The 56525-nt window shown below is 55.5% G+C and carries 61 protein-coding genes and 3 pseudogenes (2 of these 64 running past the window's edge); 55 read left to right on the top strand and 9 right to left on the bottom strand.

Annotation, left to right across the window (positions count from 1 at the left end; all coding sequences use genetic code 11):
* From B7E11_RS07870 to B7E11_RS07815, 11 genes are all read left to right on the top strand, one after another.
* Positions 1 to 1640, top strand: the 3' portion of a protein-coding gene (locus B7E11_RS07870) for a hypothetical protein (protein ID WP_080833201.1). 1144 nt of this gene lie to the left of the window's left edge; only the last 1640 of its 2784 coding nucleotides appear in the window; its start codon lies beyond the left edge, outside the window; the stop codon is at positions 1638 to 1640.
* A gap of 13 nt (positions 1641 to 1653) precedes the next feature.
* Positions 1654 to 2013: a DUF6711 family protein gene (locus B7E11_RS30755; RefSeq protein ID WP_080833199.1), complete on the top strand. Its 360-nt coding sequence runs from the start codon at positions 1654 to 1656 to the stop codon at positions 2011 to 2013.
* A gap of 4 nt (positions 2014 to 2017) precedes the next feature.
* On the top strand, positions 2018 to 4174 hold the full coding sequence (locus B7E11_RS07860; protein WP_080833198.1) for a translocation/assembly module TamB domain-containing protein: 2157 nt from the start codon (positions 2018 to 2020) through the stop codon (positions 4172 to 4174).
* Between the two features lie 37 nt (positions 4175 to 4211).
* Complete coding sequence (locus B7E11_RS07855) at positions 4212 to 4745, top strand: stalk domain-containing protein (RefSeq protein ID WP_080833196.1); 534 nt, start codon at positions 4212 to 4214, stop codon at positions 4743 to 4745.
* Positions 4746 to 5258: 513 nt separating this feature from the next.
* Complete coding sequence (locus B7E11_RS07845; protein ID WP_080833194.1) at positions 5259 to 5444, top strand: hypothetical protein; 186 nt, start codon at positions 5259 to 5261, stop codon at positions 5442 to 5444.
* Positions 5437 to 9045 carry a carbohydrate binding domain-containing protein gene (locus tag B7E11_RS07840; protein ID WP_080833192.1) on the top strand — a complete coding sequence of 1203 codons (3609 nt, stop codon included), beginning with the start codon at positions 5437 to 5439 and terminating at the stop codon, positions 9043 to 9045. The genes B7E11_RS07845 and B7E11_RS07840 overlap by 8 nt, the downstream gene beginning before the upstream one ends.
* Positions 9046 to 9057: 12 nt before the next feature.
* Positions 9058 to 9453, top strand: coding sequence for a hypothetical protein (locus B7E11_RS07835; protein WP_139787114.1), 396 nt, complete (start codon positions 9058 to 9060; stop codon positions 9451 to 9453).
* Complete coding sequence (locus B7E11_RS07830) at positions 9453 to 9599, top strand: XkdX family protein (protein WP_080833190.1); 147 nt, start codon at positions 9453 to 9455, stop codon at positions 9597 to 9599. The genes B7E11_RS07835 and B7E11_RS07830 overlap by 1 nt, the downstream gene beginning before the upstream one ends.
* A gap of 35 nt (positions 9600 to 9634) precedes the next feature.
* Entirely contained in the window at positions 9635 to 9961 is a 327-nt protein-coding gene (locus tag B7E11_RS07825; protein WP_342744460.1) for a hemolysin XhlA family protein, read from the top strand.
* A gap of 61 nt (positions 9962 to 10022) precedes the next feature.
* Positions 10023 to 10280 carry a hypothetical protein gene (locus tag B7E11_RS07820; RefSeq protein ID WP_245809654.1) on the top strand — a complete coding sequence of 86 codons (258 nt, stop codon included), beginning with the start codon at positions 10023 to 10025 and terminating at the stop codon, positions 10278 to 10280.
* Positions 10277 to 10948, top strand: a complete 672-nt coding sequence (locus B7E11_RS07815) for a peptidoglycan recognition protein family protein (protein WP_213084128.1) — start codon at positions 10277 to 10279, stop codon at positions 10946 to 10948. The genes B7E11_RS07820 and B7E11_RS07815 overlap by 4 nt, the downstream gene beginning before the upstream one ends.
* Positions 10949 to 11118: 170 nt before the next feature.
* Here B7E11_RS07815 and B7E11_RS07810 read toward each other — a convergent pair whose 3' ends face one another.
* From B7E11_RS07810 to B7E11_RS29430, 5 genes are all read right to left on the bottom strand, one after another.
* Positions 11119 to 11358, bottom strand: a complete 240-nt coding sequence (locus B7E11_RS07810) for a hypothetical protein (protein WP_080833186.1) — start codon at positions 11356 to 11358, stop codon at positions 11119 to 11121.
* A gap of 25 nt (positions 11359 to 11383) precedes the next feature.
* Positions 11384 to 11569 carry a hypothetical protein gene (locus tag B7E11_RS07805; RefSeq protein ID WP_080833183.1) on the bottom strand — a complete coding sequence of 62 codons (186 nt, stop codon included), beginning with the start codon at positions 11567 to 11569 and terminating at the stop codon, positions 11384 to 11386.
* A gap of 330 nt (positions 11570 to 11899) precedes the next feature.
* Complete coding sequence (locus B7E11_RS07800; RefSeq protein WP_080833180.1) at positions 11900 to 12223, bottom strand: hypothetical protein; 324 nt, start codon at positions 12221 to 12223, stop codon at positions 11900 to 11902.
* A gap of 48 nt (positions 12224 to 12271) precedes the next feature.
* On the bottom strand, positions 12272 to 12748 hold the full coding sequence (locus tag B7E11_RS07795) for a type I-C CRISPR-associated protein Cas8c/Csd1 (protein ID WP_080833178.1): 477 nt from the start codon (positions 12746 to 12748) through the stop codon (positions 12272 to 12274).
* 44 nt (positions 12749 to 12792) lie between these two features.
* The gene (locus tag B7E11_RS29430) at positions 12793 to 12963 is read right to left on the bottom strand and encodes a hypothetical protein (RefSeq protein ID WP_176220647.1); all 171 of its coding nucleotides are present in this window, start codon (positions 12961 to 12963) and stop codon (positions 12793 to 12795) included.
* A 167-nt stretch (positions 12964 to 13130) separates the two neighbouring features.
* Here B7E11_RS29430 and B7E11_RS07790 point away from each other — a divergent pair, with 167 nt between their 5' ends.
* From B7E11_RS07790 to B7E11_RS30160, 7 genes and pseudogenes are all read left to right on the top strand, one after another.
* Positions 13131 to 13517 carry a YhjD family protein gene (locus B7E11_RS07790; protein ID WP_080833176.1) on the top strand — a complete coding sequence of 129 codons (387 nt, stop codon included), beginning with the start codon at positions 13131 to 13133 and terminating at the stop codon, positions 13515 to 13517.
* Between the two features lie 666 nt (positions 13518 to 14183).
* On the top strand, positions 14184 to 14831 hold the full coding sequence (locus tag B7E11_RS07780) for a class I SAM-dependent methyltransferase (RefSeq protein WP_245809653.1): 648 nt from the start codon (positions 14184 to 14186) through the stop codon (positions 14829 to 14831).
* Between the two features lie 215 nt (positions 14832 to 15046).
* Positions 15047 to 16111 carry an ABC transporter substrate-binding protein gene (locus B7E11_RS07775; protein WP_080833171.1) on the top strand — a complete coding sequence of 355 codons (1065 nt, stop codon included), beginning with the start codon at positions 15047 to 15049 and terminating at the stop codon, positions 16109 to 16111.
* Positions 16112 to 16200: 89 nt separating this feature from the next.
* Entirely contained in the window at positions 16201 to 17217 is a 1017-nt protein-coding gene (locus tag B7E11_RS07770) for a FecCD family ABC transporter permease (protein WP_245809652.1), read from the top strand.
* Positions 17218 to 17228: 11 nt separating this feature from the next.
* The gene (locus B7E11_RS07765) at positions 17229 to 17804 is read left to right on the top strand and encodes an ABC transporter ATP-binding protein (protein WP_245809651.1); all 576 of its coding nucleotides are present in this window, start codon (positions 17229 to 17231) and stop codon (positions 17802 to 17804) included.
* The gene (locus tag B7E11_RS30165) at positions 17798 to 18001 is read left to right on the top strand and encodes an ATP-binding cassette domain-containing protein (protein ID WP_245809650.1); all 204 of its coding nucleotides are present in this window, start codon (positions 17798 to 17800) and stop codon (positions 17999 to 18001) included. Before B7E11_RS07765 ends, B7E11_RS30165 begins: the two co-directional genes overlap by 7 nt.
* Before the next feature lie 36 nt (positions 18002 to 18037).
* Positions 18038 to 18460 (top strand): annotated as a pseudogene (locus B7E11_RS30160) (class I SAM-dependent methyltransferase); the annotation flags it as partial.
* A 498-nt stretch (positions 18461 to 18958) separates the two neighbouring features.
* Here B7E11_RS30160 and B7E11_RS07755 read toward each other — a convergent pair.
* Positions 18959 to 19957, bottom strand: coding sequence for a CobW family GTP-binding protein (locus B7E11_RS07755; RefSeq protein WP_176220646.1), 999 nt, complete (start codon positions 19955 to 19957; stop codon positions 18959 to 18961).
* Positions 19958 to 20174: 217 nt separating this feature from the next.
* On the opposite strand from B7E11_RS07755, the gene B7E11_RS07750 reads away from it, so the two are divergent.
* The 8 genes and pseudogenes from B7E11_RS07750 (at position 20175) to B7E11_RS07725 (ending at position 25416) form a co-directional block, all read left to right on the top strand.
* On the top strand, positions 20175 to 20537 hold the full coding sequence (locus tag B7E11_RS07750) for a (2Fe-2S) ferredoxin domain-containing protein (RefSeq protein WP_080833165.1): 363 nt from the start codon (positions 20175 to 20177) through the stop codon (positions 20535 to 20537).
* Between the two features lie 39 nt (positions 20538 to 20576).
* Positions 20577 to 20925 (top strand): annotated as a pseudogene (locus tag B7E11_RS30920) (CobW family GTP-binding protein); the annotation flags it as partial.
* 2 nt (positions 20926 to 20927) lie between these two features.
* A complete protein-coding gene (locus B7E11_RS30915; RefSeq protein WP_425430057.1) occupies positions 20928 to 21218 on the top strand; it encodes a CobW C-terminal domain-containing protein in 291 nt (96 codons plus the stop codon).
* Positions 21219 to 21237: 19 nt separating this feature from the next.
* Positions 21238 to 21477 (top strand): transcriptional repressor, encoded by a 240-nt coding sequence (locus B7E11_RS30910; RefSeq protein ID WP_139787133.1) that lies wholly within the window; start codon positions 21238 to 21240, stop codon positions 21475 to 21477.
* 21 nt (positions 21478 to 21498) lie between these two features.
* Complete coding sequence (locus B7E11_RS07740; RefSeq protein WP_080833162.1) at positions 21499 to 22047, top strand: sigma-70 family RNA polymerase sigma factor; 549 nt, start codon at positions 21499 to 21501, stop codon at positions 22045 to 22047.
* Complete coding sequence (locus B7E11_RS07735) at positions 22044 to 22694, top strand: hypothetical protein (RefSeq protein ID WP_080833161.1); 651 nt, start codon at positions 22044 to 22046, stop codon at positions 22692 to 22694. The genes B7E11_RS07740 and B7E11_RS07735 overlap by 4 nt, the downstream gene beginning before the upstream one ends.
* Positions 22687 to 24189 carry an extracellular solute-binding protein gene (locus tag B7E11_RS07730; protein ID WP_080833160.1) on the top strand — a complete coding sequence of 501 codons (1503 nt, stop codon included), beginning with the start codon at positions 22687 to 22689 and terminating at the stop codon, positions 24187 to 24189. Before B7E11_RS07735 ends, B7E11_RS07730 begins: the two co-directional genes overlap by 8 nt.
* A 117-nt stretch (positions 24190 to 24306) precedes the next feature.
* Complete coding sequence (locus B7E11_RS07725; RefSeq protein ID WP_080833159.1) at positions 24307 to 25416, top strand: enoyl-CoA hydratase/isomerase family protein; 1110 nt, start codon at positions 24307 to 24309, stop codon at positions 25414 to 25416.
* A 34-nt stretch (positions 25417 to 25450) separates the two neighbouring features.
* On the opposite strand, the gene B7E11_RS07720 is transcribed toward B7E11_RS07725, so the two are convergent.
* Positions 25451 to 26443: a LacI family DNA-binding transcriptional regulator gene (locus B7E11_RS07720; RefSeq protein ID WP_080833157.1), complete on the bottom strand. Its 993-nt coding sequence runs from the start codon at positions 26441 to 26443 to the stop codon at positions 25451 to 25453.
* Between the two features lie 268 nt (positions 26444 to 26711).
* Here B7E11_RS07720 and B7E11_RS07715 point away from each other — a divergent pair, with 268 nt between their 5' ends.
* From B7E11_RS07715 to B7E11_RS07685, 7 genes are all read left to right on the top strand, one after another.
* Positions 26712 to 28004: an ABC transporter substrate-binding protein gene (locus tag B7E11_RS07715; RefSeq protein ID WP_080833155.1), complete on the top strand. Its 1293-nt coding sequence runs from the start codon at positions 26712 to 26714 to the stop codon at positions 28002 to 28004.
* Between the two features lie 91 nt (positions 28005 to 28095).
* Positions 28096 to 28980 (top strand): carbohydrate ABC transporter permease, encoded by an 885-nt coding sequence (locus tag B7E11_RS07710; protein ID WP_080833153.1) that lies wholly within the window; start codon positions 28096 to 28098, stop codon positions 28978 to 28980.
* Positions 28977 to 29801 carry a carbohydrate ABC transporter permease gene (locus B7E11_RS07705; RefSeq protein ID WP_080833151.1) on the top strand — a complete coding sequence of 275 codons (825 nt, stop codon included), beginning with the start codon at positions 28977 to 28979 and terminating at the stop codon, positions 29799 to 29801. The genes B7E11_RS07710 and B7E11_RS07705 overlap by 4 nt, the downstream gene beginning before the upstream one ends.
* On the top strand, positions 29801 to 31330 hold the full coding sequence (locus B7E11_RS07700) for a glycoside hydrolase family 32 protein (protein WP_080833150.1): 1530 nt from the start codon (positions 29801 to 29803) through the stop codon (positions 31328 to 31330). Before B7E11_RS07705 ends, B7E11_RS07700 begins: the two co-directional genes overlap by 1 nt.
* Positions 31327 to 33033 carry an alpha-glucosidase gene (locus B7E11_RS07695; RefSeq protein WP_080833148.1) on the top strand — a complete coding sequence of 569 codons (1707 nt, stop codon included), beginning with the start codon at positions 31327 to 31329 and terminating at the stop codon, positions 33031 to 33033. Before B7E11_RS07700 ends, B7E11_RS07695 begins: the two co-directional genes overlap by 4 nt.
* 287 nt (positions 33034 to 33320) lie before the next feature.
* The gene (gene amt, locus B7E11_RS07690) at positions 33321 to 35630 is read left to right on the top strand and encodes an ammonium transporter (protein WP_080833146.1); all 2310 of its coding nucleotides are present in this window, start codon (positions 33321 to 33323) and stop codon (positions 35628 to 35630) included.
* A gap of 85 nt (positions 35631 to 35715) precedes the next feature.
* Positions 35716 to 36249, top strand: a complete 534-nt coding sequence (locus B7E11_RS07685; protein WP_080833144.1) for a type 1 glutamine amidotransferase domain-containing protein — start codon at positions 35716 to 35718, stop codon at positions 36247 to 36249.
* A gap of 97 nt (positions 36250 to 36346) precedes the next feature.
* Here B7E11_RS07685 and B7E11_RS07680 read toward each other — a convergent pair whose 3' ends face one another.
* Both B7E11_RS07680 and B7E11_RS07675 read right to left on the bottom strand, forming a co-directional pair.
* Positions 36347 to 36898 (bottom strand): ImmA/IrrE family metallo-endopeptidase, encoded by a 552-nt coding sequence (locus B7E11_RS07680; protein ID WP_080833142.1) that lies wholly within the window; start codon positions 36896 to 36898, stop codon positions 36347 to 36349.
* Between the two features lie 101 nt (positions 36899 to 36999).
* Positions 37000 to 37377, bottom strand: a complete 378-nt coding sequence (locus B7E11_RS07675) for a helix-turn-helix domain-containing protein (protein WP_176220645.1) — start codon at positions 37375 to 37377, stop codon at positions 37000 to 37002.
* Between the two features lie 249 nt (positions 37378 to 37626).
* Between B7E11_RS07675 and B7E11_RS07670 the strand changes: the two genes are divergently transcribed.
* The 22 genes and pseudogenes from B7E11_RS07670 to B7E11_RS07575 all read left to right on the top strand — a co-directional run.
* Positions 37627 to 38208: a sigma factor-like helix-turn-helix DNA-binding protein gene (locus B7E11_RS07670; RefSeq protein WP_080833793.1), complete on the top strand. Its 582-nt coding sequence runs from the start codon at positions 37627 to 37629 to the stop codon at positions 38206 to 38208.
* 109 nt (positions 38209 to 38317) lie between these two features.
* On the top strand, positions 38318 to 39172 hold the full coding sequence (locus B7E11_RS07665) for a hypothetical protein (RefSeq protein ID WP_139787111.1): 855 nt from the start codon (positions 38318 to 38320) through the stop codon (positions 39170 to 39172).
* Between the two features lie 10 nt (positions 39173 to 39182).
* Positions 39183 to 39374, top strand: a complete 192-nt coding sequence (locus tag B7E11_RS07660) for a YqzN/YkzM domain-containing protein (protein WP_080833136.1) — start codon at positions 39183 to 39185, stop codon at positions 39372 to 39374.
* A gap of 1 nt (position 39375) precedes the next feature.
* The gene (locus B7E11_RS07655) at positions 39376 to 40824 is read left to right on the top strand and encodes a phage tail sheath subtilisin-like domain-containing protein (protein WP_080833134.1); all 1449 of its coding nucleotides are present in this window, start codon (positions 39376 to 39378) and stop codon (positions 40822 to 40824) included.
* 15 nt (positions 40825 to 40839) lie between these two features.
* On the top strand, positions 40840 to 41247 hold the full coding sequence (locus tag B7E11_RS07650; RefSeq protein WP_080833132.1) for a phage tail tube protein: 408 nt from the start codon (positions 40840 to 40842) through the stop codon (positions 41245 to 41247).
* A 35-nt stretch (positions 41248 to 41282) separates the two neighbouring features.
* The gene (locus tag B7E11_RS07645) at positions 41283 to 41693 is read left to right on the top strand and encodes a phage tail assembly chaperone (protein ID WP_080833130.1); all 411 of its coding nucleotides are present in this window, start codon (positions 41283 to 41285) and stop codon (positions 41691 to 41693) included.
* A 23-nt stretch (positions 41694 to 41716) separates the two neighbouring features.
* A complete protein-coding gene (locus B7E11_RS29425; RefSeq protein WP_176220644.1) occupies positions 41717 to 41875 on the top strand; it encodes a hypothetical protein in 159 nt (52 codons plus the stop codon).
* Positions 41859 to 44033: a hypothetical protein gene (locus B7E11_RS07640; RefSeq protein ID WP_139787110.1), complete on the top strand. Its 2175-nt coding sequence runs from the start codon at positions 41859 to 41861 to the stop codon at positions 44031 to 44033. The genes B7E11_RS29425 and B7E11_RS07640 overlap by 17 nt, the downstream gene beginning before the upstream one ends.
* Before the next feature lie 35 nt (positions 44034 to 44068).
* Positions 44069 to 44710 (top strand): LysM peptidoglycan-binding domain-containing protein, encoded by a 642-nt coding sequence (locus B7E11_RS07635; RefSeq protein ID WP_080833127.1) that lies wholly within the window; start codon positions 44069 to 44071, stop codon positions 44708 to 44710.
* Positions 44707 to 45672, top strand: a complete 966-nt coding sequence (locus B7E11_RS07630) for an XkdQ/YqbQ family protein (RefSeq protein WP_080833126.1) — start codon at positions 44707 to 44709, stop codon at positions 45670 to 45672. The genes B7E11_RS07635 and B7E11_RS07630 overlap by 4 nt, the downstream gene beginning before the upstream one ends.
* Positions 45665 to 46084: a hypothetical protein gene (locus B7E11_RS07625; protein ID WP_080833124.1), complete on the top strand. Its 420-nt coding sequence runs from the start codon at positions 45665 to 45667 to the stop codon at positions 46082 to 46084. Before B7E11_RS07630 ends, B7E11_RS07625 begins: the two co-directional genes overlap by 8 nt.
* The gene (locus B7E11_RS07620) at positions 46077 to 46529 is read left to right on the top strand and encodes a DUF2634 domain-containing protein (RefSeq protein ID WP_080833122.1); all 453 of its coding nucleotides are present in this window, start codon (positions 46077 to 46079) and stop codon (positions 46527 to 46529) included. The genes B7E11_RS07625 and B7E11_RS07620 overlap by 8 nt, the downstream gene beginning before the upstream one ends.
* Positions 46526 to 47638, top strand: coding sequence for a baseplate J/gp47 family protein (locus B7E11_RS07615; RefSeq protein WP_080833121.1), 1113 nt, complete (start codon positions 46526 to 46528; stop codon positions 47636 to 47638). The genes B7E11_RS07620 and B7E11_RS07615 overlap by 4 nt, the downstream gene beginning before the upstream one ends.
* Positions 47635 to 48432, top strand: a complete 798-nt coding sequence (locus B7E11_RS07610) for a putative phage tail protein (RefSeq protein WP_080833118.1) — start codon at positions 47635 to 47637, stop codon at positions 48430 to 48432. The genes B7E11_RS07615 and B7E11_RS07610 overlap by 4 nt, the downstream gene beginning before the upstream one ends.
* Entirely contained in the window at positions 48429 to 48725 is a 297-nt protein-coding gene (locus tag B7E11_RS07605; RefSeq protein WP_080833116.1) for a hypothetical protein, read from the top strand. Before B7E11_RS07610 ends, B7E11_RS07605 begins: the two co-directional genes overlap by 4 nt.
* A 4-nt stretch (positions 48726 to 48729) precedes the next feature.
* Entirely contained in the window at positions 48730 to 50955 is a 2226-nt protein-coding gene (locus B7E11_RS07600) for a hypothetical protein (protein ID WP_080833114.1), read from the top strand.
* A 4-nt stretch (positions 50956 to 50959) separates the two neighbouring features.
* A complete protein-coding gene (locus B7E11_RS07595) occupies positions 50960 to 51184 on the top strand; it encodes a hypothetical protein (RefSeq protein WP_080833112.1) in 225 nt (74 codons plus the stop codon).
* Positions 51177 to 51302 (top strand): hypothetical protein, encoded by a 126-nt coding sequence (locus B7E11_RS30590; protein ID WP_275901460.1) that lies wholly within the window; start codon positions 51177 to 51179, stop codon positions 51300 to 51302. Before B7E11_RS07595 ends, B7E11_RS30590 begins: the two co-directional genes overlap by 8 nt.
* A 68-nt stretch (positions 51303 to 51370) precedes the next feature.
* Entirely contained in the window at positions 51371 to 52483 is a 1113-nt protein-coding gene (locus tag B7E11_RS07590) for a baseplate J/gp47 family protein (protein ID WP_080833109.1), read from the top strand.
* 28 nt (positions 52484 to 52511) lie between these two features.
* Positions 52512 to 53054: a YmfQ family protein gene (locus B7E11_RS07585; RefSeq protein WP_176220643.1), complete on the top strand. Its 543-nt coding sequence runs from the start codon at positions 52512 to 52514 to the stop codon at positions 53052 to 53054.
* Positions 53055 to 55262 (top strand): pyocin knob domain-containing protein, encoded by a 2208-nt coding sequence (locus B7E11_RS07580; RefSeq protein ID WP_080833106.1) that lies wholly within the window; start codon positions 53055 to 53057, stop codon positions 55260 to 55262. It begins immediately after the preceding gene.
* Positions 55263 to 55342: 80 nt separating this feature from the next.
* A pseudogene (locus B7E11_RS07575) lies at positions 55343 to 56525 on the top strand (IS1380 family transposase); it runs 119 nt beyond the window's last position.

Here is a 56525-nt window from a genome sequence, read left to right as displayed (position 1 = left end):
CGGGTTCAGCGAAAAAAGCACGCGGCGAACTTGCATCCTTTGACCAATTCAATCTATTGGGTGATTCCAGCGGAGGGGGAGATAGCGGAAATTCCGGTTCGGGCGGAGGGATGCCAGGCCCCGATAATCCTCCCCCTCCTGGTGGGGACGGTGGGTGGGAGTGGGGCGGAATCCAGCCCTTCCCTCCGTTCTTAAATAAGAAATGGCGCATTGAATTCGACCCGCCGAATCCACCAGACGCCGGCATGGGCGCCGTGGCGACGGCGGTAGTTAATACGATAAATGGCCTCATAAAAGAGGTCAAAACGAGATTTTCCCAAATGTGGCAAGAGCTTAACGGTATGACGAGGACCGGACTGGCCGGTGATCTTGCGTCGTGGGGTAGTTTTGCCGGTAACCTTTCCGGCGTAGTGCTTCCCGGACTCACAGGATCGCTTGCGTCCCAATGGTCCAGCATGTGGGCAAACCTGCAGGCGCAGACTCAGGCGGGATATGCAGGGCAAACGACCGCTTTCAATGGGATGACGGCCGGCATCCGATCGGGGCTTGCAACTTCGGCAGCCGGGAACGCTCAAGAATGGTCGAAGATGTGGCAAAGTCTGAACGCTCAAACTCAAGCCGGCTACACCACTCAAGCGGCAACGTGGTCGCAATTGTGGCAGAACATTCGGACGCAAAACACAGCGGGGCAGACGGCGACCGTTACAGGGTGGAAGGCAATGCTTGCCTCCATGTTGGCCGATATGCTTGCGTTTAGGACGTCCAATGCTTCCGCGTGGTCATCTGTCGTCACGTCCGTCAGAAGCCCGTTAACGCCTCTTGCAGAGCTTAAATCCGCATGGTCATCCACGATGGCGGATATGCGAACAACATTTTCCACCAGCCAATCGGTTTTTGTTGCAGGATTTGCGTCTATTGCGCTTGCAATACGGTCATTGAAAAGCCCGCTCGCCGAGGTCAAAGCGGATTGGAATAGCGGATTGTCGAGCATGTATGCGACAGCAAGTGCGACGATGACCGGGATTATCACGCTCATAAACAACGTATCGACGGCGTGGAACAATCTGAAAACGACGATATCCGGAGTTGCGGCCAGCACCGCAAAGACGCTCGGAGAAGCCGGGTCTACTTTCGCCGAGAACGTCAAAGGAGTCTTTAGCAAAGAAACCTTCGACGGCGTCATCGACACCATCAGGGGAGAGGCAAACAAGACGCAAAACCAAGTCGCGCTCGATATCATGGGCCTGCTGGCTGGCGGCGGCGTGGTTGCCGGAGCAGGTAAAGCCGCGGCATCAAGTGGATGGATGCAAAAACTCCTTCAAAGTCTCAAAGGGGCAGGAATTTCCGTCCCGGCATTTGCGACCGGGGCCATCGTATACGGTCCGACGCTGGCGATGGTTGGCGACAATAAGGGCGCGGCCACGAACCCGGAAATCATCGCACCTCTGTCCGATCTCGAGAACATCATGAGCGGGGCTGATAACCCCGAAACGCTGGCGGTGCTCCGGCAGATTTACCAGGTCTTGAGCAGCGGCCGGAACGTGAATGTCATCATCACAGAAGACCAGGTCGGACGAGCGGCGACGAATTACATCAATAACGAATATCGTCGCGGGAACGATCCGCTGCCGTCGCTATAAGGAGGGATAGACGGTGTACTTTGCAATCAACGGGATAGAGTTGCAAGTTTATCCCTCTGAGTTTTCGGCAAAAATCTTGGACCTTGACGATGCTGAAACAACAACACGGACGGCTGATGGGACGGCTTCCCGGGATCGGATAGCTGTAAAAAGACAATTGGAAATCAGGTGGCCGGCGATGTCATGGGATAACTTATCGACTATTCTCCAATCGATTCGCGACGAATTTTTCGAATTCACATACCCGGACCCAATGACCGGGCAAGTGGAGACGCGGACGATGTACGTCGGCGACCGTACGGCCCCCGTCCTCATGAAACGAAACGGACTGCCACTATGGAGCGGCCTATCTTTTACGTTGACGGAGATGTGATGCTATGTTTCCAATTTCTCAACCATTTGCAGATGCTCTAAAAAAGCGGGCGAGGACGTGGCTGCTCCGGGCCGACATCGACGGCATCACATACGGCAAAGACAAAATCGTCAGTCTGGACATCGAAAATAATCTGGCGCCAGCTGATGATTTTACAATTGGGGCAGCAAGCATCTCCAAAATGATTATCAAGATTCGGGCGCCAGATCCGATCGCCGTTAACGCTAAGATCATCCCATATCTGTCCATGTCGCTCGCTGGATTGAAATGGGATGAAGCCACTTATCCGTGGGAAGACGCGGATTTTAGCTGGGACGGAACGAAGGACGAATGGCTGCCGCTCGGAGAGTTTTACATCGACAAACGCGAGCGAATAAACAACGTTTGGACCTATATCTGTTACGACAAGTTGACGTTTGCCAATGCGCCGTATATATCGTCGCTGTCTTACCCGGCGACGCTACAAGCAGTTTGGGACGAGATATGCACGCGGCTCGGCTACACCTACGACAGCACCGTGCAAATCAATCCGTCCTATACGGTCCCTGTGGCCCCAACAGGCTACAGCTACCGGGAGGTTATGGGATACATTGCCGGGGCCAACTCGGCGAGTGTTTTTGTCGGCAAAGACGGCACGATCAAGTTTCGGCGGTATGCGGCCGCGGAGACGCCCGTCTTTAACATGGGCTTGTCCGATTATATTCGGCTCAAGCAGACCAACCCGCAGCGGTCAATTAGCCGGATCGTCGTCACCTACAACAAAGAGGACGATTTAAAGGTCGAGGCCGGGACGGGGGATGAGAGCAAAACACTCGCGATGGAAAATCCGTTTGTAACGCAGGCGATCGTCAATGACTTGCTTGCCAATCTTAACGGGTTTTCGTACATTCCGGTTGAGATGGATGCGCGGGGATATCCGCAGGTCGACGTCGGGGACCGTATCGAGTACGGCCAACAAGAGGGTTACCGCTGGATCGATGCGACGATGGCGTGGCAAGATGCGGACTTTCCGTGGGATGGCATAACGTATCATCAGACCATCGCCTTGCGCTTGACGTTCCGTTTCAAAGGCGGCTTGGGCATGGGCATCTCGGCGCCGTCGCAATCGTTTCAGCAATCAGAATTCCCGGTGCAAGGTAAATTGTCCGGACAAATTAATCAGCTTAACCAAACGGCGGTCAAGCAAGGTAGAAACTACTACGGCGTCACGATCACAAGGGATCAGGGCCTAATTGTTGAGAGGGACGACCACGCAAGCCGTGTCGTGCTTAACAGCGATGAATTCCGGTTTACGGCCGACGGCGAAGACGCCCTGTGGTTCGATGTGCCGAACCGGAAATGGAAGTTCTCCGGGACACTGATAGCGGTTGACGGTGTTTTCTCTGGCGATCTTGAGGCCGCAGGCGGGACGTTTACCGGTGCGCTCCAAGCGGCGTCCGGCACGTTCACAGGCGACCTTGTGGCGGCTGGCGGCACATTCTCCGGCGCCTTACAAGCTGCAACCGGGTCCTTCACGGGAACCGTTCAAGGCGGTCGTTTTGTAGGCGGAGAGATTGTTATAGGTAGTGGCAATAATGTTTTTATGGCCAACGATTCCGGGATATGGCTTGGACATACCGATTTTTCATCTGCTCCGTTTAGGGTAGATATGTCGGGCCATATGGTAGCGACGGATGGTCAGTTCAGTGGTACGATCACGACATCCTCTATTGTCGGCGGCACGATTGATGGCTCGGTAATAACCGGTGCACTCATCAGAACAAAGGATTCTGGTACAAGGATCGAGCTTAGTGCAACAGGCAATTTGCTTACAGCATACTTTAATGACAGCAACTACAATGTAATCAACCCTGCATATGGGGGAGGCCCGTCATATTTGTTTTATAGGGGCGGCGGGTTAATCGGTAGTATAACCGCTGATGGTTTTGGATTGACAATAACATCTCAAAATCAATTGGGACTATCTGCTTCCGGAGGGATTTATATATGGGGTGGATGGAGTAATTTGTTTGAACAAGGTGGACAATCACTGCAAACTCATCTTAATGCCAAAGCTAATGCATCGACGGCGATTGTTAATGCGGCATTTGATACTCCAACCCGCAACCTAAAGTTTTACAATGTATTTGGTGCGCAAGTGGCATCGGTAAATATACCATGATAAAATTGAGATATATTGTCAATCAGGAGGAGTTCCGATGAAACGACTTGCTTATATCGCACTTGGAATTTTTATCGGCGTATCTCTGACCATATCGGCCGGTGCATATGCAGCATCAAGTGGATTAATAGGTAAAAAGGTAACATCAGAAGTCGATGTTAATGTAAATGGTTCGAAAATTGCTGATCGCGGAGCCGTTGTAGATGGAAGAACATATCTCCCAGTTAGAACGATTGCGAATATCCTTGGAGCGTCAACATCTTACGAAAGCGGTGAAGTATTGTTGACTACCAGCACCAAAGTTACGGAGAACGAGGATGAGGAACAAAGACACATCCAAATAACTCTAATACAAAATAGAATTTCTGAAATTGATGAAGCGTTAGCTAGAGGTCGCCAAAATCTCCAAGCTGCTCAAAATTTGCTCAATGGTGCTTTGAGTGATCCAAAGGCTGCGGAATCTGTGTCGATGTATCAATGGATGGTTGACCAAGCACAGACATCCATTTCAAAGCTAGAGCAGGAGAAATCTGATCTTGAAACTAAACTCAATGCATTGCAAAATCAATAACCACATAAACCAAGAGTCCGCCAAACGACGGACTCTTTTTTTTACAGAAATCTTCTGCCTTCCGGCCTGATCCGGTATTCGCCAGGAGGCAAACGGTCGTCATAGGGAGAAGGTGGAGGCGGAACATAGTCCTTAACTTCGAGGTAACCTTTTTTGCCAAGATCGTTAATGTAGCGACCGTTATAAATGACGGCAAAGATTATCCACGTGATAATCAGGCCGAATCCGAATGTAAAAAAACCGACAATGACGTTTGTGATCAACATAACAAAAAACCATTTCAAGTCCCCGCGAAGAAGTGGGACGAAAAAACTAAAAAACAGGGTAGTCCAAGAGAATCCCTTTTTACATTTAATTTCGTGCCCGGAAGCATAATGCCGAAGGGTTATTTTCATAGCATCACCTATAGTCGTTTTATAGTCCATTCGACATAGGAACACAATATTCCTTCTTTTTACCAAGAGTCCGTCAAATGACGGGCTCTTTTATTTTTCCTTGAATGGAGGGTTCCCAATGGCCAAAATCGACCCAATCGTCAAAATCGAAATCGACCCTCGTCGGCCAGTCCCGGAAATCTGCGCCGTCATAAGTGCAATAATGCCATATCACCCGGGCCAAGAAACTGCCATTTTACAGGGGGTTCAAGATGCGATCGGGAATCGCCTTGAGCAACTGAAAGGAGATGAGCAAAGTGGCTGACAACAAATACTGTAACCTCCCAGGACCGTCCAAGATCAGCGATACGTTCGGCCGAATCAACGATGGTTTCGCCCTCGTCGAACAGGACATGAACGACCGGACAAGCACGGACTCGTCCCTGCAGCAGCAAATCACGACAGAGCAGCAAGCCCGCATCGCCGCGGATACGGCACACCAACAATCAACCACCGCCCACCCGGCGCAGAATATCACCTATTCCGGCTCTGTCTCCGGGCAAAGCAATGTAAAAGGCGCCTTAGACAAACTGCAAGAAGAAGTCGATGCCATTGTCAGCGTGCCGAACGATGGTAACGCGGAAATCGTCCAAGCCCGCGAGGATTTGGACGGCACCGTTTATCCTACGCTCGGCGCACGGCTCGATCACATGGAAGAGTCGTTGATCCAAAAGCCGACGATAACCTCGACCCTCCGGAACGGTCTAAACCTGATCACGACCGATCAGGCGTCACCGATGGACGGCACGGTGTACGGCCGGACGCTTGTCAATATCCTCGGCAAGGACGGCGGGTGCGAAAGTTTGGCGCCGTTTACCACGGCAGGGACTTCGCCGCCGACCGTCTCGACAACCCAAAAGCGGAGCGGTTCCAGCTCGATCAAGGTGGCAGTTTCCGGGCAAACCAGCTATGCCTTTAAAGATTTCAACTACCCGTTGGACAGCAGCAAGCAATATATTTTAGCGTGCTGGATATATGTCGAGTCCCAAACGGCTGGCGACGTGAGCGTATCGTTGCGAGACATTGGCACAAATACTTCGCGTTACTCATGTATCGCAAACATGGCAACGGTGGGCTCGTGGCAATTTCTGTACACAAAAATCCCGACAGCTAATGTGCTGGCCGGGAATGGTTTCCGTCTCGTCATAGGTACCCTTAGCTCGACGACATTCGTCGCTTATGTCGACGACATCCGTCTGTATGAGCTTTCCACCGCCGACTACAATGCAATCGGAACGACGTACACCGGAGAGCAGATTGACGGGTTTATCCCTTACGTGGACAGCATCCAGCACCTTCAAGGGGCGGCGATCCGGAAGTTCGGAAAAAATTTGTATGACGGAGAAATTGTCGCTACGGGAGCCGTCCCTACAATCCTCTTAGGAGCGAATGGTGATTTGGACTTAACTTCGGATGCAGTGGCTTTCCGTTTTGTGACTATCCGTAAGTATGCCGTAATTCCGGGAAACACTTACACACTAAGCTGTTTTGCAACAAATGTAAGTGGACCCAACACACCAACAATTAGCGTCAGAAAGGGTAGTGACGGAAGTCCACTCACCACCGCATTAACCGGAACCGGAAAGGTATCCATCACGTTTAATGTTGGAAGTGAAAAGGAGATTCAGCTTTTTATTTATGCCTCCCAATCTACAGCAACGGTACAAAGGAAACGTTACGAACAGGTTCAGCTAGAATTGGGAACGACCGTAACGTCTTACGAACCTCGCAACGACGATTACGTCTATATCCCGACCAAACTCGCATCCAGCGTCGACGGCACCGTAAGGGATAGCGTGGATATACGGACGGGACAGGTCACGCGGCGGTGGCGGACGGACTTCGTTCTCGATGGTTCATATGCTTGGGTTTTTTCTGACGACTCAACGGGGTACAAGAGAGTCAATTTCCCGTTTGCCACCCCTTACGGTGGGTTGCCAAATTCGGATAGATTCTATTGCACAAAAAACGACGGTTCACCCCTAACGTCGAAAGCTTTTAATTCGCAAGATGGTACGAATCAAATCGGGACTGGGTCGAATGGACTTCAAGTTACAATTTCCGATTCCGATTCCGGATGGGGGGAGGATTTTCAACCCTCAACGGCAGAGATCAAAGCCTATTTCTTCGGATGGAAGATGAACAACGGCACATTCGGCCAGCCGTACAATGGCAGCGGCACGAAGACATGGATACCGCTCAATGCGACGAGCAACACCGGAGCCGTGACGACCGTCCCGACCGTGCCTAGCAGCGCGATTACGAGCGGGACTTATGATTATTACCGGCTGTCGTACCAGCTTGCGACGACGGTCACGGAAGCGGTGGAGGGCTTTGAGGGATCGATCGGGCTGCACGATGGCGGGAATGCGGTCGAGCTGCTGGAAGGCGTGATTGTGCGGGAGAAAGTTACGCCGCAAACGAGCTCGACTACAGCACACATCAATAACACAACGTTTCCGTCTTCTCAATTAAAAAACAGAGCGTCGCAAATCATTCGAATCTACAAAAATGGATTGCCTGATCCGAATTGGTCGGTTGTCTCTGATGCAAATGCATATGGTTTGGTTCGAGCGTCAATCTCGTTAACGATGTACGACCCCACCGCCGAATACACCGTCACGTACATCGCCCTGGACCGTTACAAACTGACGTCCAATGCGGTCGAAGCTTCCGTGACTTATCAGGCCAATATGAGCGGCGTCGTGGGCGACCTGGTGCAACGCATGGCCGACAACGAGACAAAGGACACCGTACAGGATTGGGCGCTGGATTGGGTGGAGGCCAAGGCTGATAATAATGCATTTGACATTGTAAAACTATTCGAAATGCCCTTTTACCTCTATCATCAGGCGACCATCAACGGCAATTTTGACATTGCACAGCGGGGAACGAGTTTCAATATCACTCCTACTTCGGTGACGTATACCCTAGACCGCTGGCGACTAGACAACAACCCAGAAGGCGGAACAATGCCCACGATGGTCCTTTCTCAACAAAGGTTAATGGATATTCCTGGATCGGCTTACTTTTGTCGACTGAACGTCAATGGGGCAGGGGAGGGATATGGAAACAGCGCTAACTGCACACTCAATCAATTTGTTGAAAACGGAACTCGTTATCTCTGTGGCGCGGGCAAAAAACTAACGTTGTCGTTCTGGGCTCGCAGTTCCATCGCTGGGAAAAGACTCGGTTTCCACTTGGAACAAAAATATGGAAGCGGTGGTTCGCCGACTACCGAAGAGATAATGTCCGGTACCACCGTTACGCTCACTTCGGCTTGGACCAAATATTCTTTCACGTTCACCACGTTTTCGCTTGAAGGAAAGACGTTTGGCGCCAATAACGATGATTCGGTCGCGATTCGATTTTGGTATATTTGGGGGTCCGATTATCAATCCAGATTCGGGGCAACAACTCCGGAAACATTTGGAGGAGCCGGCAACATCGACATCGCCCAAGTCAAATTAAACGCCGGCGAATCGGCTTTGCCGTTTCAGCCGCGCTCGTTCGCCGAAGAATTGGCATTGTGTCAGCGCTATTTTGAAAAAAGCTATGAGGTCGACGTGGCACCTCAATCGAACAATCCTATAGGCATGGTTGCGTTCGGCGCTAATTCGGGAGTCCCGCAAACTTTCCACGTTGATTTCAAAGTGAGAAAACGGGCGATTCCCTCGGTTTACACATATTCGCCATTTTCAACCAATCCAGGCGGAACCGGTTCAAGCGCTAGATATTTTGTGGGGACAATCGAAGCAACCGACGGCATTATAAACTATATTGGTACATCTGGATTTAATATGGAGGCACTGACTACAATTGATCAGTCCCGAGCATTTCATTGGACGGCAGATGCCGAACTTTAAGGGAGGGGTACAATGTACAGCCACTACATTAGAGTCGACGATGCCGGCGTAATTATCGCCGGCTTTTCCTCTGCCTTTGAGGATCCGCAGGAGGACGATATTCTCATATTGGAGGAAGGGCCGCGGCATTTCCATCTTGCCTTTCCCGATCCTCTGACAAACGAGCGCGGTCAATTTCGTTTCAAATGGATCGATGGGGAGCGAATCGAACGATCGCAGGAAGAACTTGACGCCGAGTGGTCTGCTCGTCCTCCTGCTCCGCCGAGCGACGCCGAACGAATTGCCCAACTTGAAGCCGACAATTCCCTTCTTGCGCTCAGCCTAGCCGAATCCCAAGCGCGGCTTACGGCCACCGAACAAGGCCAAGCTGACCTATTACTGCAGCTCGTACAAGGAGGTGTCCTGTAATGCAATGGTACAGTCTTGTCAAGCGATATTATGACGCCGGCTACTACACCAACGACAATGTCAGGGTGTTCGTGGAGGCAAACAAGATCACGGCGGCACAATATCAAGAAATCACTGGCGAGGAATACGAAGGCTCTGCGGCATAACCGCGGGGCCTTTTAATGGGGGTGTCCGATTGAGCATGAATGCAAACGAGCTGCAAGCGCTCGGCAAAATCGAAGGAAGGTTGGGGCGCCTTGAAGCCCTGCAGGAAGCAAACGTGCGAACGAATACCGAATTAACGGCGAGCGTCAATCGACTCGTTGAAAAGCTGGACAAATCCGACGATATTGCCCGAGAAGCTTTGGACAAAGCAAAGTCCGCACATCATAGGATCGACGACACCATGGGGCAAGTGAAAAGCGTACAAGACGACATCAAATGGCTTTGGCGCGCCGTATTGGGCGCAATCATTACGGGTGTGATTGGCGGGGCAATCGCACTGTTGTGGAAAGGAATAGGTGCATAAGATGCAAGATGGACAACTCTTTACATGGCAAGCTCTCTCCGCAATGGGGGGAGCTTCTTTGTTGACGTTTTTGATTGTGCAGTATACGAAAGGGCTTGTCGATCGCGTCGCCCGCTGGCTGCCGACGGACCTGTACGCGGTAGTCGTGTCGTGGCTCATTTTGACGGCCGCGCAGCTCGCAATTGGGGCCGACGCGGGCGACTGGCGGGTTTATCTGCTGGCGCTCGCCAATGGCTTCATTGTGGCGGCAGCGGCCGGGCAGATGCAAAACAAGGCGCTGAACCCGCCCGGGGCGACGAAGGGGGATGACAAGGCGTGAAATACATCGTCGATCATATCCCCCGAAACACCCTATTTAACCGTCGTCCGGGGCTTGCTATGGCCCCGACGACAATCACCATCCACAACACCGGAAACCCGTCCAGCAGCGCCAGAAACGAGCGAGCGTGGCTGACAAACACCGCAAACAACCGGACGGCGTCCTACCACATTGTTGTCGACGAGAACGAAGCAATCGAGGTCATACCGCTAAACGAAAACGCATGGCATGCGGGTGACGGCAGCGGACCGGGATGCGGTAACCGGACATCGATCGGCATTGAGATATGCGAGAGCGGGGATTATGCGAGGACTCTCCAAAATGCCGCGCAACTCGTCGCATCCATGCTCCGGGAGCGCGAATGGGGCGTTGACAGGCTTCGCCGTCATTTTGATTGGAGCGGCAAAATCTGCCCCCGCCTGATGTACGACGATGGCAAATGGACAGGCTGGGCAGCATTTAAAAACATGGTGGCGGCCTTGATCGCCGAAAAGGAGGAAGAAACCTTGGAGTTGAGCGCATACCAATGGCAAACGTTGCGAGCCGGAGTGGCCGCGTTGCTGGACAAAGGCGCGATCACGGACAAGACGTGGCTGGAAAAGATCGATAAAAAGACGCTGACGACTTCGGAGTTGTCGTGGCTGACGTTTGTCGTCGCGACGAAATAACAAAAAAGCCCGGGGGCTTCGGCTCTCGGGCTATTTTTATTGGCAAATTCCCAAGCGCTTATGAATTTATCATAGAGCATCTATGTAAAGGCCAGCCCGGCCGGGCCAACTCGTGGCGGGTTCCCGCGATCCCCTTGCGGGGATTTCGGCCGGTTCCCATCCGGCCATCATCAGGCGGGGAATTTATTAAATTGATGGCGTGCAATCATCAGATAATGGAGTCGGCTAAGCCTTTCTGATTCACCGCATTTGGCTAATTTTAAAATGTCCTCAGTCCACGACACAGTCAGAAGATCAATGCAAGACCGACTCCAAATCCCCTTCTCTTCAAACTGTTCTTGCCTCTCGCGGAATAAGGCGAGAAAGTCCTCGACGTTTTCGCAATCCAAAATTCCTTTTGCTTCGTTCATCTCGATCATCCTCCCTTGGGAGCCGTTAGGCTCCCGTGATTATTTCGATTGCCGTGCAAACCTTGAACACTTCTCGACCGTTGAACCATCCGAAGTTGAACGGCGTGCCGATGTAATATTCTTCCGCTTCCTCCGGTGATCCATTGAAACGTGTATGGCTTTGGTCGCCGTCGTCGTAAATTACCTTAATCACGATCATTCCTTCTTGCATCCACATTACCTCCCTGCCCTGTGAGCTTGTCCTTGATACTAATATAACATGCTTTTTAAATGCTGTAAATATGTAATTGCAAATTATTTTAAAATGCTGTAAATTAGTATCAACGAGGAGTTGATGCTATGGTAAAGAGGGGAAGAAAGCCGAAAGCGATTAAGAAGGAACGCGAGGCGATATATGCGGCTCCAGAGCTTTTAGCGTGGGCTCGGGAAAAAGCAGAGGAACATAAATGTACGACAAGCGAATTTATATGCAGTGTGCTAGAGAAAGCAAAAGAGCAGGAGGGTTAGCCTCGCTGCTCTCTTTTATTTAGTGCCACTCTCGTCAATCCTTGTTTTCGATCTGTTCCAAAGCTTTGTGAACAAGCTCGTCAAATAGATCGCGTTCCGCGTTGAAACGCTCTGCTTCTCTTTCCTCTTCCGAATCGCATCCGGCGGGATCGAACGTAGCGCCGGAATCCCAGCCATCAACGGAAACCAATACCGCCTCCAAACCATCCCTCTCTGCTTGCGATTCGTAGGGACCATAGATAGGCTGCCGTATCCGAATAATGCCTTGTTGGTTTTGCAGGACGTCGACATGCCATTGACTATCCAAGTCTTTTGCGGCCGCTACTGCCTCGCGGACAGATTCTTCGATTTTCGTCATGTCCTTCTCCTTTTTCCGCTGCCTCCCTTTTGGTGAGGTCTTATGCGTTTAACCCCGTGATTTTTTATAATCCTCGATCTGCCTACGCGTCCATATTGGGCCGCTCGCCAGCCGTTGAATCGGCTCCGGAAATACCCCTCGTTGCAGGTATGTTCCGATTTTTCGTTTATCCCAGCCTAGAATATAGGCCGCCTCAGCGTAGCCGACAATCTCGTCGCTGAGTATATGCTGCTGGGAGTAGAAGCTTTGAAGATATTTTGCTCCAACAGGCTTGTTTGTGAAGTCCGATATATCCAGACCGGCCATGATTTCGCCGAACATATCGAGGAGAACCATTTCGGCGTCTCCGAACTTGTGGGTGTATTGCATCAGTTCTTCGTGGATTTTTTCGATCGCCTTGCGTGGCTCTCGCGCAAAAGCAGATCCATACTTATTCGCAATGCCGATCTTTTTCTTCTCAAACACCCGATCGCCCAATACATTAGCGATCGCAAGCAGGCGACCAAACGCTTCGTCTCGTTCCATTTGTTCTCCTTTCAAGAGGGGCAGAAGCCCCTCTTATGTTGTTTTTACGAATCTGCGCGCCAGTTAAGGATGATGCGCTCCATGTTTTCGATTGCTTCTTCTCTTGTGCGGAATTGACCTTTTTCGTCAACTCCGTCCGTGATGGTATAGAGGTATTCCCCGTCCTCGTTTTCCCACTCGGATTTTACCACTTCGAACTTGTTAACAATCGTCATTTGATTCATCCTCCCAATATGTTTTTCTTCTTGTCTCTCTTGCTGATGTCTTTATAATACATCAAAAGTATGTTAAAGTCAACACTAAAATTAGAAATTATTTGCATTGATGATGAACGCATTATCATCCTATAATAAGAACAAATGTTCTTGTGGAGGCGCATCCAATGAAAAACCCGAAAGGAATGCCAGAAATCGAAGAATGGGATATGATCCGAGACATGATCGTATTGCCCAACCTGGTCGTAATGCTCGAGCAGCAACGGCAAAAGATGGAGTATTCGACGCAACTGCTCAAGCCGCTTTATCAGGCCGCAACCGACGCGCTGATCTATGCGGTAAACCGAGAGTGCTCCAAGCTCCGGATGGAGATGCAGCGCCGCAAAATCAAGGTGTGGGACGAGCGGCAAGAGGATGACATCATTTATGTGCAATACAACTGCCGGGGCTATCAAAACGAGTTTGGGGTCACGAAAGAAGTCATCCGGACGGAAATGCGTTTGCGGCTGACAAAGCACATCGAGGACATCGCTCATAAATTACAGGAGGGGTAGACATGCACACTTATCGGATTGAGCATGACGGGCCTAATGAGCGCCGGGCGGTTAAGCGGATATTAGAGTCTAGTCTGGACTATAAGCTGCCGGCATACATAACGTTTGCGGCAGCGGATGGAGAGCATGAATACTACGCCGAGGACTCAAACGTTAATCGTGGGGTTGTGATTGTGCTTGACCGTAAGTGTATTTGGTAATGCAGATCTTGCGGGAACTCTCACATTGTCGTGTTTTATAATACACGGTAGAGCAACGCATTCGTAATGCGTAGGTCGGGGGTTCGAATCCCTTCATCAGCACCACTTAACCTCTCAAATGCGGCGCGGTTTCCGGTTTTCCGGGACCGCGCTTTTTGCTTTCATTAAAGAAGTTCGGTTTGACATTCCGAAGTTTTGTTGGTAGACTTCCTTAAGTGTAATTATTACAATTAATCGAAAAGTGTTTTGTTTTTATTTTTTCGCTTTAATCGTAATTATTACAATTTAAACGAAGGACACCGAACAACGCCATCTGCCAACGCATTCGATCGCTTCCGTTTGGAAGAGGGAGGGAGTACAAATGAATCGCCCCGTTTTAAAGTGGTACGAAGAAAGTTTCGGCGAGGATTATTTGCTCATCTATCGTCATCGGAACCGGCTGCAGGCCGAATGTGAAGTCCGAACGATGACGAAATGGTTAAAGCTGCGCCAAAAGGACCGTATCCTCGACCTTTGCTGCGGTACGGGAAGACACTCCTTGGCGCTTGCAAATGCAGGCTACCGCGTTACCGGCATCGATCTGTCTCCGGTATTGCTTCGGGAAGCGAGAACGAACGATCCCGATGGCCGCGTTACCTGGATCGAATGCGACATGCGCGCTTTGCCTGACGATACGATGTTTGCTGAACGATTTGACGCTGTCGTTAATTTGTTCACCTCCTTCGGCTATTTTGAAGAAGACAGCGAACAATTGAAGGTGCTGCGCCAAATCCGGAAAGCATTAAAGCCAGGGGGGAGATTCGTCATCGATGTTATGAACGCGGGATACACGGCGGATCATCTGGTGCCTCATTCAAAGCGAGTTGAACGGGGAGCGGTTATCTCGGAAACCCGCCGAATCGAAAAAGGGTTCATCGTAAAAAAGATCATTGTCCAAGAGCCGAACGGATCGCCTCGCCGTTATTCCGAACGAGTGAAGCTATACGCGCCCGAACAACTGTCGACGATGCTGAATGAGGCGGGGCTAGTGTTAGATACAATATACGGAGGATATGAGGGGGAGTTTTATGACGCGAGGCAATCGTGTCGAATGATCATGGTCGGCCATCGGTAAGTATGCCGGAGCTGGTCCGGAACTTCGATAAACAACCTTTTGGATTTCCGTTCGTTTCCACTCGCTTTAATCGTAATAATTACATATAGTGGAGGAGAGGCAAGTTGTCCATCCCAATATTTTTCAAAAAGAGAAGTTTAAATAATCTAACGTTTTTTCTCGTACTCGTTGTTTTGGCTGCAGGCTGTTCAACCGGTACGGGCAACGATTCGCCGATGACGACAGAGCGGAACCTGCAGTCGAACTCGCCGGCACAAGCCGAACAGTCCAATTACACGTTTACGGACACTAGCGGGAAACAAATTACGCTGGATATTCCGATTCAAACAGCAATCATCATCAACCGAAATACGGCGGAAGCGATCAAATTGTTGGGAGCGGACGATCGTGTTGCAGCAACCGGCGACGCGACAATTAAAAACAACCCGTATCTGGGTTTCCAAAGCTTGCCCGATGTAGGCGAAACCGGGCAGTTGAATCTGGAGACGATTCTGAGTTTGAAGCCGCAGGCCGTATTCACCTATACGAATCGGCCCGATCGGAAACTGGAGGAGAAGCTTGAGCCTGCGGGCATTAAAGTCGTAAGAATGAACAATTACTTGCCCGATCAGACGGACTCGGAATGGGAATTGCTCGGCAAGCTGTTCGGCAAAGAGGAGCGGGCCGCCCAATTTCTCGAATGGAAGCATGGAATCGAACGCATCTCCGCGGAGCGAATCCAATCGATCGGGGAAAACGACAAAAAAAGCGTAATGGCGCTGTCTGCAGGATTTCTCAATTCCGATGGGGGCTATCGTATTTTTCCGAGTCAGTCGCTGGGCGGAAAACCCGGGGTGGGCGAGGGCTTTGCCACGATTTTGGCTGGCGGCAAAGATGCGGCGGATTTACAGTGGAATCCGGCTGAAACCTCCACGACGATCATGGTCGATGAGGAGTATGTCCTTACGCGAAATCCGGACGTTATTACGCTGCACGGCACATGGCTTGGGGGATACGAAGCTGCGGACGTTCAGCCGCTCGAGGACGCGTTCGCCAATATGTTGTCCATTTCTTCCTTGAACCGGCTGAAAGCGGGAAAAAATAGAGACGTCTATTTCTTTCATACGAATTTCATCGGATCGGACAAACGGTATATCGGCGTATTGCAACTTGCCAAATGGTTGTATCCGGACCGCTTCGCAGACGTCGATCCCGAGGCATACGCAAGAGAGTATTTTGAACAATGGCTCGGCGTCCCGTACCAAGGAATCTGGTATTACTCGTTTAAGGAGTGCAAATGATGGGGGGATCGATCCGTCGCAGTGAAACGGACTCTTTGAGATCGATATCGTCAACTCGGCAGTTGGCGTCTCTATACCGCGGCAGTTCGATGCGCAAGCTTTTCTTGCTCGGGTTGTTTCTGGTCTTGCTGGTCGTCGCAGCGGCAGCGGCGATCATGAAAGGCTCGGCGAGCGTGCCATTGCCGGAGCTCTGGGCAATGGCGACGGGAGGGACAGTCGATGAAATGAACGCGTATATCGTTCGGGAAGTCAGACTTCCCCGAATTACGATGGCTATCGTGACCGGCATATCGCTCGCTGCGGCGGGAGCGATCATGCAGGCGCTGCTGCGCAACCCGCTGGCCGACCCCTTTACTCTCGGCGTTTCCAGCGGGGCCTCCTTTGGCGCGGCGCTTGCTATTGTCGCAGGCTCCAGCGCATTCGGCATCAACCTTGTGCATAACGGACAATGGCTGATCGCGTTTAATGCATTCGTTTTCGGCTGCCTGGCGGTCGGAATCGTTTATGGCATCGCGCGGTTGAAGAGCGGTTCGACCACGGTGCTGCTGCTTGCGGGCGTGGCGATCGGCCAATTGTTCGCGGCCGGCGTATCCTCGCTCAAATATTTTTCCGACAACGAGGCCCTCAAAGATTTGATCGTCTGGCTGATGGGAGGATTTTGGGGGGCCAGTTGGCAGGTTCTGTACATTCTTCTGCCCCTGTTTGCCGTATCGCTGGGGGTGCTGATGAAATATGCCTGGGATTTGAATGCGCTCGTTTCGGGCGAAGAGGCGGCGCGCACGCTCGGGGTCAAAGTGAAACGATTGAGGTGGATCTGCCTTTTGACGGTGACTCTGATGGCGTCAACCACGATTGCCTTCACCGGAATCATCGGGTTTATCGGACTTGTCGCCCCGCATATCGGCCGGATGATGATCGGTACCGATTACCGGTATTTGCTGCCGTTCTCCTGTCTGATCGGGGCCCTGCTCCTGCTGTTGTCGGATACGGTTGCCCGGCTGCTGCTGTCTCCGATCGAAATTCCGGTCGGAATCGTGACCTCCTTTTTCGGCGCGCCGTTTTTCGTTTATTTGCTCGTTCGAAAGCGTCGGGAGTACTGGGCCTAGGAGGAACGATCATGTTCGTAAACGTTTCGGGGTTATCGTTCAAGTACCGTTCAAACGTCATTTTAAGCGACATTCAGATGAGCATGAAAAAAGAAGAAGTGGTCAGCATCGTCGGACCTAACGGGGCGGGAAAGACCACGCTCCTGAAAAGCATCTGCTCCATCCTCCCGCCGCGGAAGGGGACGGTAAGGATCGGCGGGGAGGACGTGCGTTCGATAAGACCCGGACAATTGGCCAAAATCCAGGCTTATGTGCCGCAGCAAGCCTCGTCCGGATTTCCGCTTACCGTTATGGAGACGGTAATGCTCGGCAGAAAGCCCTACATTCGATGGGGCGTTACAAAGCAGGATCTGAACATTGTGGAATCCTTGCTGTTCGAACTTCGACTGGATCGTTACGCAACGCGTCATATGGACGAATTGAGCGGCGGTGAACGGCAGAAAGTTTTGATTGCCCGGGCGCTCGCCAACAACCGGACATGCTGCTGCTTGACGAGCCGACTTCGGCCCTCGACATCCGGCATCAGCTCGAGGTGCTGGAGCTCGTCCGCAGCCTTGCGAAGCGGTCCGGAATGCTTGTCGTGCTGATCCTGCATGATCTGGAGCTGGCATCCCGGTATTCGGATACGGTTTATATGTTGAAGGACGGACGGATATTCGCATCCGGCAAACCCGAAGCGGTGTTTACCTCTCTTCATATGGAGAAGGTATACGGAGTGCGGATGGAAATCGAGCGCTCGCCGCATGGAATGAAAATGACCGCGCTCGAACCGCTGCAGGAATGACATTTTTATTCGGAAAACGAGAGGGAGGGAACTTCAATGTTTCACGGCGTCCGATTCAATATGGATTTTAAGCGGCTCTGGATGGAAGGCATGAAAGATTGGAACGGAAAATTGCCGGAACGAATGATCGACGATGCCAAGGAAGAAGCGTTTTGGCAAACCTATATCCCGAACAAATCGAGCGCGCTGGACGACTACTCGGCCGATATTCGAACGGAGCTTCTCCGTTTCATTGAACCGGCCGACCATGTGCTGGAGATCGGGCCGGGTTGGGGCAATTACACGTTTGCTGCCGCAAATAAAGCATCGTCGCTTGCCTGCGTAGACAGCTCGCGAAGCGTGCTCGATTATTTGCGGGAGGAAACGAGACGCAAAGGTCTTCGCGTACCCCGGCTCATTCATGCCAAATGGGAAGATCGCCCTCCGCAGGAAACGTTTGATGTCGTCTTCGGGATCAATTGTTATTATCGAATGCAGGAGATTGACCGCGCGCTTCTCCACATGAACAACGCAGCCAAACGGTGGGCGATCGTCGGACTGACGAGCGGTCCGGAAAAACCGCATTTATGGGAAATTCATCGGCGGCTTGGTTACAAAATCAAATTTCAGCGGCGGGATTACATTTATTTGACCAACCTTCTCTATGAGCTCGGCATCGATGCCAACTGCAAGATTCTCGATTTGGAGCGTACCTATCGGTATGAAAGCGAGGAGCAGATGATCAAGGACAATCTTGGCGCATTCTGGAACCCGATTACGATCGAAAAGCCGCGGAAGAGATTCTCCGCCAGTTCGTATCGGAACGGGATGGAAGCTTTCTATATAAGCATCGGTTCAAGGGCGTACTGCTGTATTGGAGGCCGGAACGCATCATGTAACCATCGAGCCGCAATTGAAAAGACCCGCAGCAGGAATCAAACATGGCCCGGCTGGGGTCTTTCTTGTATTGAAAATGAACTAGCCGGCAACGCAACCGGCAAACTGTTTGCGGAACCATTCTTCATCCAGATTGCGGCCGATGACGACGAATTCGCTGGTCGGCACTTCATTCGGCTTCCATTCGCGGTCGGGATACGAACCGAACAGCATGTGAATGCCTTGGAACACAATTCGCTGCTTGACCCCCTTGATATTCAAGACGCCCTTGTAGCGAAAGGTATCCACGCCGTGGTCGACAAGCCATTCGTTAATAAAACGTTCCACCTTGTTTAAATCAAGCGGACGCGTCTCCCGAAAAAAGACCGAGGTGACATCGTCATCATGCTCATGATCCTCTTCTTCGAGAAATCCCGGTTCGATCTCCAGTTTCTTCTCCAAGTCGAAGGCGCCGATTCCGAGAATCCGGTCGATTTCAATTTGGGACTGCCGGGTGCGGTAAAGCTTGGCGGCCGAATTCATTGCGCGAAGCCGCTGTTCCAGCTTCTGAAGCTCGTCTTCGGAAACGAGGTCCGTTTTATTTAACAAAAGAACGTCCGCAAAGGCGACTTGTTCCTGCGCCTCATGGCCTTCGTCCAGGTGTTGGCCGGCATGTTTCGCGTCCACGACCGTGACAATGGCATCGAGCTTGTAAAATTCGGAGATTTCCGGATTGACAAAAAAGGTTTGAGCGACGGGGGCCGGATCGGCGAGGCCCGTCGTCTCGATCAGCACCCGGCTAAAATCGGCTCTGCGACCGCCTTTGCCGAGTTTGGCTTCCATGAGCTGACCGAGAATGCGAATGAGGTCGCCCCTTACGGTACAGCAAATACATCCGTTGTTCATTTCGAAGATTTCTTCATCCGCGCCGACAACAAGCTGATTGTCGATGCCGACTTCGCCGAATTCGTTGACAATGACCGCGACTTTTTCGCCATGGTCGGCAGTCAGTACGTGGTTAAGCAGTGTCGTTTTTCCGGCGCCAAGAAAGCCCGTCAGCACCGTTACGGGAATGCGGGAATCGGCCTGCAGATTTGGCATGACGTTCACTCCTTTGTCTTGACTTCTTAAATGTAATGTTTACAATTAAGATAGAGTATAGATCTCCTCAATTCGTTTGTCAAACGACAGTCGAACCCCTTTATCTATTCGTTCCGGAATATTGAACGGGGCGCGGTTTGCGTAAATAATCGTAATAATTACAAATAAAAAGAGATCTTGACGTTCCGGCTGCGGTTCGCCGGAAAGGAGGACATTCGTGACAACATGGAATTTACAGGAGACTTTTTGTCACCTGCTCATCTGCAATGGCAGCAACTGCATGATGCGGCAAGCCGAAGAAGTAACGAAGGCGATCCGTGACGAAATTGCGCTTCTCGGAGCGGATAAACGGATTCATACGACGCGAACCCGGTGCAATGGGCGGTGCGCGGACGCCTGCGTAGTGATCGCCTACCCGGACGGAGTCTGGTATAGGGATATTTCTCCCGAATCCGGAAGGATGCTTGTCCGAAAGCATCTTTCAGGAGATCGACTGGATGAACAGTTGGTTTATTCGTTCGATGGCCGATTTATCGCTTCGGACCTTTCTGTAGCGGGAAAAGATAAAACCTCAGGCTAGGCCATGCCAATTTAAACCGAAGGCGGGAAGGTTACTTTGATCAGAAAGACACCGGTTGTGATTCTGTCCGGTTTTCTCGGGAGCGGAAAAACAACGCTGCTTGCGAGAATGCTGGATTATTACGCTAAAAGACGAATAAGACCTGCTGGTCATCATGAATGAAGCGGGCGACGTCAATCTGGACGGTCAGCTTGTCAATGAAGAGGTCCCGATGCGAGAAATGCTGAGCGGTTGTATCTGCTGTACGATTCGGGGCGATTTGGGCATGGAGATCCGAGATCTGATTGCGGATCGTTCGCCCGATCTGATTCTTATTGAAGCAACGGGAGTTGCGAATCCGATGGAAATTTTCGATTCGGTGACAGAGGCGGCCTTGCTGGTTCCTATCGTATGAACACGTTACGGTTTACACGCATTATTTCGAACATCCTATGGGATCGCGGTCGAATCGAAACCATTTTAAGCGAATTGCCGAGCAGTATCTATCGGGCAAAGGGCATTTTTACGGCGGCAGATACCGGAGAACGGATGATGTTTCAAGTTGCCTACCGGCAGCTGAATCTTTTTCGGATAAAACCGCAAGGCAACGTTCAGGACGTTGCCGTCTTTATGGGCGAACAATTTCCCAAGCAAGAAATTAAGCGGAAGCTAGAGGAAGACGCGGGTGTTGGCGGTGTCTAGCTAAGTTTCGGCACTATCTATCAAAACATTAAAACTGTTTCAAAACATTCAGATCATCGAGTTTTTCGTCTTTGCCGATGAAATTCGCTATCGCATGATGAAGAAGGAGCATCCGAAATATCATGTCATCTGCATAGGATGCGAAACAACGATGACTGTCAAGCGGCAACCGTTATACGCGCTTGTCCCGGACTCCGGGCAAGCGCGTATTTTTAATTTCGAATTCGGGAGCGAAACGCCGGGCTGCATCGTTATTTAAGTATGGAAAGGTGGTGGGGACGTGAGCGTTCCTGGGATCTTCGCCCGGGCGGAAGAGGCGGCCGGCTTCGGGGAGGAGGAGTTGAAGACGTGCATGGACGAGTTCGGGGATATGGTGCTGCGGACCGCCTACGTCTATTTGCGGGATCGGCAAAAAGCCGAGGATGTCTACCAGGAAGTGTTCGTGCGCGTATTCCGGCACGGGGACAAGATCAAACGGATGGACAATCCCCAGGGGTGGATTTTGCGCGTCACGATGAATTTGTGCCGGGATCTGAAACGCTCGACGTGGTGGCGCAGGGTGCTGTTTCTGAACGATGAGCGGGACGGCGTCTCGGGCAGCCTGGAGGACCGGATCGTGGCCTCGGAAAAAAGCCGGGAGCTGCTCGCGCACATTATGCGCCTGGAAACGCCCTACCGGATGGCCGTGCTTCTGTTTTACTATCACGATCTGTCGACCCGGGAGATTGCCGGCGTTCTCAAGGTGCCGGAAGGCACGGTTCGAAGCCGCCTTCACCGGGCACGCGCGTTGCTGAAGGATTATATGAACAGCGGGGAGGAATCGCCGTGAACAGAGATAAATCCGATGAAGAATTCGCGCAAGCGTTTCGCGACGCTCTCGATCCGATACGCGCGGGCGGGGAACTGCGGCAGCGAACGCTGGATTCGGCGCGGAAGGGATGGCGCGGAGCCCGCCGCAGGCTTCTTCGAGGCGCCGCCGCGTTGTTGATTCCCGCGTTCCTAGCCGCGGCGGCCGTCTATTTCCTGCCGGCCCTGTCCGGCATCCGGGGAGCCGAGACGATTTCCCCCGCGGCAAGTCCGGCTTCCCTGTCCCCGAACCCGGCCGCGACGATCAAAGCTCCGATCCCCTCCTATATTCCGGCAGGCTACAGGATCGAGGAGGTCGTATCGTCGGTTCCCGAGGCGGACGAAGCGCCGGAAATCAACATCCGGTTCGCCTCGGAGCGCCCGGGCTTTCTGGAGCTGACCCGGCGGGAAGCCGCCGCGGAACGGCCCGACGAGCAGAGCTACTACCCGGTCGAGATCGACGGGAAAAAGGGATGGATTCGCAAAGAAGGCGAAGATGCCGTCGAGCTCATTTTGGAGGACGGCGACTACGAATACCGGATTACCGGAACCATTTCCGAAGGCGAAGCCGTGAAGATGGCCCTTTCGATCGAGCGAAAAGCCAAGGAGGACGAAGAAACGCATGAATGAACGACTTGTTAAAAAGAGAAGGCCGCGAGTCGCCGCTTCCCTTGTTTTGCTTCTGGTAGCGCTCGCTGCGGCGGGCTGCGACAAGCCGGCGAACGCGCCCGAGCAGACGGAAGCGGAGCCGGCGGAGGCGTCGGGAGAAATCGTAAATCCGCCGGCGAACGACTGGAAGCCCTATGAGGCGCGGCCGGGAGAAAAAGTCGAGCTCACGGTGATGTACGCAAGCGAAGCCTCCTTTTACCGGGATTACGGCAATCTGTTTCTCGCCCGCCACCCGGAGGCGGAATTTCGCGTTGTCGCGCTGTCGGAGACGCGGGGCGAAGGGGATATGCTGGCCAATTACGAGGCCGTGCTCAAGGAAAACGCGCCCGACGTGCTCCTGCTGAACGAAGCTCAATACGAGGCGCTCGCCGCAAACGGGCGCCTGCTCGATCTGGACGCTCCAATCCGGAGCAGCGGGTTCGACACGGAAGGCATGGTTCCGGGCGTCATCGAGTTGCTGACGGAGCGGGGAGGCGGCCGGCTGTACGGCCTGTCCCCTTCGTTCGAAAGCCGGGCGCTGTATTACAACCGCTCGCTGTTCGACGAATACGGCGTCCCTTATCCGGAACCGGGCATGAGCTGGGAGGAGGTTCTGATGCTGGCCGAGCGGTTCCCGGACGCAAACGAAGCCGGGCAGCCGCTTTACGGCCTGTACCAGCCGACATTCACGATCAGTCCGTTCGACCTGGCGATGAAAATCGGCAGCGCGCAGCGGCTGTCCTTGCTCGACCCGGAAGGCGCGAAGCTGCTGCTCGACAGCGAGGGGTGGAAACGGATTTTCTCGCTGGTCGTGGAAGGCTACAAAAACCAGGCGATTTATTATCCCGCCGCGCCGCTTCGCGACAACGGCAACGGGACGACCTCCCTGTCTTTGGGCAGCAACCTGTTTTTGGACGGGCAAGCGGCCATGGCGATCGACGATATGCTCATGATGCAAATGATGGATTTCCTCGCGGGGCGCAAGGGCGAAAACGAAGGCGAAAGCGCCGCCTTCGCCTGGGACACGGTCCCGATGCCGGTCAGTCCGGATAATCCCGGCGTGACGCCCTATTTCGAAGTGGAAGATATTTTTGCCGTCAACCGCGAATCCGATCAGCTTTCGCTCGCCTGGGAATTCGTTCAGTACGTTCATAGCGAGGAGTTTATGACGCTTTCGGCCAAGTCGTCTTCCAAGCTGCTGTCCCGGACCGGCTTCGAGCAGGATTCGAAAGGAAGGGACTTGTCCGATTTTTACGCGCTCCGGCCGGATCTGACGATGCGGACGCCGCTCGTGCCGGAAGGCTTCACCCGAGCGTTTCGGGATATTGCGGAAAAAGCGATCACGGACGCGATCGCGGACCGGATGACAACGGACGAAGCGCTGGCCTACATTCGGGAGGAAGCGCAAAAAACGCTAGACGCCGCAGCCTCCTCCGGCAACCGCGAACGATTCGCGCTGGACGAGGAACTGCTATAAGGGGAAGTCGTAGGACCGGTTTGACCGGGACGCCGAAACGCGTTATGATCGGGGGCAGATCGGCGGAACGCGCAAAGGAAGCGGCGGGAAGCAAGCCGGTTCGGAGGGGAAGAGAGCATGGAGTCTTCGGAAGTGTCGTTCCAATTCGCCGGCCGTATCGGCTGGATTCGTTTGAACCGCCCCCGCGTCATCAATGCGATTACGGCCGAGATGGCGGAAAAAATCGCGCTGCAGCTGGAACGTTGGAAGATCGAGCCGGATTTGCGGCTGGTCGTCATTTCCGGCGAAGGAGAGCGGGGCTTTTGCGCCGGCGGGGATATGGCCCGGTTGTACGAAGCGCGGAATAGCGGGATAACGGAACTGGCCGCGCGTTTGTTCGGGTGGGGTTACCGCCTGGATTACATCGTATACCGCTATCCGGTCCCGGTGCTCGTCTGGATGGACGGAGTCGTTATGGGCGGCGGAGCGGGCATCGGCTCCGCCGCCAGCCACCGAATCGTGACGGAACGGACGAAATGGGCGATGCCGGAATTGAATATCGGCTTCTTTCCCGATGTCGGCTCGAGCTACTTCTTGAACCGCATGCCGGGCAGAATCGGCCTTTATTTGGCGCTGACCTCCTCCGTCATAACGGGGGAGGATCTGCTGTACTTGGGGGCGGCGGAGGTTTATACGAGCAGCGGGCGGTGGGACGAAGCGAAGGCAAATCTGCAAAGCCTCGGCGAAGGAGGCTTTACCTCGCGGCAGTTGTCCGAGCTGCTCGCCCAAATGCAGGACAAGCCGACGCGGCCGTCCCGCTTGGCCGCCCTGCGCGAGCGGATCGACGACCACTTTGCCCGCGCGACGATCGAGGACATCCTGGCGTCTCTGGAACGCGCGGCCGGGGAAGGGGACGAGTGGGCTTGGGAAACGTTAACCGCGCTGCGCCAGAAGCCGCCGACCTCCCTTAAAGTGACGCTTCGCCAGTTTCAATCGGGCAGGGGGAAATCGCTGGCCGATTGCCTCAGGATGGAAATGGACATGAGCATGAATTTCGTCGCGCACGACGATTTGTACGAAGGGATTCGCGCCGTTCTCATCGACAAGGATCGCAATCCGCGCTGGCAGCCGGCCGAGCTGGGCGAGGTGGACGAGCGGCGCGTGCAGTCGTTTTTCCGCTATGACTGGCCGGGCGGACGGCATCCGCTCGCGGAATTGGCGAGCGAGACGGTATCCCTGCCGGAATAGCCCGGCCGCAGCGGAGTGCCCCGCGAAACGCTCGTCATGTCGTGTCGCCGACGATCAGTTCGACATCGACCAGTGTGTTGTTGATCAGCGCGTCGTCGCCCTTCTCGATCATTCGCACGAGCGTCGTCAACAGCATGCGCCCGATCCGGTCCGTCGGCTGCTTGATCGTCGTCAGCTTCGGTTCCTGCAGCATGCGGGTGAAGCTGTGATAGTCGTAGCCGACGATTTTGAGCTGTTCCGGCACGCGCAATCCCTGCTGCTTGGCGTAGATATACAGCGCGTAGGCGACGATGTCGTTGCTGCAAAAAATGCCGTCGTAGCGGGACAGCTCGATCGAGGAAAGCTCGCGGGTAATGAAGTCCATGAAATACTCGAACGTCAGCTTGTTGCGGGCGCCCTCGATAAAATGATATTCCACGTCATGCTTCATGCAAGTTAAAATAAAGGCGTCCCCGCGCCGGTTGGACAGCATGTCTAACTCGAGCGGGCCCGAAATGTGGAGCAGCCTTTTGCAGCCTTTGGAAATCAAGTGCTCGGTGGCGAGCTCCCCGCCGCGGAAATTGTCCGATCCGACGCACGGAATGCTCCGCGAAATGACCCGGTCGAACGACACGATCGGCAGCGAAAGTTTCTTGTATTTCTCCGTATCGAGCGTATGGCTGCACATAATAATGCCGTCGACCTGATTCTCCCGGAGCATGCTGATATATTCCTCTTCCTTCTTCGGATCGTCGAGCGAGTTGCACACGAGCACTTTATAATTCAGCTCGTTGGCGCTGATTTCGACGTATTTGACCAACTCCGAGAAAAAAGGATGATTCGAATCCGGGACGATGATTCCGACGAAAAACGTCTGGTTTTTCAGCAGCGCCCGGGCGATCTGGTTGGGGCGGTAGTCCAAGTCCCGCATGGCGGTTTCGACTTTCCGGCGGGTTTCCTTGCTGATGTAGCCGCGGTTGTTGATGACCCGGGATACGGTGGCGACGGAGACGCCCGCTTTTTTTGCGACTTCTTTTATGCCTGACATTTCATCAATCCTCTGGATTAGACTGTTCGCGCCGTTCGTCATTGCAAGCTGGCGGCCTCGCTACGGAAGCCTATTTTCCTATTATAACAATATAAAAACGTTATCACAAAAGTGATATAAATATCAACAAATCGTCCGTATAACATGATATTTTATGCGTAAAAATGATGTGTAAACGTTTGACATAAATTTTGATGTGAGTATAATGAGCTTATCTCATCATGATGAAAACGAGAAAAATATGACAACTTGTGGAGGTACTGCAGCAATGAAGAAAAGTTTGTCCATCCTTCTGATTCTGGCTTTTATGGTCTCCGTTCTCGCGGCTTGCGGGGGAGGTTCCGACGGCGGGGAAGAAGCCGGTTCGAAAGTCGAAATTACCGTTCTCGTCGGCAAGCAGGAAATCGCGCAGCAATTCGAAGAGATGGTGAAGGAATACAACGAATCCCAGGACGGGGCCAACGTAACGGTCGTTTCGACGGCCGGGCAAAACGGCTACGAGCGGATAACGACGCTGTATGCGGCCGGTAACGCGCCGACGATCATGCACTTCTTGTCCGAATTCGGCGAAATGCAAAGCAAGCTGGCGGACCTGTCCGATCAGGAATGGGTGCAGAACGCGAACGAAGGCACGCTCGATTACGTAACGGTCGACGGGAAGGTCTACGGCATGCCGATGTCCGTCGAAGCGTTCGGGCTGCTGTACAACAAGTCCGTTCTCGATCAGGCCGTCGGCGGAAGCTTCGATCCCGCCACGATCAAAACCCGCGACGACCTCAAAGCTTTGTTCGACAAGATCGAGGCGACGGGCGCCAAGGCGGTCGAAATTTCTCCGGTGGACTGGTCGCTCGGCGCGCATCTCACCAGCGTGTATATGGCTAACGAATCGGACACGCACGAAGGCCGGTTGCAATATATCGAAGACTTGAAAAGCGGCGCCGCGGATCTAAACGCGGACGAAGCGTTCAACGGCTGGCTGGACACGTTCGACCTGCTGAAGGAATACAACATTTCCAAAGACGCGCCGCTGGCGGCGCTCTACGACGACGGTCCGATGCTGCTGGCCGACGGCGAAGTCGGCACGTGGTTCATGGGCAACTGGGCATATACGCAAATCAAGGAGATCGACCCGGACGGCGAGTACGGCTTCCTTCCGCTGCCGATTAGCAATGACGCTTCCGATCCCGGCAACAGCTCCATCTCGGTCGGCGTTCCGGAATATTGGGCGATTGACAAGGAACAGTCCACTCCCGAGCAGCAGCAGGCGGCGAAGGATTTCCTGAACTGGATGGTATCGAGCGAGAAAGGCCAGGACTACTATGTCAACAAGTTTAATTTCGTTCCGGCCTACGGCAATTTTGCCGTCAAGCCGCAAGATCCGGTTTCGACCTCGATGATGGGCTATATGGAAGCGGGCAACACGCTCGCGTGGATGAACAACTACTATCCGCCCGAAGCTTTCCCGTCGATGGCGGCCTCTTTGCAGAAGTATTTGAGCAACAACATCGATCGCGCGGGATTGGTCAAGGAATTCGGCGATTACTGGAAGTCGCTGGGCTAAGCGGACAAGCAGCGAAAGCCGCGAGCGGGGCGGACAGCCTGTAAAGGCTGTCCGGACCCGCTCCGGCTTTAACGACTTTGCGGAGGTACCCATGTATCAGGAAAAGACGTTTTTCGGAAAGTTGAAGGTGTTCGGGATATTCGGTTTTATCCCGCTTTTTGCTTTTTGCACGGTGATCGTCCTGCCGTTTCTAATCGGGATTTACATGACTTTCACCGACTGGAACGGAAGCGCGTCGAATTCTTCTTATCTCGGTTTCGTCAATTACGCCGATGCCGTTCGGGATCCGGCATTCTGGACCTCGATGTGGCTGACGCTGAAATACGTCGTCGTCAATCTGATTTTGACGAACGTTCTCGCCTTCGTGCTGGCGCTGCTCGTCACGAGCGGCTTCAAGGGGCAGAACTTTTTTCGCGCCGGATTTTTTACGCCCAATTTGATCGGCGGCATTATTTTGGGCTTCGTGTGGCAGTTCATTTTTTCGCGGGTCCTCGTTTATTTCGGAAGCGAGTTCGGCTGGGGGCTGTTTTCGAGCTCCTGGCTTGGGGACCCGGACAAGGCGCTGTGGGCGCTTATTGTCGTCGGCGTATGGCAGAACGCCGGGTACATGATGCTCATCTACGTCGCCGGCCTGATCGGCATTTCCGGCTCCTTGACCGAGGCCGCGGGGCTGGACGGAGCGTCCTGGCTCAGACAGCTGTTCAGCATCAAAATTCCGCTCATGATCCCGTCCTTTACGATCAGCCTGTTTCTGACGCTGCAGAAGAGCTTCATGGTGTACGATACGAATCTGTCCCTGACGAAGGGCGACCCGTTCCGTTCGACGGAGCTGATCGCCATGCACGTCTACAATGAAGCGTTCGTCAATCAAAATCTGGGGCCCGGCCAGGCGAAAGCGTTTATTTTGTTCGCCATCGTCGCCATTATTGCGATTCTGCAGGTCAGCGCCATGAAAAAAGCGGAGGTGGAGGCATGAAGTCGCGAAGCGTCGGGAAATCGGCCGCGTTCGTATTCAACGTCGTTTTGCTCGTTCTCTTTGTGTTCCCGCTGCTGCTCGTGCTGCTCAACTCCTTCAAGGCGCGAACGGACATCATCCGCAATCCGCTGGCGCTGCCGGACGAATGGTTGTGGAGCAATTATTCGGAAGCGTTCCGGACGATGGACTTTTCCTATGCGGTGCTCAACTCGCTGACGGTTACGATTTTGGGGGTCGCCCTGATCACCGTTTTTTCCGCATCGCTTGCCTACATGTTGGTTCGTTGGAAATGGAAAATCAACAACTATCTATTGATGGCGCTCGTCGCGTCGATGATCATTCCGTTTCAGGCGCTGATGATTCCGTTCGTCACCCTGTACGGCAATCTGCATCTGCTCAACAGCAAGTGGGCGCTGATCTATTTCTATCTCGGCTTCGGCATGAGCATGGCGACCTTTATGTATCACGGGTTCGTGAAAAACGTGCCCAAGGAGCTGGAAGAAGCCGCGCTGATCGACGGAGCGGGCAAAGTCCGGGTATTTGGGGGAATCGTCTTTCCGATCTTAAAGCCGATTTCCACTACGCTGGCCATTTTGAACGTGCTCTGGATCTGGAACGACTTTTTGCTTCCTTCGCTCGCGCTGATTAAGCCGGAAGACCGGACGCTGCCGCTGTCGACGTTTTATTTTTTCGGAAAATACACCTCGAATTACGGGGTGGCGATGGCCGCGCTCGTGCTGTCGATCATTCCCGTTATCGTATTTTATTTTGCCATGCAAAAGCAGATTATCGATGGCGTTGTTGAAGGAGCCGTTAAATAATGAATGAAATACCCGACCTTATCGCGGAAGCGAATCGGCACATTTCCTCCGTCCGCGATGCGGTCGCGCGCAGCGGATGGAAGCCGCGTTACCATTTGTCGCCCCAGGCGGGCTGGATGAACGATCCGAACGGCTTTATTCATTTTCGCGGCAAATACCACGTGTTTTTCCAGCATTGTCCGTTCAAGCCCGAATGGGGCCCGATGTATTGGGGGCATATGATCAGTCCCGACCTCGTTCATTGGAGGCATCTTCCGATCGCGCTTGCGCCGGACCAGGAGTACGATCGCGACGGCTGCTTCTCGGGCAGCGCGATCGAAGCCGATGGCAAGCTGTACCTGATGTACACCGGCAATGTTTGGACCGGTCCGGATCAGGCGGCCGACCTGCTTCAGACGCAGTGCCTCGCTGTCAGCGAAGATGGCGTCCGCTTCGTCAAGCTGCCGGAAAATCCGGTCATCGGCGCGACGCCCGAAGGGGACATCCACCCATTCCATTTCCGCGATCCGAAGGTTTGGAAACAGGGGGATCTTTACTATTGCGTCATCGCGTCCCGCAGCAAAAACGAAATCGGCCAGGCGCTGCTGTACCGTTCGGCCGATCTCAAACAGTGGGAATTCGTCAACGTCATGGCCAAGGGCGGGCGCAATCCGGGTTATATGTGGGAGTGTCCGGACGTGTTTCAATTAGACGGCAAGGACGTGCTCGTCTTGTCCCCGCAGGGAATGAAACCCGAGGGCTACTTGTACCGCAACAAGGACCAATCGGGGTACGTGCTCGGCAAGCTCGATCCGGAGACTGGCATGATGTCCCATGGCCCGTTCCGCCTGCTGGACTACGGCTTTGATTTTTACGCGCCGCAAACGACGGTCGACGCGCACGGCCGGCGGGTAATGATCGCGTGGATGAACATGTGGGAAAGCCTGATGCCGGAGCGGCGGCATGGCTGGGCCGGCGCTATGACGCTGCCGCGGCGTCTGGAGCTGAGGGAGGACCGGCTGCTCGTATTTCCGGCACGGGAGCTGGAGGCGCTCAGGGGAGAGGGCATCCGCTACGAAAACGTCGAAGTGCGGGGCGGCGAGGAGGTCAACCTGCCGGGCGTGGAAGGCGACAGTCTCGAGTTGGCCGTCGTGCTGCAGGGACGTCCGGCAAGCCGGTTCGGCCTTATGCTCCGCTGCGGCGAAGCGGACGGCGAGCGGACCGTCCTGACATACGACGGCAAGGAAGGCGTTCTGGAGCTGGACCGGAACGCGTCCGGCCAAGGCCCGGGCGGCGAGCGGCAAGCGCCGGTCGCTCTGCGCGAGGGCAAGCTGGCGCTGCGCGTGTTCGTCGACCGGTCTTCCGTCGAAGTGTTCACGGAAGACGGCGAGGTCGCGATGACGGCCCGGATTTATCCCGGCGAGGGGTCGGTCGGCATTCGCTTTTTCGCCGATGGCGGCATGGTCATTCGCGAGCTGGAGAGCTGGGCGCTCGGCGATTGTTACCCGATCGGGAACGAGTCGAACGGAACGGAGGAAACGACCTTATGAGCGATAACGATACATTGCGGCAAGATCGTTCGGCCGACGAGGCGGCCGGACCGTGGTGGAAGGAAAGCGTGGCCTATCAAATTTATCCGCGCAGCTTTCAGGATTCGAACGGCGACGGAGTCGGCGATATTCGCGGCATCATCGACCGCCTCGATTATTTGCAATTTCTCGGCATCGACCTGCTGTGGATTTGCCCGGTCTACGATTCGCCGAACGACGACAACGGGTACGATATTCGCGATTTTCACGCCATTCTCGCCGAATTCGGCACGATGAAGGACATGGACGAGCTGCTGGCGCAAGCGAAGCGTCGGGGCATCCGCATCCTGATGGATTTGGTTGCCAATCATACGTCGGACGAGCATGCCTGGTTCGTCGAGTCGCGTTGCTCCAAGGACAATCCGAAGCGCGACTGGTACATCTGGAAGCCGGGGAAGGACGGCAAGGAGCCGACCAACTGGGAATGCGGCTTCAGCGGCTCGGCATGGGAATACGACGAAACGACGGACGAATACTTTCTACACTGCTTTTCCCGGCGGCAGCCGGATTTGAACTGGGAGAACCCGGATGTCCGCGAGGCGATCTACCGGATGATGGAATGGTGGATGGACAAAGGGATCGCGGGGTTCCGGGTCGACGCCGTTACGTTCATCAAAAAGAACCAGGCTTATCCGCAGTTGGAAAGCCCCGACGGGCGGCCGTACGTGACGGTCAATTGCGCCAGTCTCAATCAGCCGGGCATTCTCGATTTTCTCGGCGAGATGAAGGAACGGGTGCTGGCGCCCCGCGGCGTCGTCACGGTCGCCGAAGCTCCGGGCGTGCCGATCGAAGAGATTCCCCGCTATGTCGACGAAAAAGACGGCGTGTTTTCGATGCTGTTCCAGTTCGACCATATCGAGCTTGACCTGGAGCCCGGCCGCAAGGGCGTGCTGCGGTCGTTCGAGGTGAAGGAGTTCAAGGCGGCGCTGGCCAAATGGCAGTACGAGTCCAACAAAAGCGGCTGGCTCGGCCTGTTTCTCGAAAACCACGATTCGCCCCGCTCGGTGTCCAAATTCGGCAACGACGGTGCGTATCGGAGCCGGTCGGCGAAGGCGCTCGCCGCTTACTATTTTCTGATGCGCGGCACGCCGTTCATCTTCCAGGGCCAGGAAATCGGCATGACGAACGGAAGCTTCGATTCAATCGACGAGTACCGGGACATCGAGAGCGTCAATCTGTACCGCGTTCAGGTCGAGCAGGATCCGGAGGCGACGGCGGAAACCGCGGCCAAGGTGATGCATTTTCTCGCCAACCGCAGCCGGGACCACGGACGGACGCCGATGCAATGGAACGGCGGGCATGCGGCCGGCTTCACCTCGGGCACTCCGTGGCTGAAGCTTAATCCGAACTATGCGGAGATCAATGTGGAGCGGGAGATAAAGGACGAATCGTCCGTGCTTCATTTCTACCGCAAGCTTATTGCGCTTCGCCGCGGGAACAAGGCGCTGGTGTACGGCGCGTTCGAAGAGATCCACGAAGACAGCCCGGAGATCGGCGGCTATGTCCGGACGCTCGGCGAAGAACGCTGGACGGTGCTGTGCAATTTTACGGACCGTGCGGTGGCCGTCGCAGAGCCTGCCGGGGCGCAGCTTGTCCTAACCAATGCGGATAAGCGCGGCGAAGGTGTCTTGGCTCCCTACGAAGCGGTCGTATTCAAGCAATAACCGAATAGCCCTTAATACCTAAACGCCATGTCTGGGCTTAGAGGGCAAAGCCGAATGAAGCGAGCAATCGCCTCTTCGGCTTTTTATTTTGCGTCGATCTCCCCTCTTCATGAAAATTTCATGAACAAAGCGGGAGTTCTTCGTTTACAGATGGTACTTTCTATGACATAATTTTGATGGGTTCCGAGTTTTTGCGACAAATGAAAGGATCGAAATACTGCAAAATTCGACATATTATTACATGGATGTTACATATGATTAGGAAATAAGGAGGATCTCAACGCTTTATGGATAATTCCCTCTCATCCTTGCAGCAAACGCTGGACTTTGTCTGGCTGATTTTCGCGGGCATTCTCGTGTTTTCCATGCAGGCGGGGTTCACGTTGGTCGAAGCCGGGCTCACGAGGGCCAAGCACTCCATCAGCGTCGCGATGAAAAACGTAGCCGACATCATGGTCGCCGTTTTGCTTTTTTCGCTGGTCGGCTTTCCCATCATGTTCGGCGATACGGTCGGCGGCTGGTTCGGCTCGAGCGGATTCTTTTTATCGGGATGGGACGGCGATCCGTGGAACTGGGCGATGATGTTCTTTCAAATCGTCTTCGCCGGCACGGCGGCCACCATCGTTTCGGGAGCGATCGCCGAACGGGCCCGGCTGTTCGCCTATTTAGTGGGAACGGCGGTCGTGACCGTGGTCATCTATCCGGTCGTCGGCCACTGGGTTTGGGGCGACGTGCTGAATCCGGACCAGCAGGGATGGCTGGACGAGCTTGGCTTTATGGATTTTGCCGGCTCAACGGTCGTCCATTCGGTCGGCGGCTGGGTGGCGTTGGCCGCGGCGATCGCGATCGGTCCCCGGATCGGCAAGTACGAGCCGAACGGGAAGAGCAACCGCTTCTCGGCCTCGAATTTGGTGTTGGCGGCGCTTGGGGTGTTTTTGCTGTGGTTCGGGTGGTTCGGCTTCAACGCCGGCTCGACGACGCTCGCCAGCCCCGATATTGCGCTCATTACGCTGAACACGGCGCTGGGCGGAGCGGCCGGGGGCTTCCTGGCGATGGCGGCAAGCTGGATCGTCGACCGGCGTCCGCGTGCGGAGGATATGCTGAACGGCATTCTCGGCGGCCTGGTATCGGTCACGGCGGGCTGCAACGTGTTTACCCCGCTTCATTCGCTGCTTGCCGGCGCGATCGGCGGGCTGCTCGTCGTCGCGGCGATCCGTTTTATCGATCACGTGCTGAAGGTGGACGATGCGGTCGGCGCGATCGGGGTTCACGGCGTTTGCGGGGCGTGGGGAACGCTGGCCGTCGGGATTTTCGGCGAAGCGGACAAGCTCGCGGCCGGATCGCGCTGGGAACAGATCGGCGTTCAGGCGCTTGGGGCCGGCGTCGTGTTCGTTTGGGCGTTCGTCCTCGGGTTTGTCGTCTACTGGCTGCTGAAGAAAACGATCCGGCTTCGCGTTGGCCGGGAGGACGAGCTGATCGGCCTGAACATTTCCGAGCACGGAGCAAGGACGTCGCTGCTCGACACGGTGCGGGCAATGAACGAAATCGCCTCGGAAAAAATCGATCTCACGCGCAAGCTGGAAATCGAGCCGGGAGACGATACGGAGGAACTGAACCGTTCGTTTAACTATTTGTTGGACAAAATCGGCCAGCTTGTCGATCAGGTGAAAGGGCAGACCGGATTCGTCCATTCCAGCTCCGAGCAGATGATGAAGCTGAGCCGGCAGCTGAACGACAACTCCAATCTGCAGGACGAATCCGTAAGGCAGGCGTACGATTATTTTCAACAGATGCAGGCGCGGATGAAGTCGGAAATGGAGACGGACCGGGAAGCGCTGGCCGCGTTCGAACAGTCTATTGCGATCATGAACGGCATTTCGCAGGATATGCGCTCGACCCGGGAGCAGATGAACGAAATGGCAGCGAACATCGGCACGATGGAGGCGGGGCTCGCCGAAGCCGGCGAAGCGATGCGGCGCCTGTCGGAAGCGATGAGCGAGATTTCGGCGTCTTCGGGCCGGAGCGAATCGGTGATCGCTACGATCGACGACATCTCCAAACAGATCGGGCTGCTCGCGCTGAACGCGGGCATCGAAGCCGCGCGGGCGGGGCAATACGGCCAGGGCTTCGCGGTTGTCGCGCAGGAAGTCAAGAAGCTGTCCGGGGAAACGCAGCTGTCCACGCAAAACATTCGCGAGCTGATGCTCCGAATGGGGGCTGCCGTCGTCAGCGGCCGCGAAAGCTCGGCTCATTTCCGCCAAACGTTCGAATACTTGAATGAGGAACTGTCGCGAATTCCCGAGAAGGTGAAGCGCACGGCGTCGGAAATCGAATCGATGTACCAGAAGGCGCGGGGATTCACGGACGAAGTCGAGGAACTGCAGGCGAACGCTTCCGCCATGAAGGACGCCCGCCGGCGTCAATACGACGAACTGGAAGCGATGATGAACCGGATGCGGCGCGTGCTCGACCAAATCGAGGAAAACCGCGCGTTCACCTCGCAAATCGGCGATCGGGTACTGGAGCTGCGGGGCCAAAGCGGCACGCTTGACCTGACGATGCAGAAGTTCAAGACGAAGCCGGAATTGATTCACTAAGGAAAGCGCATGGGCGGAGGCGACGGGGTTCGGATGCCGGCCGGTTGGGTAATCTAACCGTAAACGGCAAAAGGATGTGACCGCCATGAAACAAAGCGTCCGTAAAGTCGCCTTCCTGCTTGCAGACGGCTACGAGGATTCCGAGATGAAAAATCCTTACGACGCGATCGTCGAAAACGGCAACGACCCCGTTATTATCGGCCTTGCCAAAAATCAGGAGCTGCGCGGGAAGAAGGGCACGATTTCCTACCGTTCCCACCTGACGGCCAAGGAAGCGAACCCGGAAGATTACGAAGCCGTTATCATCCCGGGCGGCAAGTCCCCCGCGGCGCTCCGCGAAGACGAAGCGATCGTCGACTTCGTCAAACGGGCGAACGGCAAGGGCATCCCGATCGCCGCGATCTGCCACGGCCCGCAAGTGCTGGCCAGGGCGGGCCTGCTCGGCGGCAAGACGCTGACGGGCTATGCCGGCATTCGCGGCGAGATCGAGGAGGCGGGCGGAACGTTCGTCGACCGGGAAGTCGCGGTGGACGGGAATCTCATCACGTCGCGCGGGCCGCAGGACGAGCCGGCTTTCATTCAGGCCATCATCGACAAGATCGGCGTCTCGGCATATTGAACGGAACGGCTCGAACGGCCGCCCGGCACTGTTTGACGGTGTCGGGCGGCCGTTATTTCGCCGGGGGATCGCGCCGACGCTCATGCCGGCTTCGTTCTCACGGCCGCTGGCCGGAGCAGCGAAGCCGCTGTTGGCGCTCGAGCTCCAGCCGTCCGAATTCCGCCCACAAAATCGCTTCGAACGTGCGGCGTTGAATTTGGTCCAGACGCCGGCTCGCAAGCGAGAAGGTCACGCCGAACCTGGAGGCGATGTGAGCGATCGCTTCGCTTCGCCGTTCGGGCAGGCGGATCTTTTTCAACATGTAATAAGGCATGGACGCATACAGCGCGAACCGGTTCGCTTCGGCCTCCTGATGCTCCAGAAAAGAACGGGGCATCAACGTCTGATTGCCCGCATGCCGCAAAATATGGCACAGCTCGTGAAGAAAGTCCCCCCACTGCTCGGCCCGGCTCAGCCGCTTGTCGATCAGGATGGAGCGCATGCCCGTCCATTCGAGCGCCCGGCTCGAAACGTTCAAATAGTGAACCCAAACGTTGAGCCGGGCCGCCACCTCGTCGATTGTCAGCTGCTCGGGCGTCGCGATGCCGGCTTTTCGCCACAAATTTTCAATCCATTCTTCGAACGGAGTCGGCTGGTAGTATCGCAGCATAAATAAAATGCACCTCGCCCCAGTGGGAATGTATGTTCGGTAAAGAGCGATAAATAAAAGCCCATGCGGGCGTTAATCGCGGTACGTCAGATCGGGTTCCGTCATTCCCCTTGCCGGTCTCCAGGTTTGCGGCCTTTCTCTTTCTCCCGAATGAACTCCCAGAATCTGCGCATCTCCGCTTTCCGCTCCTCCGGCGCTTCCAGGTAGTCCTTGAAAAAAATGCCGTGCTCCGGGTTCCGGATGAATTGCTCGAACGCTTCCGAGGAGTTCGGCTGCCATTCGTCGGTTCGGCCCAGCAAATAATCGGCCGTCGTATGATAATATTCCGCGAACCTGAGGAGCATTTCCGGCTCCGGCTTGCGGTCGTCGGATTCGTAACGGGAAAGCTGCACGTTGCTGATGCCGAGGTCTCTGGCCGCGTCCAGTTGCGTTTTGCCCAAGCTGTCTCTTCGTTCGCGAAGCCGCCTGCCCAGCGTCATGACCATCTTCCTTCTTTCGAGATAAGGTAGTTCCAGTATACCATATTTTCCGATTCGGCAAAATAAAGAATCTAAATTTGTCCAAAAGGATTGACATTTACCGTTTTGGCAAAATATAATCGAACACACGTTCCCTTTCGGAGATTCGCATGGGGGCGGCCGACTTTGTTGTTTTTCGCAGTTTTCGCATATCGTATGTTTGCCAAATTGGCAAAAACCAAAAAAGCAGAAGAGAGCGAGGGTAAAAGCATGGAAAAGGAAGCGACCGTAAGGGGAAACAAGGCGGATTTGGGGAAGGCGACGGCCGAAACGTACCGGGAGACGAGAAGAGGGCTGCTGCTGGCGGCCGACCGGCTCACGAGGGGGATCGCGGCCCTGGAGCCGGTTCGGACGATCGAGCAAATGGACGAGCTGCTCGAACTGGAACGGCAGCGCAAGCTCGTGATCGAGATGATCGCAAGCTGCAATTATGTCATCGAATGGCTGGAAACCGGGAGAAGGCCGGGCAACCGGCGGGGAATCGAGCGGCGGTCGGGCGCTCAGCGCGAAATATTGACGGATCCGGCCCGGCTGCCCGCCGCGGCCGCGGCCGATTCCCGGACAGCAGCCGACGAGGCGGGCGGGAGCGAGCGGCAGAGCCGGATCGAAGCCGCCATGGCGGGACTCACCGAACGGGAACGAGACTGCTACGTGCTCGCCCACGCCCAGTGCTACTCCAATGCGGAAATCGCCGGCCTGCTCCGCATCAGCAAGTCCAGCGTCTCCACCTACGTGCTGCGGGCGCAGCGGAAAATTTCGGCGAACGTCGGCGGCATGTTCCTCGTCGGATGATGTCGTACGAATGCCACTTATAGATGAGGGGCAGGAACATACGTTCCTGTTCCGAAATCGGATCTTGGGAGGGTAAGCAAATTGGCGGCAAAGGATGTGGCGGTTTGTCATGAGAAACACCATCCGTCAGCGGCTCTCCGCTGACATTCCCGCGCTCGGCGGGCGGGTGCTGGAGCCCCATGACGATTACGCGTCGGCGGACAAGCCTTATCTGGTCCTTCAGCAAGGGTGGGAAACCGGCAGCGGAAGCGGGTTTCCCGGGTTCCGCAAGCGCTACGAAGTGTGGCTGCACGAAGCGAAAGCGGCGGGCTTCGATGCCGTCGACCGGTTGGCGGAATCCGTCATCCGGTCGCTGGACGAGCGGACGATGACGGACCCGGATACGGGGGACGCCTTCTTCTGCCGGTACATCGGCACGATCGGCCGCGATCGCGTGGACGGCGAGCGGCAGACGCTGTCGCGGATTTTGCGGTTCGCCGTCGACGCCGTGCAGCCCGCGGCGCTGGCCGAAACCGTCCCGGACGATCCGTGGCTGGAAGCGATCGCCGCTTGGACGAGGGCTTTGCTGGGAGGCTCCTGGCAAGTTTGCCTGAACGAGTGGCCGTCTTCCTATTTGCGCCCCGCCGTGCTTTGGCGGCTCGGCGGCATGGAAACGGGGCCGGGCAACGCGGCGGCGCTCGTCGTTCGCAAAAGGCTGGTCGGCCACGTGGCGGGGCGGACCGATAACGAAGAGCGGGAAGCGGCGGCGCTTTTGGCTTCGAGTCTGAAGCTGGACGGCAAAGTCGTTTTGTCCGCGGCGGACCGGCGCTGGCTGGCCGTCGAGGAGAGCGGGATCGACTTCGGCGCGGACCCGATCGCGGAAGGGCAATTGACGGTCGCGCTGTCGCGGCGCGTGAAGCGGGAGTCATTCGCAGAGGACGCTCCGCTGATGAGGGAAGTTTTTTTCAATGAAATCGGATCATGAGGTGAGTCCTGTGGCAGAGAAGAAATCGGCGGCTCCGGCCGCCCAATACGGCCGCGAGGAGCTTGCGGAAAGCTCGGCCGGCCTGTTCGGCGTCCCCGGCGAGGTGCTCGCGGGCGCCTTGCACGGCGTCGGCAAGGAACGGCTGTCGGTAGCGGAAGCGAAGCGTTATATCAACCAATTTTTGGACAGGAAGGTGAAGTGAAATGGCAGGAGGCAATTGGAGCGCGACGGATTTGCCGGTATTGCCCGGCTTTTATATGGCATTTCGCTCGGCGGCGACGGCGGCGATCGGACAAGGTGCGAGGGGAACGGTCATTTTCCCGGTAAAAGCCCATTGGGGACCGGTGCGTCAAATCGTCGAGCTGGGCAGCGAAAATGAAGCGATCGAGGCGTTTTCGGCCGACGATTCCGGCGGGGCGACGGCGTATGCGACGCTCCGGTTCGGCTTGCTGGGCGGCGCGAGCAAGCTGCTGGCGTACCGGCTGACCGACGGCACCGACGCGAAAGCGTCGATCACGCTCTCGGACAACGCGACGACGCCGGCCGACGTGCTGAAGCTCGAAGCGAAGTACAGCGGCGAGCGCGGCAACAAGTTCCGGGTGACGGTGCAGGCGAACGCGGCCGATTCCGCGCTCAAGGACTTGAAGCTGTACGAGGAAACGAAGCTTCTCCGCACGTTCACGTTCGCGGACGGCTCGGCGGATGCAGCCGTCGAGGCGATTAACGGCGACGCCGCCAACAAGTGGATCGTCGCGTCGAAGGTCGACGACGGAAACGGCACGCTTGCCGCCGTATCGGGGGCCGCGCTGGCCGGGGGCAATTCGGGCCTTTCCGGCATCGCCAACGGCGACTATATCGAAGCGTTCGCGGCTTTCGAGACGCAATCGTTCAACGCCGTGGCGCTGGACGGCGTGTCCGACGCGGCGCTGCTCGCCAGCGCGGCGGCATGGATCGCCCGCATCCGCGAGGAAGGCGCGGGCGCCATTCTTGTGGTCGGCGGCGGAATCGCCGACGACAAGGCGGCCGACTCCGTCGGCAAGGCCGTCGCCCGCAGCGCCGCCATGAGCAGCGAAGGCGTCGTCAACGTCGGCGCCGGCGTGAAGCTGGCCGGCGTCGAGTACAGCTCCGCCCAGACGGCCGCCTATGTCGCCGGCCTGATCGCGGGCCAGTCGCTTAGCCAATCGACGACGTACGCTCCGGCTCCGTTCGAGGACGTGACCCGGCGCTGGACCCGCTCCGAGCAGGAGCAGGCGGTGCGCGGCGGCGTGTTTCTCCACGTTCATGACGGCCGTCAGGTGAAGGCGCTGCGCGGCATCAACACGCTCGTCTCGCCGGGCGAAGGCCAAAGCAACGCCTGGAAAAAAATCCGCACGATCCGCGTCATCGACACGATCAATGCCGACCTCCAGCGCACGGCGGAGGACAACTATATCGGCAAAGTGAACAACACCGAGGAAGGCCGGCTTGCGCTGATCGGCGCGTGCAAGCAATATTTGCAGACGCTGGCCCAGGCGGGCGTCATCGAAGCGACCGGCTACGACGTCTACGTCGATACCTCCTTCGCGGCCGAGCCCGACCAGGTATTCCTCAAATGGGAAGCGAAGCTCACCGACGTGGTGGAACAAATTTTCGGCACGTTCATCGTGCAATAAGGGGGATAACGGAACATGATGGATCCGACCAGAGCCATTCTCGGCACGTACGGGCAAGTTTTCGTTGACGGGGTGTGGCAAACGAACATCAATCATCTGGAAGCCGCGGTCGAAGTGGAAAAGCGCGAACTGAAGCTGTCCGGCTCGGAATGGACCGTGCACAAGCTCGGCGCGAAAAAAGGCACCGGCACGATGAGCGGCTTCAAGGTGACGAGCGACATGATCCGCCGCGGTTTCGCGAAATTCGAGATCATCAACAAGCTGAGCGATCCCGAGGCTTACGGCTTCGAGCGCGTCAAGCTGATCGGCTGCGTGGCCGACCGCATTCAGCTGGCCAACTGGACGGCGGGCGAGGAAGTGACGGAGGAGACGGCCTTCACGTTCGAAGGCTACGAGCTGCTCGACCCGATCGTGGCGGGCTAAACGGCACGAATGAATATTAGAAGGAGGACGAATCGATGGCAACGGAATTGGAACAGATGACGGAGGAGCAGGTGCTGCAGCGCCTGCTTGACGCCGATAAAGTTCCGGAACGGACGGTGCTGCTGGAGCGGCTCGGCATTCCGGTCAAGCTGCGAGGGCTGACCGGCAAGCAGGTGTTCGGCATTCGCGAGCGCTGCACGGAACGGAAGGAGAAGCGGGGCCAGACGATCGAGCGGCTGGACGAAGAACTGTTCAACGTGTCGCTGATCGCGGCCAGCACCGCTTCTCCCGGCTGGGGCAATCCGCAGCTGCTGGCGAAGTTCCAGGCAAGCAGCGCCGAGGAGGTCATCAAGCGAATCCTGCTCGCGGGCGAGCTGTCCGCGCTCGGCGACGTCGTTCTGGACCTGTCCGGCTTCAATACGGAGCTTGAAGACGTAAAAAACTGATCCGCACCGGGGCGCTGGCGGGCATGCTGCATGCCATCTGGGTCAGGCATCACCTGCGCCCCGGCGCCTTCTGGCAGCTGCCGCGGGGCGAGCAGCTGTTTTTGATGGCGAGCATGGAACTGGAGCTCGAAGCGGAGCGGGCGGCGTCCTCCGGAAAGAAGGGAGGTGGAGGAGATCGCTGAACAAGGAATCGATATGGTTATCGGGGCGGACGGATGGTCCGGGGCGATTCGCGCGGCCGGCGCGCTGGACAAATATATGGCACGGCTGCAAAAGCGCATGGAGCTGCTCGGCAAGCTCGGGTTGAACCTTTTCGACCGGACGGATAAAAAGCTGGATCGCCTCTTTCGGCGCCTCGACGCTCTCGGCCGCAAACGGGTCCGTATCGACATTGCGCTGAGCGACTGCCTGTGCGCGCCGATCGCGAACATTCGCAAGCACCTGGAATCGATTACGAGCAAAAGCTGGGAAGTGAGCTTGCAGGCGAGCTTTGAGTCGAACAAGCAAACGGCCGAGCGCTTAAAATCGACGGTCGAGACGACCGTGAAGACGTCGGTGGAGGCCAAGCTGGACCTGGCGGTGGCCATGAAGTCGACGTGCGAATGCATTTGCGGAGACGGAGGCACGGCTGGCGCCAAGGACAAAGAGGCGGGAAGCGACAAAGGCAAAGAAGCAAGCGGCGAAGCGAAAGAGCCCGGATGGTTAAAGCAAATCAAGGGCCTGGGAAAGGACTTTGGCAAGGCTTTCAAGGATCGCGCAATGGAAAATATGGCCTCGAAGGCAGACCCGCTGATTGAGAAGTTGTCGAATAAAAAGGGGCTCGGCTTCTTAAAGCTCTTGCTGCCTGAAAAGCAGAATGAAGCCAATAGCAATAAAGTCGCCCAGAAGGTCGAGTGCGTCTGTACGTGCAAGTGCGAAGGAGATTCGAGCGTGGGCGGCGGAAGGAAAGGGAAAAAGGCAGGGCGTAGCTCAGGCAAAAGGGCTGCCGGAAGAACGGCCGCGCAAAAGAACGCTGCCGGAAATACGGCCGCCGATCGGACAGCCCCGGATTCGACGGCCGCGGATAAAACTTCCGCAGATCAGAAGGCTGCCGGAAAAACGGCCGCGAAAAAGAAGGCTGCCGGAAAAACGGCCGCCGATCGGACGGCCCCGGATACGACGGCTGCGGACAAAACGTCCGCAAACCAAAAGGCCGCCGGAACAACGCAGAACGAAGAGACAGCGGGAGAAGCGAAAGCGAATAAGGCCAAGGGACCTTGGGAAAGGTTCAAAAACTTCGGCCGTTCGATTGCCGAGAGGGCCAAAGGGTTGTTCGGCAATCCGGATGAGGCCGGCGCATCGGGGGATTCGGCCAAATCGGCAAACACAACCGAGGCCGATTCGGCCGCCAAGAAACCGAAAACCTTCGGAGGCCGAATGCTTGCGGCGGGCAAAAATCTGGCCAGAGGAGCGGGGAAGCTGCTCGGACCCGCGGGCGTGGTGCTGGGCGCAATGGATATCGCAAGGGCCGAGCCCGGCGAGGAGCGGAACAAGGCGATCGGCCGAACGGTTGGCGGAGTGGTCGGATCCGCGCTCGGATCCATTGTTTTTCCCGGCGTAGGAACGATTGCGCTGGGGATGGCCGGCAGCGCCGCGGGGGAATGGGTTAGCGAAAAAGCGGCCGGGGTCATCGACAAAATCAAGAGCTTTTGGCCATTCGGCAAAAAGAAGGAAAAGAACGATCCGCAAGAAGCAGCGGCTTCTGCGGCCAAAGCGCCTGCGAAGGACGGTCATGCCGCGTCCTATTCCGGCTCCGCCGCGTTGCAGATGAACAGCGGGATAGGCGGGATGTCCGTCGCGGGACGCAACGGACTCGCGCAAACGATGGCGTTATCCGCCGCCGTCATGAGCTACGGCAGCGGACGCGTCCCCGGACCCGGAATCCAAGCAGGGGTGACGAACAGCAGCGCAGGCGCCGGGATCGTTCCTTTATCAGGGTCGAACCCGATTGGCGGAGTCCAAGGGGGCGAGTCGTGGCTGAACTCTTTTTTTGAAAGACTGACAAGCCTTTTCCGTAACCTGGAAAATGCTATTGCCAGCAAACCGAGCGGGCCGCCCGGCACGCTGGCTCCGCGGCCTACGGCTTCGTTCGCCGGCGGGCTGCCTAACGCCGCCGCGATCGGGACGCCCGGCGGAACGGCCGTTATGCCGCCGCAGCCGGCGCCGATCAACATCAGCGTAGCCCCCGGAGCGGTGCAGCTGACGGTCAAGGAGCAGGAGTTGGACTATAACGCCATTGCGGCACAGGTCAGCGCGAGAATTTCCGCCTCCATTCAGCAATCCCTGGAAAACAGGGTTTAATATACAGGTTGGTCGAGAGAAAGAGGGGAGCGCCCATGGACATTTATTTGATCGACGCTTCCGGGGAGAAGTTTCATTTTCCCGTAAATCCGGAGGAGATTTCGATCCGGCGCGACAAGCAATTCGAGACGTTCAACATTTTGTCGCTCGGCGAAGTGGACGCGGCTCAGCAAGAGAAGGTGAAAGAAATCGCCTTCTCTTCCTTTTTTCCAAAAACGTACGATCCCTCCTACTGCCGCTACCAGGACCTGCCGGATCCCCGGACCGCCATGAACCAGCTGACGATCTGGATGAACAGCAGGCAACCCGTCCGCTTGCTGGTGACGGATACAGGGGTCAACGTTCTGGTGTACGTCGCCGCCCACACGTCGATGTTTCGAGGCGGCGAACCGGACGATATCGCGTTCGACGTCACTTTCCGGACTTGGCAGGACATGAAAGTGCGCGGCGCGGCGGCTGCGGCGGCGGTATCGGGCCAGGCGGTCAAGGCCGCCCGGCCGGATACGAAGCCGGTACCCAAAGTGTATACGGTCGTTTCGGGAGATACGCTGTCCGGCATCGCGAAACGGGAGCTTGGCAGCAGTTCCAAATGGTCGGCTATTTACGAGAAAAACAAAGCCCAAATCGGGAGCGATCCGAACCGGATTTTTCCCGGACAAAAGCTGGTGATGCCATGAGCTACGAAGTGGTGCTCAGCGACAAATTCTATCTTCGCGATTTGATCGAGGAGATTACGCTGGAGGATTCGCTGGAGGAAATCGCATACCGAGCCCGCATCGAGTTCAAGGTGACGCCGGACTTCCCGGCCATCGCACCCGGGCAGGCGATTCGGATTTCCGGCATTCCTTATGGCGCGAAGGGCATGAAATATTTGCTGCATCCCGGCATGGTGTGGGAATGTTCAAGCTTCACCGGCGGAAGCAAAAGATTGACGGCAACGGTTTACGACCGGACCATCTATCTGGCCAAATCCGAGGACGAGCGGCTCATGCCCGCCGGACAGACGGCTTCCCAGCGCTTGAAGCTGTACGCCAAAGACTGGAACATTCCCGTCGGCGACGTCCCCGACACGAAAATTACGCTCGCCCGGGGCGTCAAGCGCAGCCAGTCGATTTTTTCGATGATTCAGGGCGATTTGAAGGAGACGGCGGAAAAAGGCGGGGATCTGTACCGCGCCCGCATGACGCCGGACGGGCTGTCGTTGGTCAAAATCGGCGGCAACGGGGACGTATGGGAGCTGACGGAAGCGGAGACGGTATCCCAGAATCGGTCGCTCGAAGGGGCGGTCACGCAGGTGAAGGTGCTCGGCTGCCAAAAGGGCGACGACAAGCTGTCGCCGGTGCTGGCAGTGGTCAAGGGCGAAACGGCGAAGTACGGAACGCTGCAAAAGGTGATTCAGGACTCGACGATCGAGACGGTCGCCGAGGCGCAGAAAGCCGCCAAAAACGTGCTGATGGGCTTGCAGGAAACCTTTTCCGTGACGGCTCCCGACATCAATACGATTCGCGCGGGGGACAAGGTGCGGCTGAACGGAATGAACCTGATCGTCCACTACGTCAAGCATCGGCTGGGGACGCCGGGGCATATGGACCTGGAGCTGTCCACGGAAGCCAAAGTGAGGAGGGATTGGTGTGTCTGATCCGTTTCAAAAACTCGTCTCGACGCTGGAAACCCGTATGTCCGGCCTTGCTTCGAAGGCGGTGTCGGGCGTGCCTGCCGAGCTCGGGACGATTACGGGAGGCGGGCTGAAGCTCGACTCGTTCAACCATGCCATTCCCGACTATATGGTGGCGGACGGGATGGCGACGCTGCATATCCCGGCATTTTCGCTGACGGGTACGATGACGTCCCCGGTTCAGGCGGACGGAACGCCGCTGCCCGGCGCGGCGACGTCGCAGCCGACCCGATTCGATTTTAACGAGACGGAAGTGAAGGAAGTCCGCGTAAACTGGCAGGCGGGGCTGCGCGCCGGCGACCGGGTGCTGGCGGTTCCGGTGTTGGGCGGCAGCCAGGCCGTCGTCGTATGCAAGGTGGTGGGAGCGAGTGGCTAATCTTTTTCCGGAGGAAGAAGCGGTTGCGGCGGAAGCGGAGGTCGAGGAGAGCGAAGTCCGGTTCGGTCGCGGCGTGCGCTTCGATTACGAAGCCGGCGAGTTCGTGCTGACGCCGACAGGCCGAATCGCCGAGGCGGAAGGGGCGGACGCGTGGCTGGAATGGTGCCGGAAGGCGCTGCAGACGGAGCGGTACCGCCATCTCGTCTACTCGCGCGACTACGGCCAGGAGTTCGAAACGCTGATCGGCCTCGGGCTGTCGCGTTCCGCCGTCGAGAGCGAAATTTTGCGGATCACGACGGAAACGCTCATGACGGACCCGCGCACCGAGGCGGTCGGAAATTTTTCGTTCGAATGGCAAGGGGAGAAGTGCGTCTTCGCCTGCGAGGCGCGAAGCGTGCGGGACGAGACGGCATTGCTGCAGGGAAGCGTGATGAACGGGGGATGAGCGTTTTGCCGGATTTTTTGCAGGGCGAGACGGAGGAAGCGATTCGCGGCCGGATGCTGGGCCGGATCTCGCCGGAGATCGACAAGTCGGAAGGCTCTTTTATTTGGGATGCTCTTGCTCCTGCGGCATATGAGCTGTACAGGTCTGCGGGTTGGGCGCAGGAGGTGCTGAGGCGCGGGTTCGCTTCGACGACTTTCGGAGGCTATCTCGATTTGCGCTGCGAGGAACACGGCATTTCCCGGCTGGGCGCGGTCAAGGCTTCGGGCGAGGTTGCGTTCGTCGGGAAGCCCGGAACGAACGTGCCCTCCGGGCAAGTGCTCGCGACCGCCGCCGATCCGGTGACAGGAACACCGTCGATCGAATACGCGACGGTGGCCCCGGTCATGCTCGATGCAAACGGAACGGCGACGGTCGCGATCGAAGCGGTCGAAGCGGGAACCGCGGGCAACGTATCGGCGGGGAAAATCGCGCTTATGGTCACGCCCGTTCCCGGCATCGCTTCGGTCGCCAATCCCGAGCCGATAGGCGGCGGTCTGGATGCCGAGGACGACGCGGCGCTGCTGGCGCGTTTTTTTGCAAGGGTTCGCTCGCCTTCTGTCGGCGGCAACAAAGCGGACTATATCAACTGGGCGCTGGAGGTGCCCGGCGTCGGAGCGGCGATCGCGCTGCCGCTGTGGAACGGGCCGACGACGGTCAAGGTCGTCATTCTTGGCGAGGACAAGTCGCCCGCCTCCGCTTCGCTCGTTGCGGAGGTTCAGCGGCACATTTGCCCGGTGCCGGGGCTTGGCGAAGGCAAGGCGCCCGTAGGCGCCTTCGTCACGGTTGCGTCGGCGGAGCCGGTCGCGATCGACGTATCCGCGACGGTCGTGCCGGCGGCCGGGGCTTCCTTGGTCGAGGTTCGGAACGTTTTTGAAGCGCGGCTGACCGAATATTTGCGGAATATCGCGTTCAGTTCCGATCCCTCCGTCAAATACGTCCGGATCGGCGCGATGCTGCTGGACGTTCCGGGCGTTTCCGATTTTTCCGGCTTGCTGCTGAACGGAGCGGCGGACAACGTCGCGGTCGCTTCGGATCGCGTTGCCGTCAAAGGCGCGGTGACGTTCGCATGACGGAGATAACGAGCGAGCGAGGAAAGGAAATGCTCGGCTATTTGCCGGGATTTTACGAGCAGTCGAAGGTGATGGCCTCCATTTTGGACGCGCAGGGCCTGGAGCTGGATCGGCTTCGGGAGGCTTTGGACGGGACGCTAGAGCAGTTTTTCGTCGTTACCGCCACTTGGGGGCTGCGGTATTGGGAAGAGTCGGTCGGGCTGCCCGTTTCGGAAAACGACGATGCGGATACGCGGAGAAGGCGTATTCTCGCCAAGCTGCGGGGCTCGGCTCCTTTTTCCGCGTCCGTGCTCCGAAGCGTGGCCGAAGCTTACACACAAAAGCCGGTTTCGGTCACGATGGACGCGGCGGCGCATACGATCGTGTTTACGTTTGAGAATGCTTTTATTACGGATCCAAGCTTTTATACCCAAATCGAAAATTTGATCCATGCTCACCTGGGGACCGCGTTCCGGGCGCTGTTCGTCTACCCGGGGAGCCTGGAATTGGCATATGAGTTCCGGCGGTACGTATACGGCATTCCGTTTGCCGGCGGGACGCTTTGCGGGACTTGGCCGGAACCTTCGACCCGGGGCCGGCTGTACGATCCGGCGTTAACGGTCGCGCAAAGCTATGAGCGGAGTCAGCGCCCTTACCGGTTCGCGGGCAAGGCTGCGGCGGGCTCGGAAGAAGAGCTCGAAACGCTGTTCGCGGAAGGGGCGACTGTGTTGACGGCTTCGGGCGCGGTGGAGCGGGCAACGAAAAATTATCGGCTTGCGGGGCAGGCGAACGCGGGGACGGGGGTGATGTTGTGAGCATTACGGCGGCTGGACATACGAAGCTGAAGGATTACTTGCAGGGGTTGATCAAAGAAGGGCGTTATGTCATCGGGTCCACGACGCATACGACGCCGATCTTCAAAACCGAGCGCAGCGGCGATGTCATTACGTTTTATCTGTATTTGCCGGACGGGGTGAGCGGCACGATTACGAAGTTCCAACTGATCGATACGGCCGGGGCCGTGTTCGACGATCAACCGGACAGCATCTCGAAGCCCGGCGTGAACGGGCTGCTTGTGGCATTCAAATATACGTTGAAGAAGGTGTAGCGAAATGGCGTACACGAAAACGAATTGGCTCGACCACGTCGTCGACGGGAGCGGTCAGGTTATCCAGCAGGGCACCCCGCTGTCCGCCGCCAACCTGAACCGGATGGAGCAGGGCATCGCGGATGCGCACGCGCAGTTCGAGGATTCGGCCAGGCAGACCGTCACGTTAAGGCATGGGATGAATGTGATCCAGGCGGATCAGGCCTCGCCGTTGAACGCTACGGTTTATGGGCGGACGTTGGTGAACTTGTTCGGTAAAGAATGCAACTTTGAAGATGGGATAGGCGGCTTTAATGGAGGAACGGTATCCATAACGGCTGTTTCGGATTCAACTCACGCTAAATTTGGGAACAGAAGCCTTAAAGTTTCTTCATCGATATCCGGAGTGTTATATAAGTCTAAAACTTTTACGGTCGATACGACTAAGCAATATTTGTTCATGGGGTACGCAAGATCAGATGGATCTGCCCAGGCTCGCATTGCTGTAGATTTCGGGTTGGGAGCACAGGAAGTTGTCCTCTATAATACGAGTCAGACATGGATTTTCGGTTACCGTAAGTTCGTACCGAAAATTACTACTTTAACCGTTCACGTTTACGCATCTAATGGATTAGGCGAGTGCTGGTATGATGGAATTGCTTTGTATGAGGTTAGTGCTTCGGAATACGCTGCGATCGGCACTTCGATAACAGACGTTGAGGCGTATTTCCCCTACGTGGATAGCGCCCAGCACCTTCAGGGGGGGGCGATCCGGAAGACAGGAAAAAATTTGCTTCCGCCGTTTTCCGAATGGACACTTCATGCAAATACGGTTATAAACGAACCATATTCAATCACCCTAAACGCGACGGGGCCTAATCAATATAATTCGGTCAGGATATCCTGCATACCAAATCAACAATATACGTTAAGTAATAATTATAATTTAAATTTCTTTATTGAGTTTCAGGATGAGTCTGGGGCGTATATTTCATCTTCTGCCGGTACAACGTTTACCACTCCACCAAACGCGGTAACCTTAAGGCTATATTTCTATAATCGATCAGGCGCTAGCGGGACATACGTATTTACTGATCCTATGCTTGTCTTAGGGACAGCGTTGGATCTTCCAGCATCGTTTAAGCCGTGGAACGAAGATTATATTTATATCCCAATTAAACTTGCTTCCAGTAATGACGGTAGTGTACGTGATAGTTTCGATATCAAAACAGGAGAATGTACACGGCGATGGCAAACAGATGTTGCATTTGATGGATCGCTGACATGGGCATTAAGCACAAATTTTTCTGGCTTTAAGTCTGTATTTACAACAAGTATTGTTCACGCTCGTGATGTATTAACTCAAGCATTTGCACTAAAGTTTGACGGATCTATTTTGTCTAAAGTATCCACATTAGCAGCTAATATGACTGCTGCAAACCAATTTATTACGTCTGCAACGTCTACTGTTTTTAGTGTGGCAAACACCGAGTCCGGCTGGGGGGAAAATTATTCACCCACAGCGGTGGAAATTAAAGCTTTCTTTTACGGTTGGAAGATGAACGATGGTAACTACGGTCAGCCTTACAACGGAAGTGGCGTGAAAACATGGGTACCATGGAACGCACAGGACAACTCCGAATCCGTAGTGATTGTCCCGACGATAACCTCTAAGGCCATTACGAGTGGGGGCTCTGATTATTACCGGCTGTCGTACCAGCTTACGAAGACGGTCACGGAGACTGTCGAAGGATTTGAGGGGGCGATCGGGTTGCATGACGGTGGCAATACGATCGAGCTGCTCGAAGGCATGATTGTGCGGGAAAAGATCGTCCCAAAACAACACTCGACAAATTTAAACTGGTACATCAATGAAAAGGGGGCGTCTTCAAATGTTCCGGATTGCCCTTTGCAGTATCGGCTTGATCAACCTATAGCAATCTACAGGAACGGTATCAAGGATGATGGTTGGGTTTGGAAAAATGACGTTAACAACCAGAACGGCAATCAGTATGCCTCGATACCTAACGCTCAATTCGACCCCACCGCCGAATACACCGTCACCTACATCGCCCTCGACCGCCACAAAATGACGACCAATGCGGTCGAAGCAACCGCCAGCTACAATACGAATCAAAAAACGGTCGTCGACTCTCTGGTCCAAAAAGTTACCGACGTAGAGACGACAACCGGAGTAAACGTCAACGCAATCGCGGAACTTTACAAACGCGTCAAGGCGCTGGGGGGCTGATCCGATGGATATGACGACTTTGCGAGAATGGCTCATTCAACGGGGCGTATCTGCTCAGGAGCTTGATAGCTTTTCCGAACCTCCGGTACTTGCGGACTTGGGACAAACGATTCTCCTGGTCTTGCAAAACGGCGAGGCGTCGGCGGAACTGATCATGATGCTTGTGGCGCAGGTGTCCGCTCTTGAGGCGCGTGTTGCCGCGTTGGAAGGAGGTGGCGCCAATGCTTAATCTTTACCGGTACATGGTTCAGCAGAAGCTGAAGCGTCTTGGGGAGATCCCGGAACCGTACCAAAGCAAGCTGCGGGAAGAAGGTCTTTCCGACTTCGAAACGGACACGGAAAACTAAATGCAATTCAAGCTCCGCTTAGGCGGGGCTTTTTCTATCTCTTAAAGCAAAGAAAGCGTGGTGACGGTATGGCGGTTTTGCCGGATTTTTTGCAGGATCAGACGGAAGAGGCGATTCGTCAGCGGATGCTGGCGCGCGTGCCGGATCAGGTGGACAAGTCGGAAGGCTCATTTATTTGGGATTCGCTCGCTCCGGCGGCGTATGAATTGTTTTTGTCCGCAAATTGGGCCCAAGAGGTGTTGAAGCGCGGCTTTGCTTCCACAACGTTCGGCAGCTATCTCGACTTGCGCTGCGAGGAGCACGGGATTGCGCGGCGTCCGGCGGTGGCGGCGAAAGGTCAGGTTCAATTTCTTGGCAAACCAGGGACAACCGTTCCGGCAGGAACGCGGGTCGCCACATCCGCGGATCCCGTCAGCGGGACAGCCTCGATTGAATTCGAGACGGAGGCCGAAGCCATCCTGGGTATGGATGGGGCAGCGTTGATCAGCGTCAAGGCCGTGGAGGCGGGGAGCCTGGGCAACGTGGCGGTAGAGGCGATCAATATTCCCGTTTCCGCCGTGCCGGGGGTCACCGGCATTTTCAATCCGGCTCCGACGACCGGCGGAACGGAAGCCGAGAGCGACGAATCGCTCCTGGAACGACTGATGCTGAAAGTTCGGAGCCCGGGAACGAGCGGCAACAAGGCGGACTATCTGCAATGGGGGCTGGAAGTCGACGGCGTCGGAGGCGTGCAGGTTCAGCCATTGTGGAACGGTCCGGGAACGGTCAAAGTTTTTATTATCGATCGCGAAAAACGGGCGGCGTCCGCCGATCTCGTTACGGCCGTGCAGAATTACATTGCTCCGGACCCTGCAATCGGAAGCGGAAAAGCGCCGATCGGCGCAACCGTGACCGTAGCCCCCGCTGCGGAAATTGCGATTCATGTCAGCGCCAAATTGACGCTTGCAACCGGAGCTTCCTTGATTCAAGCCCAAAACGCAATTGGCGATGTTTTACGCGATTATTTGAAAGAGTTGGCTTTTTCCGACTCCGTTGTAAGGTACTCTCGGCTCTCGGCGATTTTGCTGGACATTCCGCAAATTGTGGACGTAACCGATCTCAAATTGAACGAAGGAACCGGCAATATTGAGGTCGCTTTAGGCCAAGTGGCTGTTCCCGGGACGGTGAACGTCAGTGTCTAGTACGTTAGAAAGCGTTCGCGGCCGACAGATGTTGACTTATTTGCCGGGGTACTATGCTACTTCTCGAATCATGAGCTCGATTGCAGATGCTCAAGGCAGTGAATTGGATGACCTGCAACGGGCGCTGGACGAGACGTTGGCGCAGTTTTTTGTGGCGACGGCTACTTGGGGATTGGACGTGTGGGAAAAAGAGTTCGGCATCGAGACGGACGAAACCAAACCGGTCGACCAACGGAGGAGCAACCTGATTTCCAAAATTCGCGGAACCGGCACGGTAACAATCGAGCTGCTGAAAAGCATCGGAGAGTCGTACACTAACGGAAAGATCGAAGTTACCCAACAGCCAGCGCTTTACCGTTTTACGGTTAAATTCGTCGACAATGTCGGATTGCCGCCAAATATCGACGATCTGAAAGCGGCTATCGAAGAAGTGAAGCCGGCCCATCTCGACGTTCAGTTCGCTTATCGCTATCTTACCGTCTCGGAAGTGAATCAAATGACGATCAATCAACTTCAAAGCCACCCGTTAACGGATTTTGCGCCGTTTTTGGATGGGGAGGGAGGAGTTTAAATGTCGGTATTTACAACGTTATGGAATCTATTGAAGAAAAACCCGGCCACCGACGGCGCCGACACTTTTAACATCGAGACGATGCTGAATGATAACTGGGACAAAATTGACGCCGCGCTCGGTTTAAAAGCGATTAACGCCGAAGTTCGGGCGGCGACGACCGCTAATATTACGATATCCGGATTGCAGACTGTGGATGGAGTCGCGCTTGCCGCGGGCGATCGGGTGTTGGTCAAAAACCAGACGACCGCAAGCCAGAACGGCATTTACACGGCGGCGGAGGGAACTTGGACGCGGGCGGCAGACGCAGATCAGAGCGGCAAATTGGCGAGCGGTCTTTCCGTTTTTGTTAAAGAGGGCACATCCAACGGGAAAAAACAGTGGCGACTATCCACAACCGGTTCGATTGTCCTTGGCACGACCGCATTGACCTTCGAATTGGTTAGCGGCGCTGGCTCGGCTACGGATGCCGTCGTCGGCAATCGGACGATAACGGATACGACGGCTCCTGCCGGAGATAGCGGCACGTTGACCGGCTTGTTCGGCGGTTTAGGTTATATGATCAAGGCGATCACGGGCAAAAGCAGTTGGAGGACGGCTCCGGCTACTACGCTTGAGGCGGCAAAGGGGCACATGGATGCGACTACGGGCGCACACGGCGCGACAGCAGCGGCAACGGCTAATGCGATTATGCAGCGGGATGCGGCCGGGAGAGCGAAGGTGGCTGCGCCTTCCGCATCCGATGATATTGCGCGTAAGGCGGAGGTGGATGCGGCGATTACATCTGCGGCCACAGATGCAACGACCAAGGCTAATGGCGTTCAGGCCAATTTATCGGCACACGTTGGTTCTGGAGGGGCGGCTCATGCTGCGGCCACTACTTCTGTCGCTGGATTTATGAGTGCGGGGGATAAGAGCAAGTTGGATGGGATTGCCGCTGGTGCAAACAACTACTCGCACCCTACCGGTGACGGCAACCTTCATGTACCGGCTACCGGTACAACGAATAACGCCAAAGTGCTGAAGGCCGGTTCGACCGCAGGGAGCGCTGCATGGGGAAATGTTGCTTTTTCCGAGGTAACCGGTAAACCGACAACATTATCCGGATACGGGATTACCGATGCGGCGCCTTCATCGCATGTCGGTTCTGGCGGGACTGCGCATGCTGCGGCGACCGCTTCCGCAGCCGGATTTATGAGTGCGGGGGACAAGAGCAAGTTGGATGGTATAGCCACTGGAGCCAACAACTATACTCACCCAACTGGCGACGGGAATCTTCACGTTCCGGCAACTGGCACTTCGAACAATGCTAAAGTACTTAAAGCCGGTTCGACCGCAGGGAGCATTGCATGGGGCAATGTCGCTTTTTCCGAACTTACCGGTAGACCAACCACTTTGTCTGGATATGGGATTGTAGATTCAGTGCCTTCTTCACATGTAGGTGCAGGAGGGGCTGCGCACGCTGCCGCTACTATGTCCGCAGCGGGTTTTATGAGTGCTATGGATAAAGTTAAACTTGATAAACTTGCGGTAACGAATCAGTTGGTTAATAACGTAGACCTTAATACCGTTACCCAAACGGGATTTCATCGTCTTAACGGCACACATCCGAATTCACCTCCGGATGTTGGATACAGTCAAATGCTAGTTCTTCAAGCTTCGGGAGATACAATTGTTCAGATTATTGTTCGCTACAATACCGCCCAGATATATATAAGATCAGGCAATCCGTCGAGTTTGGGGGGACCGACGGAAGGAGGATGGACTTCTTGGAAGACTACCGCCATGACTGACAATCCGGTATTCACGGGCGAAATTTCTATTCAGGGGGACGGACAAGGTGTTTCTTTCTATGATGGAACCCGCTTGTATAAAAGAATTGGTGGAGCAGTTACTATTCGGAAAGCACCAAGTGAATTTGACCCCGAGATTGAGAGTAATAACGGACAAAATAGGTGGCCTATCTGGCACAGTGGAAATAGCCCTTTAAATGCGTCGCCGAATGGTTACCAGAAACTAAATAGTGGGTTGATCATTCAATGGGGTAGGGTGCCGTCTGTAGCGACGATGAGTAGTACGACAGTAACGTTTCCGATTACATTTCCAACCTCTCTTCGTTCAGTAATAGCAACTGTTGAAACGACAGGAGCTGCTGCAGGAGGAATTGCTAATGTGTTTAACCTGAATTACGAAAGTACCACCTCATAAAAACATGAAAAAGTGCCCAGATCTTTGGTAGAATGGTGTTTGCCTAGAACATCACCAACCAAGAGAGGAGCACCCTTAAGGTGAAGTCTACCACAAAAATCGCGTCATTGAAAACGGCATTTTCTATGAGAAATGCAACAAATTTTGCAGGAAGCAAGGTGATCCTCGGATTTCTTGAAAACATCGGTTTGAATCAAGCCCTTCGGAGCCTTGGACTAGCCAAAGCGGCGAATGCCATCTTTCCGACGCATCGCATTCTGCAGATGCTCATCATCGGCTGGATTTTGGGCTGCGAACGTCTCTTTCATTTCAAATCCCTACAAGGTGATGCCTTGATCGCCCAGGCGCTGGGCGGCCGGGTGCCGCATCACACATTGTTAAACAAGGAATTGCTTCGTCTGGGCAAAGCCCACGACCATTTAGCGCCAGCCCTGCGAAACCTGAATGTCGAAATCATTGCACCGCAGCTACCCGACTCCTTGATTCTCGATCTGGATTCGACTGTTGAGACGGTGTACGGCAACCAGCAGGGAGCGGAAGTCGGTTTTAACAGTCAGAAGCGCGGCCGAAAGAGCTATCATCCCCTTCTCGTGTACGAAGGGCAGTCGCGAATGCTAGTGAATGCCGCGCTGCGTCCCGGCAACACGAGCAGTTCGACCGACGTCCTTTCGTTTGCCCGGCAAACGCTGGCGTTGTTGGAATCCCACCACGTACGCTATGCCCGGTTTGACAAAGGCTTTGGCGGAGAAGACTTCTACGCGTTCTGGGAGTCCCGTCAGATCGGCTACGTCGGCAAGCTGAAATGGACAAGTCGTCTCCAGGACCAAGTCAAAACCTGTGCGCATTGGACACGCTTTGTGGACGAGGACTGGATCATTGAAGGCATCGTGCTCCCCTACCAAGCGATTGGTTGGTAGGAGAATCGTCGTGTTGCTGTCACCCGCAAAATGCCGCTTTCGGACGGGGATCAGTCTCAGTTGGAACTGGATTTGCTTTGGCAATACGAAGCCATGGTCACAACGGAGGAATGGGAAGCCATCGATGTGTGGCGGCTCTACAACCAGCGCTGCTGCATGGAGAACTACATCAAGGAAGGCAAGAATGGCTTTGCCATCCACCGCATTCCAACGCAGTCGTTTGCCGCCAATGAAATCGACCTGCTCTTAAAGCTGCTCGCCTATAATCTCTTTGAGCGATTCAAGCATCATTGTTGTGAGCCGATTCACCGATCCTACACCATCCAGCGGTTCCGGCGAACGTTTT

The organism is Cohnella massiliensis, assembly GCF_900169535.1.
Lineage (GTDB): Bacteria > Bacillota > Bacilli > Paenibacillales > Paenibacillaceae > Cohnella > Cohnella algarum.
The sequence above is the reverse complement of the archived record's forward strand: the minus strand, read 5'-3'. Positions and strand labels throughout refer to the sequence as shown.

What these genes read in the sequence shown, in the direction of transcription:
- B7E11_RS07860 (WP_080833198.1), top strand. Translation starts at nt 2,018, where the DNA reads ATGTTTCCAATTTCTCAACCATTTGCAGATGCTCTAAAAAAGCGGGCG.
- B7E11_RS07855 (WP_080833196.1), top strand. Translation starts at nt 4,212, where the DNA reads ATGAAACGACTTGCTTATATCGCACTTGGAATTTTTATCGGCGTATCT.
- B7E11_RS07845 (WP_080833194.1), top strand. Translation starts at nt 5,259, where the DNA reads ATGGCCAAAATCGACCCAATCGTCAAAATCGAAATCGACCCTCGTCGG.
- B7E11_RS07835 (WP_139787114.1), top strand. Translation starts at nt 9,058, where the DNA reads ATGTACAGCCACTACATTAGAGTCGACGATGCCGGCGTAATTATCGCC.
- B7E11_RS07830 (WP_080833190.1), top strand. Translation starts at nt 9,453, where the DNA reads ATGCAATGGTACAGTCTTGTCAAGCGATATTATGACGCCGGCTACTAC.
- B7E11_RS07825 (WP_342744460.1), top strand. Translation starts at nt 9,635, where the DNA reads ATGAATGCAAACGAGCTGCAAGCGCTCGGCAAAATCGAAGGAAGGTTG.
- B7E11_RS07810 (WP_080833186.1), bottom strand. Translation starts at nt 11,358, where the DNA reads ATGAACGAAGCAAAAGGAATTTTGGATTGCGAAAACGTCGAGGACTTT.
- B7E11_RS07805 (WP_080833183.1), bottom strand. Translation starts at nt 11,569, where the DNA reads ATGCAAGAAGGAATGATCGTGATTAAGGTAATTTACGACGACGGCGAC.
- B7E11_RS07800 (WP_080833180.1), bottom strand. Translation starts at nt 12,223, where the DNA reads ATGACGAAAATCGAAGAATCTGTCCGCGAGGCAGTAGCGGCCGCAAAA.
- B7E11_RS07795 (WP_080833178.1), bottom strand. Translation starts at nt 12,748, where the DNA reads ATGGAACGAGACGAAGCGTTTGGTCGCCTGCTTGCGATCGCTAATGTA.
- B7E11_RS29430 (WP_176220647.1), bottom strand. Translation starts at nt 12,963, where the DNA reads ATGACGATTGTTAACAAGTTCGAAGTGGTAAAATCCGAGTGGGAAAAC.
- B7E11_RS07790 (WP_080833176.1), top strand. Translation starts at nt 13,131, where the DNA reads ATGAAAAACCCGAAAGGAATGCCAGAAATCGAAGAATGGGATATGATC.
- B7E11_RS07780 (WP_245809653.1), top strand. Translation starts at nt 14,184, where the DNA reads ATGACGAAATGGTTAAAGCTGCGCCAAAAGGACCGTATCCTCGACCTT.
- B7E11_RS07775 (WP_080833171.1), top strand. Translation starts at nt 15,047, where the DNA reads ATGACGACAGAGCGGAACCTGCAGTCGAACTCGCCGGCACAAGCCGAA.
- B7E11_RS07770 (WP_245809652.1), top strand. Translation starts at nt 16,201, where the DNA reads ATGCGCAAGCTTTTCTTGCTCGGGTTGTTTCTGGTCTTGCTGGTCGTC.
- B7E11_RS07765 (WP_245809651.1), top strand. Translation starts at nt 17,229, where the DNA reads ATGTTCGTAAACGTTTCGGGGTTATCGTTCAAGTACCGTTCAAACGTC.
- B7E11_RS07755 (WP_176220646.1), bottom strand. Translation starts at nt 19,957, where the DNA reads ATGCCAAATCTGCAGGCCGATTCCCGCATTCCCGTAACGGTGCTGACG.
- B7E11_RS30915 (WP_425430057.1), top strand. Translation starts at nt 20,928, where the DNA reads ATGAACACGTTACGGTTTACACGCATTATTTCGAACATCCTATGGGAT.
- B7E11_RS07730 (WP_080833160.1), top strand. Translation starts at nt 22,687, where the DNA reads ATGAATGAACGACTTGTTAAAAAGAGAAGGCCGCGAGTCGCCGCTTCC.
- B7E11_RS07725 (WP_080833159.1), top strand. Translation starts at nt 24,307, where the DNA reads ATGGAGTCTTCGGAAGTGTCGTTCCAATTCGCCGGCCGTATCGGCTGG.
- B7E11_RS07720 (WP_080833157.1), bottom strand. Translation starts at nt 26,443, where the DNA reads ATGTCAGGCATAAAAGAAGTCGCAAAAAAAGCGGGCGTCTCCGTCGCC.
- B7E11_RS07715 (WP_080833155.1), top strand. Translation starts at nt 26,712, where the DNA reads ATGAAGAAAAGTTTGTCCATCCTTCTGATTCTGGCTTTTATGGTCTCC.
- B7E11_RS07710 (WP_080833153.1), top strand. Translation starts at nt 28,096, where the DNA reads ATGTATCAGGAAAAGACGTTTTTCGGAAAGTTGAAGGTGTTCGGGATA.
- B7E11_RS07705 (WP_080833151.1), top strand. Translation starts at nt 28,977, where the DNA reads ATGAAGTCGCGAAGCGTCGGGAAATCGGCCGCGTTCGTATTCAACGTC.
- B7E11_RS07700 (WP_080833150.1), top strand. Translation starts at nt 29,801, where the DNA reads ATGAATGAAATACCCGACCTTATCGCGGAAGCGAATCGGCACATTTCC.
- B7E11_RS07695 (WP_080833148.1), top strand. Translation starts at nt 31,327, where the DNA reads ATGAGCGATAACGATACATTGCGGCAAGATCGTTCGGCCGACGAGGCG.
- amt (WP_080833146.1), top strand. Translation starts at nt 33,321, where the DNA reads ATGGATAATTCCCTCTCATCCTTGCAGCAAACGCTGGACTTTGTCTGG.
- B7E11_RS07685 (WP_080833144.1), top strand. Translation starts at nt 35,716, where the DNA reads ATGAAACAAAGCGTCCGTAAAGTCGCCTTCCTGCTTGCAGACGGCTAC.
- B7E11_RS07680 (WP_080833142.1), bottom strand. Translation starts at nt 36,898, where the DNA reads ATGCTGCGATACTACCAGCCGACTCCGTTCGAAGAATGGATTGAAAAT.
- B7E11_RS07675 (WP_176220645.1), bottom strand. Translation starts at nt 37,377, where the DNA reads ATGACGCTGGGCAGGCGGCTTCGCGAACGAAGAGACAGCTTGGGCAAA.
- B7E11_RS07670 (WP_080833793.1), top strand. Translation starts at nt 37,627, where the DNA reads ATGGAAAAGGAAGCGACCGTAAGGGGAAACAAGGCGGATTTGGGGAAG.
- B7E11_RS07665 (WP_139787111.1), top strand. Translation starts at nt 38,318, where the DNA reads ATGAGAAACACCATCCGTCAGCGGCTCTCCGCTGACATTCCCGCGCTC.
- B7E11_RS07655 (WP_080833134.1), top strand. Translation starts at nt 39,376, where the DNA reads ATGGCAGGAGGCAATTGGAGCGCGACGGATTTGCCGGTATTGCCCGGC.
- B7E11_RS07650 (WP_080833132.1), top strand. Translation starts at nt 40,840, where the DNA reads ATGATGGATCCGACCAGAGCCATTCTCGGCACGTACGGGCAAGTTTTC.
- B7E11_RS07645 (WP_080833130.1), top strand. Translation starts at nt 41,283, where the DNA reads ATGGCAACGGAATTGGAACAGATGACGGAGGAGCAGGTGCTGCAGCGC.
- B7E11_RS29425 (WP_176220644.1), top strand. Translation starts at nt 41,717, where the DNA reads ATGCTGCATGCCATCTGGGTCAGGCATCACCTGCGCCCCGGCGCCTTC.
- B7E11_RS07635 (WP_080833127.1), top strand. Translation starts at nt 44,069, where the DNA reads ATGGACATTTATTTGATCGACGCTTCCGGGGAGAAGTTTCATTTTCCC.
- B7E11_RS07630 (WP_080833126.1), top strand. Translation starts at nt 44,707, where the DNA reads ATGAGCTACGAAGTGGTGCTCAGCGACAAATTCTATCTTCGCGATTTG.
- B7E11_RS07615 (WP_080833121.1), top strand. Translation starts at nt 46,526, where the DNA reads ATGAGCGTTTTGCCGGATTTTTTGCAGGGCGAGACGGAGGAAGCGATT.
- B7E11_RS07610 (WP_080833118.1), top strand. Translation starts at nt 47,635, where the DNA reads ATGACGGAGATAACGAGCGAGCGAGGAAAGGAAATGCTCGGCTATTTG.
- B7E11_RS07600 (WP_080833114.1), top strand. Translation starts at nt 48,730, where the DNA reads ATGGCGTACACGAAAACGAATTGGCTCGACCACGTCGTCGACGGGAGC.
- B7E11_RS07595 (WP_080833112.1), top strand. Translation starts at nt 50,960, where the DNA reads ATGGATATGACGACTTTGCGAGAATGGCTCATTCAACGGGGCGTATCT.
- B7E11_RS30590 (WP_275901460.1), top strand. Translation starts at nt 51,177, where the DNA reads ATGCTTAATCTTTACCGGTACATGGTTCAGCAGAAGCTGAAGCGTCTT.
- B7E11_RS07590 (WP_080833109.1), top strand. Translation starts at nt 51,371, where the DNA reads ATGGCGGTTTTGCCGGATTTTTTGCAGGATCAGACGGAAGAGGCGATT.
- B7E11_RS07585 (WP_176220643.1), top strand. Translation starts at nt 52,512, where the DNA reads ATGTTGACTTATTTGCCGGGGTACTATGCTACTTCTCGAATCATGAGC.
- B7E11_RS07580 (WP_080833106.1), top strand. Translation starts at nt 53,055, where the DNA reads ATGTCGGTATTTACAACGTTATGGAATCTATTGAAGAAAAACCCGGCC.